The organism is Clostridium amylolyticum (assembly GCF_900142075.1).
Taxonomy (GTDB): Bacteria; Bacillota; Clostridia; order Clostridiales; family Clostridiaceae; genus Clostridium_AA; species Clostridium_AA amylolyticum.
This window is the reverse complement of the sequence record NZ_FQZO01000005.1, coordinates 288,357-346,027: the sequence shown is the minus strand read 5'-3', so window position 1 is coordinate 346,027 and position 57,671 is coordinate 288,357. Positions and strand designations below refer to the sequence as shown.

68 protein-coding genes, 1 tRNA gene and 1 other annotated feature (2 of these 70 cut by a window edge) are annotated in these 57,671 nt (G+C 34.0%); of the genes, 65 read left to right on the top strand and 4 right to left on the bottom strand.

Annotation, left to right across the window (positions count from 1 at the left end; all coding sequences use genetic code 11):
* From tmk to BUA82_RS13310, 7 genes are all read left to right on the top strand, one after another.
* Positions 1-184 carry the 3' end of a dTMP kinase gene (tmk, locus tag BUA82_RS13340; RefSeq protein ID WP_073009073.1) on the top strand. Its footprint begins 461 nt before the window's first position, so 184 of the gene's 645 nt are visible here — the last part of the coding sequence; the start codon falls outside the window, past its left edge; the stop codon is at positions 182-184.
* Positions 185-327: 143 nt separating this feature from the next.
* Positions 328-657, top strand: coding sequence for a cyclic-di-AMP receptor (locus tag BUA82_RS13335; RefSeq protein WP_073009071.1), 330 nt, complete (start codon positions 328-330; stop codon positions 655-657).
* Positions 658-688: 31 nt separating this feature from the next.
* A complete protein-coding gene (locus tag BUA82_RS13330) occupies positions 689-1,621 on the top strand; it encodes a DNA polymerase III subunit delta' (RefSeq protein WP_178140729.1) in 933 nt (310 codons plus the stop codon).
* A 1-nt stretch (position 1,622) separates the two neighbouring features.
* Positions 1,623-2,525 (top strand): PSP1 domain-containing protein, encoded by a 903-nt coding sequence (locus BUA82_RS13325; protein ID WP_073009067.1) that lies wholly within the window; start codon positions 1,623-1,625, stop codon positions 2,523-2,525.
* 16 nt (positions 2,526-2,541) lie between these two features.
* Positions 2,542-2,745 carry a heavy-metal-associated domain-containing protein gene (locus tag BUA82_RS13320; protein WP_073009065.1) on the top strand — a complete coding sequence of 68 codons (204 nt, stop codon included), beginning with the start codon at positions 2,542-2,544 and terminating at the stop codon, positions 2,743-2,745.
* 100 nt (positions 2,746-2,845) lie between these two features.
* Positions 2,846-3,016: a 4Fe-4S binding protein gene (locus BUA82_RS13315; RefSeq protein ID WP_073009062.1), complete on the top strand. Its 171-nt coding sequence runs from the start codon at positions 2,846-2,848 to the stop codon at positions 3,014-3,016.
* Between the two features lie 202 nt (positions 3,017-3,218).
* A complete protein-coding gene (locus BUA82_RS13310) occupies positions 3,219-4,904 on the top strand; it encodes a Mur ligase family protein (RefSeq protein ID WP_073009060.1) in 1,686 nt (561 codons plus the stop codon).
* A gap of 70 nt (positions 4,905-4,974) precedes the next feature.
* Here BUA82_RS13310 and BUA82_RS13305 read toward each other — a convergent pair whose 3' ends face one another.
* Positions 4,975-5,625: an MBL fold metallo-hydrolase gene (locus tag BUA82_RS13305; RefSeq protein WP_073009058.1), complete on the bottom strand. Its 651-nt coding sequence runs from the start codon at positions 5,623-5,625 to the stop codon at positions 4,975-4,977.
* Positions 5,626-5,866: 241 nt separating this feature from the next.
* On the opposite strand from BUA82_RS13305, the gene BUA82_RS13300 reads away from it, so the two are divergent.
* The 7 genes from BUA82_RS13300 to BUA82_RS13270 all read left to right on the top strand — a co-directional run bounded on the left by BUA82_RS13300 (position 5,867) and on the right by BUA82_RS13270 (position 13,281).
* Positions 5,867-6,319, top strand: a complete 453-nt coding sequence (locus BUA82_RS13300; RefSeq protein WP_073009056.1) for a CtsR family transcriptional regulator — start codon at positions 5,867-5,869, stop codon at positions 6,317-6,319.
* 16 nt (positions 6,320-6,335) lie between these two features.
* Entirely contained in the window at positions 6,336-6,848 is a 513-nt protein-coding gene (locus BUA82_RS13295) for a UvrB/UvrC motif-containing protein (RefSeq protein ID WP_073009053.1), read from the top strand.
* Between the two features lie 11 nt (positions 6,849-6,859).
* A complete protein-coding gene (locus BUA82_RS13290; RefSeq protein ID WP_073009051.1) occupies positions 6,860-7,891 on the top strand; it encodes a protein arginine kinase in 1,032 nt (343 codons plus the stop codon).
* A 22-nt stretch (positions 7,892-7,913) separates the two neighbouring features.
* The gene (locus tag BUA82_RS13285) at positions 7,914-10,355 is read left to right on the top strand and encodes an ATP-dependent Clp protease ATP-binding subunit (RefSeq protein WP_073009048.1); all 2,442 of its coding nucleotides are present in this window, start codon (positions 7,914-7,916) and stop codon (positions 10,353-10,355) included.
* A 231-nt stretch (positions 10,356-10,586) separates the two neighbouring features.
* On the top strand, positions 10,587-11,528 hold the full coding sequence (trxB, locus tag BUA82_RS13280; RefSeq protein WP_073009045.1) for a thioredoxin-disulfide reductase: 942 nt from the start codon (positions 10,587-10,589) through the stop codon (positions 11,526-11,528).
* Positions 11,525-11,752 carry a glutaredoxin domain-containing protein gene (locus BUA82_RS13275; RefSeq protein WP_073009042.1) on the top strand — a complete coding sequence of 76 codons (228 nt, stop codon included), beginning with the start codon at positions 11,525-11,527 and terminating at the stop codon, positions 11,750-11,752. The genes trxB and BUA82_RS13275 overlap by 4 nt, the downstream gene beginning before the upstream one ends.
* Before the next feature lie 65 nt (positions 11,753-11,817).
* Positions 11,818-13,281, top strand: a complete 1,464-nt coding sequence (locus tag BUA82_RS13270; RefSeq protein ID WP_073009039.1) for an NADP-dependent glyceraldehyde-3-phosphate dehydrogenase — start codon at positions 11,818-11,820, stop codon at positions 13,279-13,281.
* A gap of 376 nt (positions 13,282-13,657) precedes the next feature.
* Here BUA82_RS13270 and BUA82_RS13265 read toward each other — a convergent pair whose 3' ends face one another.
* Complete coding sequence (locus BUA82_RS13265; protein WP_073009036.1) at positions 13,658-13,885, bottom strand: glutaredoxin family protein; 228 nt, start codon at positions 13,883-13,885, stop codon at positions 13,658-13,660.
* Between the two features lie 534 nt (positions 13,886-14,419).
* Here BUA82_RS13265 and BUA82_RS13260 point away from each other — a divergent pair.
* The 3 genes from BUA82_RS13260 (at position 14,420) to BUA82_RS13250 (ending at position 16,531) form a co-directional block, all read left to right on the top strand.
* Positions 14,420-14,614, top strand: a complete 195-nt coding sequence (locus tag BUA82_RS13260) for a DUF4250 domain-containing protein (protein WP_073009163.1) — start codon at positions 14,420-14,422, stop codon at positions 14,612-14,614.
* Positions 14,615-14,698: 84 nt separating this feature from the next.
* The gene (locus BUA82_RS13255; protein ID WP_073009033.1) at positions 14,699-15,148 is read left to right on the top strand and encodes a GNAT family N-acetyltransferase; all 450 of its coding nucleotides are present in this window, start codon (positions 14,699-14,701) and stop codon (positions 15,146-15,148) included.
* Positions 15,149-15,247: 99 nt separating this feature from the next.
* Positions 15,248-16,531: an MFS transporter gene (locus BUA82_RS13250; protein ID WP_073009030.1), complete on the top strand. Its 1,284-nt coding sequence runs from the start codon at positions 15,248-15,250 to the stop codon at positions 16,529-16,531.
* A 24-nt stretch (positions 16,532-16,555) separates the two neighbouring features.
* On the opposite strand, the gene BUA82_RS13245 is transcribed toward BUA82_RS13250, so the two are convergent.
* On the bottom strand, positions 16,556-17,467 hold the full coding sequence (locus BUA82_RS13245; RefSeq protein ID WP_083599937.1) for an alpha/beta hydrolase: 912 nt from the start codon (positions 17,465-17,467) through the stop codon (positions 16,556-16,558).
* A gap of 160 nt (positions 17,468-17,627) precedes the next feature.
* Here BUA82_RS13245 and BUA82_RS13240 point away from each other — a divergent pair, with 160 nt between their 5' ends.
* From BUA82_RS13240 to disA, 4 genes are all read left to right on the top strand, one after another.
* Positions 17,628-18,350 (top strand): GntR family transcriptional regulator, encoded by a 723-nt coding sequence (locus tag BUA82_RS13240; RefSeq protein WP_073009027.1) that lies wholly within the window; start codon positions 17,628-17,630, stop codon positions 18,348-18,350.
* Positions 18,347-19,075 carry a glucosamine-6-phosphate deaminase gene (nagB, locus tag BUA82_RS13235; RefSeq protein ID WP_073009024.1) on the top strand — a complete coding sequence of 243 codons (729 nt, stop codon included), beginning with the start codon at positions 18,347-18,349 and terminating at the stop codon, positions 19,073-19,075. Before BUA82_RS13240 ends, nagB begins: the two co-directional genes overlap by 4 nt.
* Before the next feature lie 169 nt (positions 19,076-19,244).
* Entirely contained in the window at positions 19,245-20,600 is a 1,356-nt protein-coding gene (gene radA / locus BUA82_RS13230; RefSeq protein WP_073009159.1) for a DNA repair protein RadA, read from the top strand.
* 15 nt (positions 20,601-20,615) lie between these two features.
* Entirely contained in the window at positions 20,616-21,680 is a 1,065-nt protein-coding gene (gene disA, locus BUA82_RS13225) for a DNA integrity scanning diadenylate cyclase DisA (protein WP_073009157.1), read from the top strand.
* 122 nt (positions 21,681-21,802) lie between these two features.
* Here disA and BUA82_RS13220 read toward each other — a convergent pair whose 3' ends face one another.
* Positions 21,803-22,213 (bottom strand): nucleoside triphosphate pyrophosphohydrolase family protein, encoded by a 411-nt coding sequence (locus BUA82_RS13220; protein ID WP_073009020.1) that lies wholly within the window; start codon positions 22,211-22,213, stop codon positions 21,803-21,805.
* Positions 22,214-22,582: 369 nt separating this feature from the next.
* Between BUA82_RS13220 and BUA82_RS13215 the strand changes: the two genes are divergently transcribed.
* The 44 genes from BUA82_RS13215 to rpsE form a co-directional block, all read left to right on the top strand.
* A complete protein-coding gene (locus BUA82_RS13215) occupies positions 22,583-23,683 on the top strand; it encodes a PIN/TRAM domain-containing protein (protein ID WP_073009016.1) in 1,101 nt (366 codons plus the stop codon).
* A 30-nt stretch (positions 23,684-23,713) separates the two neighbouring features.
* Positions 23,714-24,397, top strand: a complete 684-nt coding sequence (gene ispD, locus BUA82_RS13210; protein WP_073009013.1) for a 2-C-methyl-D-erythritol 4-phosphate cytidylyltransferase — start codon at positions 23,714-23,716, stop codon at positions 24,395-24,397.
* Between the two features lie 371 nt (positions 24,398-24,768).
* The gene (locus tag BUA82_RS13205) at positions 24,769-26,481 is read left to right on the top strand and encodes a proline--tRNA ligase (RefSeq protein WP_073009010.1); all 1,713 of its coding nucleotides are present in this window, start codon (positions 24,769-24,771) and stop codon (positions 26,479-26,481) included.
* Positions 26,482-26,505: 24 nt separating this feature from the next.
* A complete protein-coding gene (cysS, locus tag BUA82_RS13200) occupies positions 26,506-27,903 on the top strand; it encodes a cysteine--tRNA ligase (RefSeq protein WP_073009007.1) in 1,398 nt (465 codons plus the stop codon).
* Between the two features lie 176 nt (positions 27,904-28,079).
* A complete protein-coding gene (gene rpsD / locus BUA82_RS13195; protein ID WP_073009005.1) occupies positions 28,080-28,679 on the top strand; it encodes a 30S ribosomal protein S4 in 600 nt (199 codons plus the stop codon).
* A gap of 130 nt (positions 28,680-28,809) precedes the next feature.
* Complete coding sequence (locus BUA82_RS13190) at positions 28,810-29,238, top strand: Mini-ribonuclease 3 (protein WP_073009002.1); 429 nt, start codon at positions 28,810-28,812, stop codon at positions 29,236-29,238.
* 15 nt (positions 29,239-29,253) lie between these two features.
* Entirely contained in the window at positions 29,254-30,180 is a 927-nt protein-coding gene (gene rlmB / locus BUA82_RS13185) for a 23S rRNA (guanosine(2251)-2'-O)-methyltransferase RlmB (protein ID WP_178140728.1), read from the top strand.
* Positions 30,181-30,189: 9 nt separating this feature from the next.
* Positions 30,190-30,699, top strand: coding sequence for an NYN domain-containing protein (locus BUA82_RS13180; protein WP_073009000.1), 510 nt, complete (start codon positions 30,190-30,192; stop codon positions 30,697-30,699).
* 79 nt (positions 30,700-30,778) lie between these two features.
* Positions 30,779-31,411 (top strand): RNA polymerase sporulation sigma factor SigH, encoded by a 633-nt coding sequence (gene sigH, locus BUA82_RS13175; RefSeq protein WP_073009153.1) that lies wholly within the window; start codon positions 30,779-30,781, stop codon positions 31,409-31,411.
* A gap of 120 nt (positions 31,412-31,531) precedes the next feature.
* Positions 31,532-31,607, top strand: a tRNA-Thr gene (locus BUA82_RS13170).
* A 75-nt stretch (positions 31,608-31,682) separates the two neighbouring features.
* Entirely contained in the window at positions 31,683-32,876 is a 1,194-nt protein-coding gene (gene tuf, locus BUA82_RS13165) for an elongation factor Tu (RefSeq protein ID WP_073008961.1), read from the top strand.
* A 184-nt stretch (positions 32,877-33,060) separates the two neighbouring features.
* Positions 33,061-33,210, top strand: coding sequence for a 50S ribosomal protein L33 (rpmG, locus tag BUA82_RS13160; RefSeq protein WP_073008997.1), 150 nt, complete (start codon positions 33,061-33,063; stop codon positions 33,208-33,210).
* Positions 33,211-33,267: 57 nt separating this feature from the next.
* Positions 33,268-33,498 carry a preprotein translocase subunit SecE gene (gene secE / locus BUA82_RS13155; protein ID WP_073008994.1) on the top strand — a complete coding sequence of 77 codons (231 nt, stop codon included), beginning with the start codon at positions 33,268-33,270 and terminating at the stop codon, positions 33,496-33,498.
* 39 nt (positions 33,499-33,537) lie between these two features.
* The gene (nusG, locus tag BUA82_RS13150) at positions 33,538-34,059 is read left to right on the top strand and encodes a transcription termination/antitermination protein NusG (RefSeq protein ID WP_073008991.1); all 522 of its coding nucleotides are present in this window, start codon (positions 33,538-33,540) and stop codon (positions 34,057-34,059) included.
* 79 nt (positions 34,060-34,138) lie between these two features.
* Positions 34,139-34,564, top strand: a complete 426-nt coding sequence (rplK, locus tag BUA82_RS13145) for a 50S ribosomal protein L11 (protein ID WP_073008989.1) — start codon at positions 34,139-34,141, stop codon at positions 34,562-34,564.
* A 54-nt stretch (positions 34,565-34,618) separates the two neighbouring features.
* The gene (gene rplA / locus BUA82_RS13140) at positions 34,619-35,308 is read left to right on the top strand and encodes a 50S ribosomal protein L1 (protein WP_073008986.1); all 690 of its coding nucleotides are present in this window, start codon (positions 34,619-34,621) and stop codon (positions 35,306-35,308) included.
* Between the two features lie 40 nt (positions 35,309-35,348).
* Positions 35,349-35,477 (top strand) — a sequence feature (ribosomal protein L10 leader region).
* A gap of 33 nt (positions 35,478-35,510) precedes the next feature.
* Complete coding sequence (gene rplJ, locus BUA82_RS13135) at positions 35,511-36,014, top strand: 50S ribosomal protein L10 (protein ID WP_073008983.1); 504 nt, start codon at positions 35,511-35,513, stop codon at positions 36,012-36,014.
* A gap of 58 nt (positions 36,015-36,072) precedes the next feature.
* On the top strand, positions 36,073-36,438 hold the full coding sequence (gene rplL / locus BUA82_RS13130; protein WP_073008981.1) for a 50S ribosomal protein L7/L12: 366 nt from the start codon (positions 36,073-36,075) through the stop codon (positions 36,436-36,438).
* Positions 36,439-36,708: 270 nt separating this feature from the next.
* Positions 36,709-40,413 (top strand): DNA-directed RNA polymerase subunit beta, encoded by a 3,705-nt coding sequence (rpoB, locus tag BUA82_RS13125; protein WP_073008978.1) that lies wholly within the window; start codon positions 36,709-36,711, stop codon positions 40,411-40,413.
* Between the two features lie 22 nt (positions 40,414-40,435).
* Positions 40,436-43,972, top strand: coding sequence for a DNA-directed RNA polymerase subunit beta' (rpoC, locus tag BUA82_RS13120; protein WP_073008975.1), 3,537 nt, complete (start codon positions 40,436-40,438; stop codon positions 43,970-43,972).
* Positions 43,973-44,132: 160 nt separating this feature from the next.
* Positions 44,133-44,375, top strand: coding sequence for a ribosomal L7Ae/L30e/S12e/Gadd45 family protein (locus tag BUA82_RS13115; RefSeq protein ID WP_073008972.1), 243 nt, complete (start codon positions 44,133-44,135; stop codon positions 44,373-44,375).
* Positions 44,376-44,430: 55 nt separating this feature from the next.
* Complete coding sequence (rpsL, locus tag BUA82_RS13110; protein ID WP_073008969.1) at positions 44,431-44,808, top strand: 30S ribosomal protein S12; 378 nt, start codon at positions 44,431-44,433, stop codon at positions 44,806-44,808.
* Positions 44,809-44,956: 148 nt separating this feature from the next.
* Complete coding sequence (gene rpsG / locus BUA82_RS13105; protein ID WP_073008966.1) at positions 44,957-45,427, top strand: 30S ribosomal protein S7; 471 nt, start codon at positions 44,957-44,959, stop codon at positions 45,425-45,427.
* 75 nt (positions 45,428-45,502) lie between these two features.
* Positions 45,503-47,569 (top strand): elongation factor G, encoded by a 2,067-nt coding sequence (gene fusA / locus BUA82_RS13100; protein WP_073008963.1) that lies wholly within the window; start codon positions 45,503-45,505, stop codon positions 47,567-47,569.
* Between the two features lie 47 nt (positions 47,570-47,616).
* Positions 47,617-48,810, top strand: coding sequence for an elongation factor Tu (gene tuf, locus BUA82_RS13095; protein ID WP_073008961.1), 1,194 nt, complete (start codon positions 47,617-47,619; stop codon positions 48,808-48,810).
* A 568-nt stretch (positions 48,811-49,378) separates the two neighbouring features.
* Positions 49,379-49,687, top strand: coding sequence for a 30S ribosomal protein S10 (rpsJ, locus tag BUA82_RS13090; RefSeq protein ID WP_073008958.1), 309 nt, complete (start codon positions 49,379-49,381; stop codon positions 49,685-49,687).
* Between the two features lie 85 nt (positions 49,688-49,772).
* Entirely contained in the window at positions 49,773-50,402 is a 630-nt protein-coding gene (gene rplC, locus BUA82_RS13085) for a 50S ribosomal protein L3 (RefSeq protein WP_073008954.1), read from the top strand.
* A gap of 24 nt (positions 50,403-50,426) precedes the next feature.
* Positions 50,427-51,047 carry a 50S ribosomal protein L4 gene (rplD, locus tag BUA82_RS13080; RefSeq protein ID WP_073008951.1) on the top strand — a complete coding sequence of 207 codons (621 nt, stop codon included), beginning with the start codon at positions 50,427-50,429 and terminating at the stop codon, positions 51,045-51,047.
* Positions 51,047-51,343, top strand: coding sequence for a 50S ribosomal protein L23 (gene rplW / locus BUA82_RS13075; RefSeq protein ID WP_073008948.1), 297 nt, complete (start codon positions 51,047-51,049; stop codon positions 51,341-51,343). The genes rplD and rplW overlap by 1 nt, the downstream gene beginning before the upstream one ends.
* A gap of 56 nt (positions 51,344-51,399) precedes the next feature.
* Positions 51,400-52,227, top strand: coding sequence for a 50S ribosomal protein L2 (gene rplB / locus BUA82_RS13070; RefSeq protein WP_073008945.1), 828 nt, complete (start codon positions 51,400-51,402; stop codon positions 52,225-52,227).
* 65 nt (positions 52,228-52,292) lie between these two features.
* The gene (gene rpsS / locus BUA82_RS13065) at positions 52,293-52,574 is read left to right on the top strand and encodes a 30S ribosomal protein S19 (protein ID WP_073008942.1); all 282 of its coding nucleotides are present in this window, start codon (positions 52,293-52,295) and stop codon (positions 52,572-52,574) included.
* 23 nt (positions 52,575-52,597) lie between these two features.
* Positions 52,598-52,933 (top strand): 50S ribosomal protein L22, encoded by a 336-nt coding sequence (gene rplV / locus BUA82_RS13060; RefSeq protein ID WP_073008939.1) that lies wholly within the window; start codon positions 52,598-52,600, stop codon positions 52,931-52,933.
* Between the two features lie 20 nt (positions 52,934-52,953).
* Positions 52,954-53,619, top strand: a complete 666-nt coding sequence (rpsC, locus tag BUA82_RS13055; RefSeq protein ID WP_073008936.1) for a 30S ribosomal protein S3 — start codon at positions 52,954-52,956, stop codon at positions 53,617-53,619.
* A gap of 17 nt (positions 53,620-53,636) precedes the next feature.
* On the top strand, positions 53,637-54,080 hold the full coding sequence (gene rplP / locus BUA82_RS13050; RefSeq protein WP_073008934.1) for a 50S ribosomal protein L16: 444 nt from the start codon (positions 53,637-53,639) through the stop codon (positions 54,078-54,080).
* Positions 54,070-54,285, top strand: a complete 216-nt coding sequence (gene rpmC, locus BUA82_RS13045; RefSeq protein WP_073008932.1) for a 50S ribosomal protein L29 — start codon at positions 54,070-54,072, stop codon at positions 54,283-54,285. Before rplP ends, rpmC begins: the two co-directional genes overlap by 11 nt.
* A 20-nt stretch (positions 54,286-54,305) precedes the next feature.
* Entirely contained in the window at positions 54,306-54,560 is a 255-nt protein-coding gene (rpsQ, locus tag BUA82_RS13040; RefSeq protein WP_073008930.1) for a 30S ribosomal protein S17, read from the top strand.
* A 31-nt stretch (positions 54,561-54,591) separates the two neighbouring features.
* Positions 54,592-54,960 carry a 50S ribosomal protein L14 gene (gene rplN / locus BUA82_RS13035; protein ID WP_073008928.1) on the top strand — a complete coding sequence of 123 codons (369 nt, stop codon included), beginning with the start codon at positions 54,592-54,594 and terminating at the stop codon, positions 54,958-54,960.
* Positions 54,961-54,978: 18 nt separating this feature from the next.
* Positions 54,979-55,293: a 50S ribosomal protein L24 gene (rplX, locus tag BUA82_RS13030; RefSeq protein ID WP_073008926.1), complete on the top strand. Its 315-nt coding sequence runs from the start codon at positions 54,979-54,981 to the stop codon at positions 55,291-55,293.
* 22 nt (positions 55,294-55,315) lie between these two features.
* Complete coding sequence (rplE, locus tag BUA82_RS13025) at positions 55,316-55,858, top strand: 50S ribosomal protein L5 (RefSeq protein ID WP_073008924.1); 543 nt, start codon at positions 55,316-55,318, stop codon at positions 55,856-55,858.
* A 15-nt stretch (positions 55,859-55,873) separates the two neighbouring features.
* The gene (locus BUA82_RS13020) at positions 55,874-56,059 is read left to right on the top strand and encodes a type Z 30S ribosomal protein S14 (RefSeq protein WP_073008922.1); all 186 of its coding nucleotides are present in this window, start codon (positions 55,874-55,876) and stop codon (positions 56,057-56,059) included.
* 33 nt (positions 56,060-56,092) lie between these two features.
* Positions 56,093-56,491, top strand: coding sequence for a 30S ribosomal protein S8 (gene rpsH / locus BUA82_RS13015; RefSeq protein ID WP_073008920.1), 399 nt, complete (start codon positions 56,093-56,095; stop codon positions 56,489-56,491).
* Positions 56,492-56,656: 165 nt separating this feature from the next.
* On the top strand, positions 56,657-57,199 hold the full coding sequence (gene rplF / locus BUA82_RS13010; RefSeq protein ID WP_073008918.1) for a 50S ribosomal protein L6: 543 nt from the start codon (positions 56,657-56,659) through the stop codon (positions 57,197-57,199).
* 19 nt (positions 57,200-57,218) lie between these two features.
* Entirely contained in the window at positions 57,219-57,578 is a 360-nt protein-coding gene (gene rplR / locus BUA82_RS13005) for a 50S ribosomal protein L18 (RefSeq protein WP_073008916.1), read from the top strand.
* Positions 57,579-57,597: 19 nt separating this feature from the next.
* A protein-coding gene (gene rpsE, locus BUA82_RS13000; RefSeq protein WP_073008914.1) for a 30S ribosomal protein S5 crosses the window boundary here: on the top strand, positions 57,598-57,671 show its start. It continues 424 nt past the right edge of the window; only the first 74 of its 498 coding nucleotides appear in the window; the start codon lies at positions 57,598-57,600; the stop codon falls past the right edge of the window.

Here is a 57,671-nt window from a genome sequence, read left to right as displayed (position 1 = left end):
TAATAGATTGGATCTTGAAAAATTAGAATTTCATAAAAAAGTTAGAGATGGATATAAAACACTTCAAAATAAGTATAATAAAAGAATTAAAGAAGTAGATGCCTCTAAAACTAGAGAAGAAGTTTTTCAAGATGTGCTTAAGGTATTTAAAGAAACCTTAAATGCAAAGGGAATTATTATTTAATTACATATTATTACTTTGTGTTAAATTTTAAGTAAATTAATAACTAGAATATATAAAATTATGATAAAATATAATAAACAAATGAATCTAGTTTAGGTGTATTAAAAAATTAATCTCTATTATCTTTTAGGGAGGTGTGCATTATGAAGTTAGTTATTGCCATAGTACAAGATGATGACGCAGCAGATTTACTAGATATACTAACAGAGAATGGTTTTAGAGTAACAAAACTAGCTACCACTGGTGGTTTCTTGAAATCAGGAAATACCACTTTGATGATTGGGGTAGATGAAGAAAAGATTAAAGAAGTTATGGGCTTAATCGAAGATACATGCAAGACAAGGGAACAGGTGGTTACATCTCCTTCGCCAATGGCAGGATCTACTGGAGTTTATATTCCATATCCTGTAGAAGTAGAAGTAGGAGGAGCTACTATATTTGTAGTAGATGTGGACCAGTTTGTAAGATTCTAAACTATGATTTCAAGGAATGGGAGGGAGTGCAGTGGATAATTTTATAGGTCATGACTTAGTTAGAAGCTGGGTTAAGGCTGCTGTAAAATCCGGTGCCCTTCCCCATGCCCATTTAATAACAGGGCAGGATGGAATAGGTAAAAGCTACCTTGCCAGAGAGATTGCAGCGGATATACTAGGTGTGTCCCCTGTAAAAAAATATGTAGATATAATAGAATATAGGACAGATAAAAGATCTTTTGGTGTAGATGAAGTTAGAGACATTATAGAAGAAGTTAATAAAAAACCTTTTGAAGGTAATAAAAAGGTTATTATTATATATCATGGAGAAAAATTAACGGTGCAGGCTCAAAATGCTTTTCTAAAAACTATAGAAGAGCCTCCAAAAGGAATACATATTATTATAACTACTGATAGTAGTGAACTATTATTGGACACTATAAAATCCAGATGCCAAATTCATAAGCTTTTAAGGCTTTCAAAAAAACAGATAAAAGATTTTTTACGCTTACATTATCCTGATTTGGATGAGGAGATGATTAATTTAGCTTCTGCATTTAGCGATGGTATACCAGGTAGGTCTGAAAAGTTTTTAAAGGATGAAGAGTTTAATAATATAAGAAATATTACATTGAAGATGCTTAAAGATATACTTACAAAAGATGAAACCCTTGTAATAAAGTACGAGCAAGAGCTTGCAAAATATAAAAATAAAGAAGAAGATATCTTGAATAGTTTATTATCATATATAAGAGACATAATGATATATAAGGATCTAGAGAATAGTAAAATTATAATTAATAGGGATAAACTTGAGGATGTAAAACAGCTTTCAAATATGTTTTCCTATTCTAAGCTTTATGAACTTATAGAAGTAATAAATAAATCTAGAGAGGCATTCTTCAGCAATGTCAGTGCAGCAGTGACTTATGATATAATGCTGCTTAATATGTTGGAGGTTTAATATGATAACAGTGGTTGGAGTTAGATTTAAAAAAGCAGGTAAGATATATTATTTCGCACCAGGAGATTTAAACATAGAGAAAAGCAATTACTTAATAGTAGAAACAGCTAGAGGAATAGAGTTTGGAGAATGCGTAATCGGTCCAAAGAACATTTCAGAAGAGGAAATAGTTTCACCTCTTAAAAATGTTTTGAGAGTTGCTGATTCAGAGGATATGACAAAGCACGAAGAGAATAAGAAAAAAGAAAAAGAAGCTTTAGATATATGCCTTAATAAAATTTTAGAGCATAATCTGAACATGAAGCTAATAGATGTAGAGTATACCTTTGATAACAACAAAGTTATATTTTATTTTACAGCAGAAGGAAGAGTTGATTTTAGGGAATTAGTAAAAGATTTAGCAACTATATTTAAAACAAGGATTGAGCTTAGACAAATTGGAGTTAGAGATGAAGCAAAAATGATAGGCGGTCTAGGACCTTGTGGAAGACCTCTATGTTGCTCAAGCTTTTTAGGAGATTTTGCCTCAGTTTCTATAAAGATGGCAAAGGAACAGAACTTATCTTTAAACCCTACAAAGATATCTGGTATATGTGGTAGGTTAATGTGTTGCCTTAATTATGAACAAAGTACCTATGAAGATATTAGAAGAAGGCTCCCTAAGGTAGGTTCTATAGTTGAAACTCCAGAAGGCCAAGGAGAAGTAATAGGTAATAGTACCGTTAAGGAAACTGTTAAAGTGAAGATGAAAAATTCTTTTGATGAAGAAGTAATTATATCTGTTAATATAAATGAAGTTCAATTAATAGCTGGTGGCTATGAGGACAATATTAATGATGCTGATTTAAAGGATGAAATTGATATAGTAGATAAAACAATCATTAAGGATTTACTTAAAGGTTAGCTTGGGGGAGGGAAATATGAAATCTTTATTAAAGGTCCGAAATATAAAAACTTCTGAAGATGTTGCTAAAATAAAAGGTGCTATTGCTAATCACCAAGGAGTAGTTGCCTGTGAGATTAATAAAGTAAAAGGGGAAATAAGTATAGTATATGATAACTACTTTGTAACTGAAGAAGATTTTATAAGCTCTGTAGAAGAATTAGGGTTTGCAGTGCTATAAATTTAACAATTTAAGATGTGAAATATCTTTAAAAATAATGTAAAACGTGTTAAAATGTATTTGTGTCTTGGGACATCCATATATCTAGGAGGTGTTTTGTATGTCATTCAAAATTAATGATGCTTGCATAAGCTGCGGAGCTTGCGCTCCAGAGTGCCCTGTTAACGCTATTTCTCAAGGGGATACTCAATATGAAATAGATCCAAATACTTGCATCGATTGCGGAAACTGTGCAAATGTATGTCCAGTAGGAGCTCCTGTTCAGGACTAATCGATGAAAATGACTGCCTTTAAAGGCGGTCTTTTTTTATGGTGTCAGGCACCTTGGAAAATATTAATAGGTGCAGAATACATTAATAGATGAAGAATGCATTTATAAGTGCAGAATGTATTTATAGGTGTATATTTTATAGATAAATATGGAAAGGTATATTAGGATATAAATTTCTTTTTTTACGAGAGCAGGTGATTTTATGAAGGTTAAAATCATAAGAACATTACCAGGTACTAATAACAAAGAAAGAGAAAGATTGATTTATTTATGCTTAGAACAGGGTGAGAAGCATTATGGGAGAATAATAGAAAGTTATATAAGCATTTCAAAACAAGCAGGATATGAAGAAAATATCGTAGATTTATATAATGGAGAGGGCTTATATAATATTTGGCTGACATATACCTTAGAGGAAGTTGCTATTTCTATATTACAGGATATTTGTAATGGGGTAGAAGAAGTATATATTTTGAAAAAGGCTAAAGAATTAATTACTAACTGTTGGTATAAAGATATAATAAACTGGTGTGATAGTGCTAATATTCCTTATATTAATCTGGATAATGATGAAATACAATTAGGATACGGAATTCATTCATTTAAATTAAGTCATAATGATTTTTTGCAAAGGTTTTACAGGGATATTGCTAAATTAGAAGATTACTGCAATAGTAATAATATTGGGTTAATACCCATAATATCTGTTACAGGAACTAATGGTAAAACTACTACGGTTAGGTTAATATATAACATACTTAAAGGCTTGGGTTATCATACGGGACTTTCCTCCACAGGAGGGATATACATAGGTGATAGAAAAATAAGAAATGGTGATACTACAGGTTTTTATAGTGCTAGAGAGGTTTTAAAGTCCCCGGAGGTAGAGGTAGCAGTATTAGAAACAGCTCGGGGAGGAATATTAAAGAAGGGGCTTGGATACAAGAAATCCATGGCTACTATTATTACTTCTCTTTCAGAAGATCATATAGGGATGAGTGGAATAAATGATATAAAGGATCTTGCTAGGCTAAAATTCACAGTTTGTAAAGAATTATCTAAAGATGGAAAGCTCATTATGTTAGCTTTAACTGTACTATATGATAGTGTAGATAATAAGGATAATGTTTGCTTATTTGATATTGAAAAAAACCTCCTCATGGAAAATCATATAAAGCATGGAGGAGAAGCTTACTATATTGAAAAAAATGAATTAGTACACTGTATAAATAGAGAAGTGGAAAGGCTGGGAAATATAGATAATTTACCTTTTACTCATGGGGGGATATCTAAGAGCAACATAAAGAATATTATGGCAGCCATAGCATCAGTAAGTACCATTCACAGTAATATTACAGAGATTTTTAATGTAATAAAGAATATTAACTGCGATTTATACACAAATCCAGGGAGACAAAATATAATAAGTGTGGATAATTACAAAGTGATCTTGGACTATGGACATAATAGTGAGGCTTTTCAAGAGGTTTTTTCCATAGCTGCAGCTTTAAATCCCTCTAGTATAACAGGAATAATTGCTGCTGCAGGGGATAGGAAAAATAAGTACATATCTCAGCTAGGAAGTATGGCAGCGCGCTATTGCCATAGAATATTTATTCGTGAGCAGGCAGACTTAAGAGGCAGAAAACCGGGAGAAAGCGCTAATTTGATCAAGCTAGGCATATTAGAGGAAGGCTTCAATATGGATAATGTAGAAGAAATATATAAGGAAGAAGAAGCATTATTAAAGGCTATGAAAACAGCAAAAGATGGTGAAGTGATAGTGTTATTTACACAATGCCTGGATGTTATCATTCCTGTTATCAACCAATATTTCATGAGTAAGGAACTTAATCCTGTAGCTGTAGATTTAGATTTTTCTCATTAATTACTAAAGTTTATATATAATGTTTAACATAGTAGAAGCAGAAAAAATATTTTTTCTGCTTCTTATAATTTTAAGAGAATTTAATTTCTTTAGGGGTGAGTAATATAACTTTATTTTTATAAGGTTCCTTACTCTCTATTAAAAAAGTATTTCCTTGAATTTTTTCAACATTTTTCATGTGCACAATAAATTCTTCAGGACCATCTAGGGACATAGTATTGTCTGAAGTATGATAATGCATGGGTATAACTATGCTGCTTTTAATAACACTGCATAATTTATATGCTTCATTGCCATCTAAAGTATAATGACCCCCTACAGGAATAAAAAGGATGTCAATAGCACCAAGCTTTGATACATACTCTGAGTCTAAGGCATGACCTAAGTCTCCTAGATGACATAGCCTAAAACCATCTATTTCATAAACAAAAATTATGTTGTTTCCACGCTTTGCACCTTGAAGGTTATCATGATAACTAGAAAAGCCATGTACTTTAACAAAACCTAAGTCATGGAAACCACATGTATTTATTATTATTGATTTATCAGCATAGCCTTCCGAGTTGTTATGATCAAAGTGATTATGGCTTATAGTTACGGCTTGAATGGATTCTTTATAAGGTTCATAGCCTATACTCTTGTGAAAAGGATCCGTAAGAATTCTTTTACCTAAGGAATCTTCTATTAAAAAACAAGAGTGTGCTATCCACTGGATTTTCATATTTATCAGCTCCGTTATATATTATAACCACTCTTATTATGTGTAAACTAAAATCATCCTATAAAAAGAATTATTAAGTAATAATGAGGAAATCCATGATAACCACATATAAGTTTATTTATTCAATAAAAATTCTCAATAATTTAATATTTTATTTATTGCCTGGCAACAATAAAAATATTATGATAATATTAAGGTCAAAGAAAGTCAAAGTAAGATAGATTGTGAACAGGGTGATGTAATGGCAAGATTATCAGATATTATAGAAGAATTTATTAAGAACATGATGAAGGAAAGCGAAGAAGAACTTCAAATACAGAGAAATGAATTAGCTGATTATTTTAGCTGTGCACCTTCTCAGATTAATTATGTGCTTACTACGCGTTTTACCCATGACAAAGGATATATCATTGAAAGCAGAAGAGGTGGTGGCGGGTATATAGTAATTAGAAAGATAAATTTTGAAGACTTTGAAAGCAGGGCAGAAAAAATTATTGAAAGTATTGGAGAAAGTGTTACTTATGATAATTCCCTGGCTTTACTTGAAAGCTTATTTGACTCTGATCTCATCACAGAGCGGGAGTTTGAGATCATTAAGCTCACACTAAATGATAGGACCCTTTGCAAAGTGGAGAATAAGAATAAATTAAGGGCAGACATATTAAAATCAATAATATGGGTTATTCTAAGTTAATGGGAGTGAATAGTTTATGTTGTGTGAAAAATGTCATGAAAACCAAGCAACAGTTCATATAGTAAAGATGATAAATGGTGATAAGAAAGAGTTGAATATTTGTCAAAGCTGTGCAGAGAAAAGTCAAGAGCTATCCTTTTCTTCAGATATGATTTCACCTTTTTCTTTTCAGAATATTTTAAGCGGTTTTATGGATTATATGAATAAAGAATCTGAGAATGCGGAGCGCACTGAAGTTAAGTGTCCTAAATGTGACACCAGTGCAGCAGAATTTAAAAGGCTAGGTCTTTTAGGGTGTGATCAGTGCTATAAAACCTTTAGTAGCACAGTTACCCCTATTGTAAGAAGGGTTCAAGGAAAGTTAGAACACAGAGGAAAGGTGCCAAAGAAAGCGGGCATGGAATTAGTTGAGAAAAAAAGACTTCTGAAACTTAAGGAAGAGTTGCAAAAAGCTATATTTGCTGAAGAATACGAAAAAGCTGCTCTTATAAGGGATGAAATTAAAAATCTTCAAAATAAGCAGGATTAGGAGGTGGGGATATGAAAAATTGGATGTATGATGGTGATTCAAAGGTAGAGCCATTAATCAGCAGTAGGATAAGGATAGCAAGAAATATTAAAAATATGCCTTTTCCACATAATTTAAGTGAAGAACAATGTAAAAATCTAATAGAAACTATAGAAAGAGCCTTTTATACTTCGACCCATATGAAGAATGACTTTAAAACTATCAGGTTGTGGGAAAAAGATTCTAATGAGCTAAAAAGTTATTTAGAAAAACATCTAATAAGTCCTAATTTGCTTAAAACACCAAATAAGTCAGCTTTTATTTTAAATAGAGAAGAAACCGTTAGTATGATGATAAACGAAGAAGATCACATAAGGCTTCAATGCATAAGTAGTGGATTTAATTTAAAAGAAGCCTATGAGATGGCAGATAAAATAGATAGCATGCTAGAGGAAACTTTAGATTTCGCTTTTGATGAAAACTTAGGATATTTAACAGCATGCCCTACTAACTTAGGTACTGGAGTAAGGGCTTCTGTAATGATTCATCTTCCAGCCCTTACTATGAATAAAGAAATTACACAGGTTTTAAAAGCTTTAACTCAAGTTGGTATGACCCTTAGAGGGTTATATGGTGAAGGGTCTAATGCAGATGGAAATATTTATCAAATTTCCAATCAAATAACCCTAGGCATGAGTGAAGAGGAGATAATAGCAAATTTGGAAGCTGCTGTAGGTCAGATATTAGATCAGGAAAATAGATCCAGGGAATTAATTTTATCTAAATACAAATATGAGCTGGAAGATAAAGTTTTTAGATCTTTGGCTATGCTTCAAAGTGCTAGGGTTTTAACTTCTACAGAGTGTCTTGATTTGTTATCTAATGTTAGATTAGGACTTGAAATGTCTTTGGTGGAAGGTGTAGATAAGGCTATTATAAACGGACTTTTAGTAAATACCCAGCCAGCTACCTTGCAACAAAATATTTCTAGAAGTTTAAACGAAAGAGAAAGAGATATAGAAAGAGCCAAATTTGTACGGGAAACACTAAGTAACTTAATGTAGAGATGAATGGAGGTAAAGTATTATGATGTTTGAAAGATTTACTGAAAGAGCACAAAAGGTAATAATGTTTGCTCAAGAAGAAGCACAGTATTTTAAACATGGGTATATTGGTACAGAACACATACTTTTAGGAATCCTAAGAGTAGAAGGAATAAGTAAAGAACTTTTAAATTCCATGAATGTAACCGATGATGCCGTAAGAAAATTAGTAGAAGAATATGTAGGTTTCGGAGATATAGAAATATTTAAAAATGAAATTGCTTTAACACCAAGAACTAAGAGACTTTTAGACTTAAGCCTTTTAGAAGCTAGAAATTTAGGACATAATTATATTAGCACAGAGCATATGCTTTTAGCTTTAATTAGAGAACAGGAGGGTGTTGCATACACCATACTTGTAAACCTTAATGTAAATATAGAAAATTTAAGAAATGAAATAATTAATAGTATGAGTGGACAAAATGCATCAGGAGCTTCTAGCAATACTCCTTCAGCTAAAAGAAAAGATAATAATACTCCTACTTTAAATCAGTTTGGACGGGATTTAACTGAAATGGCTAGAGAAGGCAAACTAGATCCAGTAATAGGAAGAGATGATGAAACTCAGAGGGTTTTAGAAATACTTAGTAGAAGGCTTAAAAACAATCCATGTCTTATCGGTGATCCTGGAGTAGGTAAAACAGCCATAGCAGAAGGGTTAGCTCAAAAGATAGTGGAAGGAAATATGCCTGAAATATTAAAGAACAAGAGAGTTGTAACCTTAGATATTTCTTCTATGATTGCTGGAGCAAAATATAGAGGTGAATTTGAAGAAAGATTAAAAAAGGTTATGGAAGAAATAAAACAAGCAGGTAACGTAATATTATTTATAGATGAAATTCACACTATAATCGGTGCAGGGGGAGCAGAAGGAGCAATAGATGCCTCAAATATATTAAAACCTGCTTTAGCTAGAGGTGAAATTCAATGTATAGGTGCTACTACCATAGATGAATATAGAAAGCATATAGAAAAAGATTCAGCCTTAGAAAGAAGGTTTCAGCCAGTAAATGTTGGAGAGCCTACTAAAGGAGAAGCTTTAGAAATATTAAAAGGATTAAGGGATAAATATGAAGCTCATCATAGGGTTAAAATAACAGATGAGGCTTTGGAGGCTGCGGTAAATTTATCAGATAGATATATAACAGATAGATACTTACCAGATAAAGCTATAGATTTAATTGATGAAGCAGGAGCAAAGGTAAGGATACAAAACCTTACAGCACCACCAGATCTAAAGCAAATAGAAGATGAAATTGAGAAGATTACTAAAGAAAAGGAAGATTCTATAAGTGTTCAAGACTTTGAGAAAGCAGCAGCTTTAAGGGATAAGGAAAAGGAACTAAAAGAAAAGTTAGAGGCTTTAAAGAAAAATTGGACTACACAAAATAGCTTCCAAACTCAGGTGGTAGGAGAACCTCAGATAGCTGCAGTGGTAGCTAAATGGACAAATGTACCTGTAGAAAAGCTTACAGAAAAAGAGTCTGATAGACTTTTAAAATTAGAAGAAATTCTTCATAATAGGGTAATTGGTCAAGAGGAAGCGGTTAAATCGGTATCTCAAGCGGTACGTAGAGCAAGGGTTGGTTTGAAAGATCCTAATAGGCCTATTGGTTCATTCATATTCTTAGGACCTACAGGAGTAGGTAAAACTGAATTATCTAAGTCCTTGGCTGAGGCAATGTTTGGGGATGAAAATAATATAATAAGAGTAGATATGTCAGAATATATGGAAAAGCATACCGTTTCAAGGCTTATAGGATCCCCTCCAGGGTATGTAGGTTATGATGAAGGCGGACAGCTTACAGATAAGGTGAGAACCCATCCATATTCTGTGGTACTTTTCGATGAAATTGAAAAAGCTCATCCAGATGTATTTAATGTACTTTTACAAATCCTTGAAGATGGAAGACTTACAGATGGAAAGGGAAAAACTGTAAGCTTCAAAAATACAATAATAATCATGACTTCCAATGTAGGAGCTCATACTATAAGAAAGCAGAGAACCTTGGGATTCGCTCCTGAATCAGATAATATTAACAGTGAACACGAAAAGATGAAGGAAAATGTTATGGAAGAGCTTAGAAAAACTTTTAGACCAGAGTTTTTAAATAGAATAGATGATATAATAGTATTCCATCAACTTCAAGAAAAAGATTTAGAGCAAATTGTAAAGCTAATGCTTAACTCTGTAAAAGATAGATTAAAGGAGCAAAATATATTTATATCCTTTGATGATAGTAGTGAAAAGTTACTAGCTAAACAGGGCTTTGATGTAACTTATGGAGCAAGGCCATTAAGAAGGATGATAACTAAAACTGTGGAAGATAAACTCAGTGAAGAAATGCTAAAAGGCAATATTAAACATGGTGATAAGGTTATGGTAACTGAAGAGGATGGTAAACTTAACTTTACTCATGAGTAATTTATAAAATAAAACAAAAGCTGACATTGACATCAATGTCAGCTTTTTTATATAATAAATAATAATAATTATTGTTTAGAATAAATTACTATTGATTTTATTTAAAATTTAGTATATTATAATAAATATAATACCCCCTAGGGGTAAAATATTATTTGAGATTTTAACAGAAACTATTTATAAGTTTGTAATGCTCTATAATTTAGAGTTAATAGTAAGGAGAGAGGGATAATGGAAAAGAAGATTAAAGAATTAGATCTAATGATAATAGGCGCTGGACCAGCTGGTCTTACCTCAGCTATTTATGCTGCAAGAGCAAAGCTTAATACATTGCTTTTAGAAAATGAAATAGTAGGTGGTCAAGTTAGGAGCAGTTACACCATAGAAAATTATCCTGGCTTTAAAACTGTTGAAGGTGGAGCCTTAGCAGATTTAATGCAAGAACAAGCTCAGGAACTTGGTGCTGATATCGATGAGTTTGATTTAGTGGAAAAAGTTTATTTAAGTGATGATGATAAAGAAGTTACTACTGGAAGCTATATATATAAACCTAAGGCTTTAATTATTTCTACAGGAGCAACCCCAAGAAAACTACCAATACCTAATGAAGCTAAGTTTTCTGGGAAAGGAGTTCATTATTGTGCTGTATGCGATGGCGCGGTATATGAAGATAAAGTTATCGCTGTAGTAGGGGGAGGAAATTCAGCCCTAGAAGAGGCTTTATTCCTTACTAGATTTGCATCAAAGGTTATAATGATAAGAAGGTATGATTATTTTAAAGGTGAAAAAACTACTTTAGAAGAGGTTTTAAATCATCCTAAGATTGAAGTAATGTATAATTGGGATTTAGTAGATGTTTATGGTAAAGATTTCGTTGAAAGTGCTAAAATAGCTAATACTAAAACTGGTGACACAAAGGATATAGCTTTAGACGCAGTATTTGGATATATAGGTACAGAACCTAAAACAGCACTTTTTAAAGATTATATAAATTTAACTACCCAAGGCTATATTCCTACAGATGAAAACATGCAAACAAATATTAAAGGAGTATATGCTGCAGGGGATGTAAGAGAAAAATTATACAGACAGATTACTACTGCTGTGGCAGATGGTACTATAGCTGCATTGGCTGCAGAAAAGTATATAGTGGAGAAGGGAAGAAGATTATGATAAAGGTTTATTCTACTACTTGGTGTCCATGGTGTGTTAAAGTAAAAAAATATTTAGATTCAAAAGGTGAAAATTACGAAGAAATAAATGTGGCAGATGAAAAAGAAGCCAGAGATGAAGTTTATAAGATATCAGGACAACGTTCTGTGCCTGTTACAGATATAAATGGCACTATAATAGTTGGTTTTGATAGAGAAGCCATTGATAATGCAATTAAAGGTTAAAGTTAAATAGATACAAAAATCCATACTAAAAAACACAATTAAATTCTTACTAAAGGAGGAAAAATATGTTTAATGAACTATGTTGTGAAAACAAGATATACAGAAATTTAGTGGATGGTAGATGGGTAGATAGCAAATCCAATAAGTATCTTGAAATACATTCACCTATAGATGGAACATTAGTGGGAAAAGTTCCTGCTATGAGTCAAGAAGAGGTAGACTTGGTAATAAAGAATTCAAAAGCTGCTCAAAAGGCTTGGAATGATGTTCCAGTAAATAAAAGGGCAGAGGTATTATATAGAGCCGCAGATATATTATATGAAAGAGCAGAGGAAATAGGTTCAGTTTTAGCTTTAGAAATAGCAAAAGATAAAAAAGGAGCTGTTTCTGAAGTTACAAGAACTGCAGATTATATAAGGTTTACTGCGGATGCGGCAAAGGCTATGGAAGGAGATGTTCTTCCAGGAGATAGCTTCCCAGGTTATAATCGAAGCAAACTTTCCTTTGTAAGTAGGGTTCCACTAGGTGTAGTGCTTGCCATATCACCTTTTAACTATCCCGTAAACTTATCTGCATCAAAGATAGCACCGGCAGTGGCAGCAGGAAACTCAGTAATTTTAAAACCACCTACACAAGGTAGTATTTCAGCACTTTTCCTAGCTCAAATATTTAAAGCAGCAGGATTGCCAGATGGTGTTTTAAACACTGTAACTGGTAGAGGAAGCGAAATTGGAGATTATATAGTTAAGCATCCTAATATAGATTTTATCAATTTTACTGGAAGTACTGAAGTGGGTCACCACATATCAGAAATCACTGCCATGAAACCTGTTCTTCTAGAACTAGGTGGAAAAGACGCCGCTATAGTATTAGAAGATGCAGACCTAGAAAATGCTGCAGATAATATAGTTTCTGGTGCCTTCTCTTATTCAGGACAAAGATGTACTGCTGTTAAGAGAATATTAGTAATGGATTCTGTAGCAGATAAGCTTGTAGATTTACTTAAAACAAGAATTCAAAAGCTCAAGATTGGTGACCCAAGAGAAGAAGGTACAGTGATAGTTCCCCTTATTGATAATAGAGCAGCGGATTTTGTAATGGAACTAGTAGAAGATGCTATGGAAAAAGGCGCTAAGAGGATAATGGGAGAAAAGAGAGAGGGAAATATAGTTGAGCCCATGCTATTTGACAATGTAACCTTAGACATGAGAATAGCTTGGGAGGAACCCTTTGGCCCAATACTTCCTATAATTAGAATAAAGAATATGGACGAAGCTATTGATATTGCCAATAGATCAGAATATGGACTTCAATCTTCTGTATTTACAAAAGATATAGATAAAGCCTTCTATATTGCTGACAAACTTGAGGTAGGTACCGTTCAAGTAAATAATAAGACTGAAAGAGGACCAGACCATTTCCCATTCCTAGGAGTTAAATCTTCAGGCATGGGTACTCAAGGAATTAGGTACTCCATAGAAGCAATGTCTAGACCAAAAGCAGTAGTATTAAACTTCAATAGGAAGTAGGAAAAGAGAACCTGAAAGGGTTCTCTTTTAATTTAGAATTGAGAATTTAGAATTGAGAATTAAGGAGGAAACTCACGGAGTTTCTTTGAATTTTATAGAAAATAAAAAACTCTTGGGGAGTTTTTGAAAGGGTGCTAGTCACGTAACAAGTGACAAATTTAATTTAACTTAGTTAAGAGGAAAAATATAGTGTGAAATCTTATACCTATCAATAAATCCATAGTTGCCATAACGTAATAAGAGGAAACCTCCAGGTTTCCTCTTATTACAAATAAGATGTAAGTTTTTCTAACTCTTTTCTAGAAAAACTATCCTTCATTTTAAATTCTCAATTCTAAATTCTAAATTGAAAAATCTGCTCTTCAGCAGATTTTTCCTACAGCCCTAAAGCTTTATCTATAGCTGGTTTGTCAAATCCAACTATAATGCTTCCGTTTATGTCTACTACAGGAACTCCCATTTGTTTTGATTTATCAAACATTTCTTTTCTTGCAGCAGTATCTTCTTGAACATTTAGTTCTTGAAATTCTATTCCATTACTTTTTAAATAACCTTTTACTTTTACACACCATGGACATGAATTTGTACTATATACTTTTATCATCATTAACAACTCCTTTTAGTAAATAATCATTATGAATTATCTAACTCTATTATACCTCATCGGGGTATGTTTGCAATAGTTTTTTTAAAAATTAATATTCTATCTAAAAATTATATTAATAGTGATTAGTATATTCATTATTCTAAGTTAAAATTATTAAAATTGTTTTTAATGAATTATATAGAATGCTTAATTCGATTATATATAATCATAAGTAAATCAAGAATTCTATATAATATATAGGTTTAAATGAAATTATTAGACATAATTTGATTCCTTAATACCCAAAGGGTATATACGACTTTGATGAAAAGTGGAATTTAAAAATTACCCTATCCCCTGGAGAAGTAAAAATAATAAAATGTAAATATATGTAACCACCCCAGGGGGGATCCCATATTGTGGGAGCCCCCCTGGGGTGGTTACATTAATTACCATATATTCTCTGTGTTTAATTTTATGTCGAATTTAAGTATAATGAATATAATGAGAGATTTTTTTGAAAAATATCACAATGAGAGGACGGAGATTAAAGTGGACAACGATAATTATTTAGTTATGGATCCTTATATACTTCTTAGCATTATTAACATGAAGCTTAGGGATGAGTATAGCTCCTTAGAGGTGTTATGTGAAGATAAGAATATACCTCTTTATAAGCTTGAAGAAAAGCTAGGGGAAGTAGGATATAAATATTATAGAGATATAAATCAATTTAAAGGTCAATAAATAATAAAATAAAAATTGAAATTGGAAAATAAAAATTTAAACTGAAGTAAAAAACTTAAATGGGTAGAGATGAAGAGGTTAACAATGGAAGAAATTAATATTAGAAAGGCCGACGTTAAGGATTTTAATTTTATAGCAAGTTTAAGTAAGCAGATGGGTTACGAAGTTTCTATAGAAGATGTAGTGTGCAGATATTCATATATGGTGAATAACAGTAATTCTTTACTCCTTGTGGCAGAGGAAAACCAGGAAGTAGTAGGTTGGATTCAAAGTGAAGTACATAGTAAACTAGGTAAATATAATTTTGCAATGATTTCTGGGTTAGTTGTGGACAAAAATCATAGAAACAAAGGGATAGGTACAGAACTTATATTAAACACAGAGAAGTGGTGTAATAAGAGAGGCTGTTATGGAGTGAGCCTTAGTTCAGGTAAGGAGAGAAAAGAAGCTCATAATCTTTATAAAAAGCTTGGATACATAAATAAAGAAAAATACTATTTTTTTTATAAGATATTAAATAAAGTTACAAGATAATGTGTTTTTTCTAAATTAATTACTCAATGAGAAAAGGATTTTAATTTTTTGTATAATAATTTCTAAAGATAGAAAAATATATTTTTTGGAGTGACGGTGGTGGGTTTTTTAAAAGCACAGAATATACAGAAGAATATTAAGAGAAGAATTACAAAGATAAAAAAGCAATACAATAGAAATGCTAGGCTATACCTTTTAGCTATATTATTTTTTTACATTTCATTAGGAGCATTTAGTATGCTTCAAGGGATATATCTAAAAGAGATTGGAATAAAAGAAGGATTTTTAGGGGTTATTTTAAGTTTTAAAACTGCGGCTATTGCTTTAGCCTCCATTCCTTGTTCCATGATAGCAGATAAAATAGGAAAAAAGAAAGCCATATTTTTGGCTATGTTATTTGTACCTCTTTGCACTATATTTCAAGGATTAAGTACTAAAACTTATTTATTATTAATATTAGCTATAGTCCAAGGTACAGCAAATTCTTTTATGGTAGTATGCGAAGGACCTTTTTTTATGGAAAACTCCAATGATAAAAATAGAGTTCAACTTTTTAGCTATTCCTTTGCAACCAATGTGTTCTCCACCATGATTGGATATACTGTATTTGGAGCTATATCAGAAAGTATAGTATCAAAGCTGGGTGGCATAAAAGCCTTAAGCTATAGCATGGTGGGAGCTGGAGTGCTAGGATTAATGGCTTGTGTGGTAGTATGTTTTATAAAAGAAAATCCTAATTTTAAAAGTGTTAGTCATAGTAATTATTTTTCTAATGCAAAAGATTTAATTAAAAATAGATATGCTTCCAGGTTCTTAATATATAATGCTTTAATTGGTTTTGGTGCAGGGCTGGTGGTTCCTTATTTTAATGTTTATTTAAAGTATAAAGTAAATGCGGGAACAGATACCATTGGAGTTATAATGTCATTGGCTCAAGCAGCTATGGGGATGGGAGGACTTATAACCCCATTTATGGCTAAAAGGTTAGGGCGGATAAAGACCATTAACACATGTCAAATATTATCCATACCCTTCCTACTTTTAATAGCATTACCCCCTAATATTTATATTGTAGCAGCAGCTATGTTCATGAGAAATGGTTTAATGAATATGGCAGGGCCTGTAACTGGTACACTTACCATGGAACTTATTAATTCCACTCAAAGATCCACCTTTGCAAGTATAAATAATATAGCAAATAACCTAAGTAGAGCTATAAGTACCATGGTAGGAGGGCTTATTATGGCTCATGTCCCTTATGGATATGAAGTGCCTTATTTTTTAACAGCATTGCTTTATTTAGCAGCTACTATATTATTTCATAATACCTTTGCAGGTTATGATTTTAAAGTTAATAAAGGTGGTGCAGCAAAAAGCGTTTAAACGCTTTTTACTGCACCACCTTTATTAAATAATATTAATATCCTTTAAAAATTTATTTACTTTTTCCTCATATTCGACTTTATTATTCACGTAAGATTGAGCATGTCCAGAGTTAGGAGCTATATATTTATATTTTACACCTTTTTTAGCATTGTACATATCTAAACACATATGAGTAGGTACATAATCGTCCTTATCCCCATGGATAAAAAGTATGGGAAGCTCTAAAGAAGAAAGGTCTTTAATGGGAGATACTTCTTGAAACTTCCATCCAAAACGAATTTTTGTCATAATGCTTGCTAGTTTCACTATAGGAAACCATTTTATTTTATATTCTCTAAGAAGTCTGTGTTTAAATAGTTGTACAGCATCAGAGTAGCCGCAATCTTCTATGCAAAATTTTATTCTAGAATCTATGGCAGCATATTGAAGCACCGTTGCCGCTCCCATAGATTCTCCATGCACACCTATCAAGGCGTTTTTCCCTATCTTATTAAAAAGCCAATCAGCACAAGCTTTTAAATCATATTTTTCATAAAAACCAAAAGAAGTATCACTTCCACCACTTTTTCCATGATTTCTATGATCGTATATAAATACAGAAAATCCTCGTTTTAAGAACATGTCCATGTATTTTACTGAGCCAAAGAGTGACCAAGTAATGCCATGAGAAAATATTATTGCCTTATTAGAATTACTTTGTGGAAAATATAAACCATGAATATCATAGCCATAAGGTGATTTGATACTTATTTCTTCTTTATAAAGCTTTTCCCATTTACCTATTTGTATATTATTGTTTTCTAATTCTCTTTTATAGGTTTCCTCAGAAGTCATAGTAATAGGCTTAGTAACCACATTGGAAAAATGATAGCTAGTATAGGTAATAATACTTATAATCAATATAAAAATTACACATATAATAATTGTTTCCATTGCTTTTCCTCCTGAAATTAGCATTAGTGTGATAATTATATTATACAGTAATTTCAATCCACATAGCCTGAAAAATTTGTATATGTTAATAATTATATTTCTATAGTGGTCTAGACATCTATAATATTTTATTTTATAATTGTGCTGAGGAGTGTTAATTATGATAGATAAAAGCAGTCCAATTCCTGTATATTACCAATTAAAACAGAATTTTATGAAAAATATAAAAGAAGGAGTATGGCATTCTGGTCAATGCATTGAAAGTGAAAGAGAACTTTCAGAATTTTACGGTGTAAGCAGAATGACCATAAGGCAAGCTTTAGGGGAACTGGTTCAAGAAGGTTTTCTTATAAGAGAAAAAGGAAGAGGAACCTTTGTCTGTGAACCTAAAGTAAAGCAAAAAGATATGATGAGCTTTTCTGAAATAGTAAGTAGGGCAGAAATGAAGCTGGTTACTAAGATGTTAGAGTTTGAAAAGATACAAACTCCTGAAGAGCTTCTAGACATTTTTAGTTTTGAGCATTTATATAAGATAAATAGGATTAGAATAGTGGATGGTGAGCCTGTAGCCAATGAACTAGTTTATATTCCTTGTGATTATTGTGGATATATGGATAAGGAGATGTTAGAAGGTTCTTTATTCAAAATACTAGAAACTTTCGGGCATAAAATAGCCTATTCTGAATCATCCATACAAGCAATATTGATGGATGACTTTTATAAAGAAATATTTAGGGTTGATACTCAGGTGCCTCTAATAAAGAGCATTAATAAAACTATAACTGAAGATGAAAAGGTACTGTTTTTGGAGGAAGCTGTTTACAGATCAGATAAATATGTTCTTCAAGTTAATATATTAAGAAGAGAGGGAAAAATTAAATGAAAATAATAATAGTTAAAGATTATGATGAAATGAGTAAAGTAGGAGCGGACTTAATAGCAGAGGTAATAAATAAAAAACCTGAAGCAATATTAGGACTAGCCACAGGAAGTTCACCAGAAGGCTTATACAGCGAACTTATTAAAAAGAATAAGAATAATGAAATAGATTTTTCTAACATTACTACAGTGAATTTAGATGAGTATGTAGGCTTAAGTGGAGAACATCCTCAAAGCTACAGATGCTTCATGAATGATAAGCTATTTAATCACATTAACATAGATAAAGAAAGAACCTTTGTGCCAAACGGACTAGCAAAGGATATTGAAGAAGAGTGCAATAATTATGATAAAAAGATTGAAGAACTTGGCGGAATAGATATACAGCTATTAGGAATAGGAAATAATGGACATATCGCTTTTAACGAACCAGCAAAAGAGTTAAGCTATGGAACACATTTAACTGGTCTTACAGAAAGTACTATAAAGGCAAACTCAAGATTTTTTGCTTCTATGGACGAAGTTCCAAAAACTGCATTAACTATGGGGATAGGATCAATAATGAGAGCAAAGAAGATAGTTCTTATTGCCAGCGGAGAATCTAAAGGGGAAGCTATTGCTCAGCTTGTTAGCGGTAAAATCACCACTGAAGTACCTGCTACTATGCTTCAAGTTCATCCAGATGTTACATTAGTTGTGGATGAAGCAGCTGCAAAACTAATCAAATAAATAGTAGATTAAAACTGCCGTGAATTATGGCAGTTTTTTAATTATTTGGCAATAATAAAGATAACATTAAATGTACAAGAGATATTTTACACATCGTTTTTTTATATTGTATAATTAGTAATCAGTTTATATAATTAATAATTAGTGTGAATTATGGAGTTGATATGTGGTGGCTAAGGTTAAAAATGTTTATGTTTGTCAGCAATGTGGATATGAATCTCTAAAGTGGCTTGGCAGGTGCCCTAGTTGTAGTGCCTGGAATAGTATGATAGAGGAACAGAGAAATTCAAAGCCGGAAAGAGAAGCTGTAGTCTCTAGTTCTTCCAGCCCTAAGAGTATAGTAAATATTATTTCCGGGGAAAAGGAAAGATACGACACCTCTATAGAAGAGCTTAACAGGGTGTTAGGAGGAGGTTTAGTTAAAGGTTCCTTAACTCTTATTTCAGGAGATCCTGGCATAGGAAAATCTACTCTTTTACTTCAAACAGCCAATAATATTGCTACAAAATATGGTAAAGTTCTTTATGCTTCAGGAGAAGAATCAGAAGAGCAGATAAAAATACGAGGAGATAGGTTAGGAGTAAAAACTGATAATCTCTATATAGTATCTGAAACCAATATGGATATTATAGCAAGATATGTGGAAGATATGCAGCCGGTATTTGTTATAATTGACTCTATTCAAACTATGTATAAAGACACGGTATCTTCAGCGCCAGGCAGTGTTTCCCAAGTGAGAGAATGTTCTAATGAACTTATGAGGATAGGTAAAAATAGTGGAATACCTCTATTTATAGTAGCCCATGTAACAAAGCAAGGAGAGCTGGCAGGACCTAGAGTGCTAGAGCATATGGTAGATACGGTACTTACCTTTGAAGGAGAGAGAACAGAGAATTTCAGAATACTTAGAACCGTTAAAAATCGTTTTGGTACTACCAGTGAAATAGGGGTATTTGAAATGAGTCAAAAGGGATTAATACAAGTATATGACCCTTCAGGATTGTTTTTACAGGATACAAGTTATAATCAAGAAGGTTCTACAATTATAGGTATTATGGAAGGTACTAGGCCTCTTCTGGTAGAGGTTCAGTCTTTGGTAAGTGAAACTAAGATACCTGTACCAAGAAGAACTGCAGTGGGTATTGAAAATTCTAGATTAAGTCTTATCCTTGCGGTTCTAGAAAAAAAGCTTAGAATATATTTTTATAATTCAGATGTTTATGTTAATGTAGTTGGTGGGCTGACCTTAGAAGGTACCACTGCAGATTTAGGCATTGCTTTGTCTTTAGTTTCTAGCATTAAAGGTAATATAAGTAAATTAGAAAAGTTAGTAGCCATTGGAGAGATAGGTCTTACAGGTGAAATTAGACCTGTGGCAAATTGTGATAGAATCGTTAATGAAGCAAAAAAGTTGGGCTTCAAAAATATTATAGTTCCATATAGAAATATAGATAGAATAGTGGCTAAAGATATAAATATTATAGGAGTAAGCACTTTAAAAGAAGCAATAAATAAGGTATTTTAGATGGCAGGTGATGACGTGAGGACAGAAAGCGATAAAGAACTAAAAAATATTTTGAAAATATTAGGACCTGGTACTCCACTAAGAGAAGGGGTAGAAAATATACTTAGGGCAAAAACTGGCGGACTTATAGTGGTAGGGGACAGCGAAGAGGTAATGAATCTAGTAGACGGAGGGTTTAATATTAATTCTGATTACTCTCCCTCTTATATATATGAACTGGCAAAGATGGATGGAGCCATAGTTATTAGTAGTGATATGAAAAAAATTATCTATGCTAATACTCAACTTGTACCTGATTCTCGCATACCTACCTTTGAAACTGGAACTAGGCACAGAACCGCCCAAAGAGTGGCAAGACAGACAGAGAATATGGTAATAGCAATATCTCAAAGAAGAAATATAATAACTGTTTATAAAGGGGAATTGAAGTATGTCCTTAGGGAAAGTAGTAACATATTAGCTAAAGCCAATCAAGCTATTCAAACCCTTGAAAAATATGTTTCGGTATTAGATAGAGCTATAAGCAACTTAAATTTATTAGAGTTTCAAGATTTAACCACCTTATTTGAAGTGGTAACTGCCATTCAAAGAACAGAAATGGTAATGAGGATAGTTAGTGAAATAGAAAGGTACATAGTGGAGCTTGGAAACGAAGGAAGACTTATTTCCATGCAATTAAATGAACTTATTAAGTATATTGAACAGGATGGACTACTTTTAATTAGGGATTACTGTAAGAAAAATTTTGATTATAATAGCATATATAAAGATATTCAGAGGCTGTCTTCAGAGGAACTTTTAGATTTAGAAGCTATTGCAAAACTTTTAGGGTATACAGGAGTGCCGCTAATAGATACATTAATATCTCCAAGAGGATACAGGATAATAAGTAAAGTACCTAGAATACCTTCTAATGTTATTGAAAATCTTATAAAACATTTTAAAGAGTTAGAAGGTATAATGGAAGCGAGTACAGAGGAATTAGATCAGGTAGAAGGTATTGGAGAGGCTAGGGCAAAGGCCATAAAAAATGGACTTAGAAGAATCAAGGAACAGGTTCTCATAAACAAGCAATTTTAACATATAAAGAAATGTAAGGCATCTCCAAAAAAGTAACTTCAGTCTACTCATCTATTTTGCATCTTTGACTAGCTATTTTTTTACTATGCCTAATAAAAAAGATTAGCTCATGGCTAATCTTTTTACCTTAAATTGAATTTTCCCAAGGTATTAATCTTATCATATTCTTTTATAAGAATATCATAAAGATTTAAGTCTAAAACATTACACAGTGAAGTTAAATAAAATAGGTTATTTCCTAGTTCATTTTCTATTACTTCCCGGCAACCTTCACAAAGTGTTCCATCTAGATGAGTTTTAAGACATTGACTAAGCTTTTCTATGGAAGCATCTTCAGAATCGCAATCCTCAGGTAAAGGCTGCTTTTCTGCGGAAAGCTTAACGCATCCGCAACTAGTAACTGCCTTTGCCACAGCTCTATTGACCTTCGCTTGAGACTCCTGGTATTTTGTTAGTATATCTAATATGCTTCTATGTCTTAATAGGCACTCGTCTACTGCGTTTTGAAAATCATCAAAAATTACATCTTTCATCAGTCTCACTCCTTTAATTAGTTTCAATAGAATGACTGTAATTTAATTATAGTTTTTTTTTGACAATTTTGTCAACAAAGCTACTAAAGATTATGATTATATATTAAATCACTTTTTTCATTTTTCATAGGGGGAAAATAAACTTTTAAAATTATTAATAAAATTACTTATTAACAACATAATTTATTATGCTATAATATCAATATATTTCATTGAAGTATTAAAAAATATGTACCTTTTGAACAAAGTGTTAAACAAGATGGAATTTATTGAAAAATACATATGTATATTCTATATTCAAGTTATAATAAGATTATAGAGATTTAAAAATCATTGTTTGGTTTATAATGAAATTAGGAGGTGATTTATTTGTTCAAGAAGATTTTAAGAGTATTACTAACTGTTATTGGTTTAACAGCAGGATTCTTTTCTGGTCTTGCCCTTACAAAAATAGAGTTTATTAAAAATTTAGGGTATCTTAACAATACTTTATATTTTGTATTATTTCTTATTTTTACTACCATACTTTTAGGACTTATATTTTTCTTAGTTTCTCCATGGATTAATAAAGCAATAATAAGACTTATGGAACAAATTGAAAAGTACACTCAGAAGTTAACAGCTACTGAAGTGGTATTTGGAGCTATAGGAGCTATACTTGCACTTATTATTTCGTATTTTGTATTTTCTCCTCTAAACAGAATACCGGCGGTTGGACCATATTTATTTGTATTAGTAAATATAACAGCTGGATTTATTGGAGCAGATATAGCAGTTAAAAAAAGAGACGACGTAATGGGATTACTAGGAGGACTTAAAAAACCAAGTTCTTCAAAGGAGAAAAAAGGTAAGGGAAATAAAGGTGACGTGAAGGTTTTAGATACTTCTGTTATCATAGATGGTAGGATATTTGATATTTGTCAAACTGGCTTTGTAGAAGGAGTGCTTATCATCCCAAACTTTGTGCTAGACGAATTGAGACATATTTCTGATTCTTCAGATGCATTAAAACGAAATAGAGGCAGAAGAGGGTTGGATATATTAAATAAAATCCAAAAAGAGCTAAGCATCGAAGTGAAGATTTGGGAAGGGGATTTCCCGGAAATTGCAGAAGTAGACAGCAAACTTTTAAAGCTTGCTCAAACCATTGGTGGTAAAGTGGTTACCAATGATTATAATTTAAACAAAGTAGCAGAATTCCAAGGGGTCCCAGTACTAAATATCAATGAGCTGGCCAATGCAATTAAACCAGTGGTATTACCTGGAGAAGAAATGACTATTCAGATTATAAAAGATGGTAAAGAATCCAATCAAGGAATAGGATACTTAGATGATGGAACTATGATAGTAGTAGAAGGTGGAAGAAAATTCATAGGAGAAATTATTGATGTGGTGGTAACATCAGTACTTCAAACCGCTGCAGGAAGAATGATATTTGCAAAACAAAAAGATGCTTTCCAAAGGAGTTAGTTTAATTTAGTGACCAGAGGATGATGAGTTTTGGATAGAAATTGTGCTGTGATAGTTGCAGGTGGCAAGGGGACTAGGATGAACACTGAAAAGAGTAAGCAGTTCATAGAAATAGAGGGAAAACCTTTGATATATTATACTATCAAGGCCTTTGATAACAACCCTGCTATCCATGAGATAATATTGGTACTTCCAGAAAATGAAATGGAAAAGTTTAAAGAAGAAGTAATAAAAAAATATGCACTTAAAAAATCACCTGTGATTGTAGCTGGAGGAAAAGAAAGACAAGATTCAGTTTATAATGGCTTAAAGGCTATTAGGGATTGTGAAATTGTGCTTATTCATGATGGAGCAAGGCCTTTTGTAACAGATGATATAATCAATGAAGGAATAAAGTATGCAAAGCTTTATGGGGCTAGTGCCTGCGGGGTTATTCCTAAGGATACCATAAAAGTAAAAGATGAAAATGGTTTTTCTAGCTTAACACCTAATAGAAATACACTTTTTTCAGTGCAGACCCCGCAATGCTTTAAATATGATGTAATAATGAAAAGTCATGAGCACATAATAAAGAACAATTTAAAGGTTACAGATGATACAATGGCGGTAGAAGCTTTAGGGGGTAAGGTTTACCTTTATGAAGGTGATTATAAAAACATAAAAATTACCACTCCGGAGGATTTAATCCTAGCAGAAAAGCTAATTTATAAATAAACTGTTGACAGTAATTTTAGTAAAATATATAATAGTTAAAAATAAATTTAAAAGCGTAGATGAAGAATAGTATAGACCTAACTACAGAGAGAAGATCTCAAGCTGAAAGATTTTCACAGGTTTAGAACCCGCTTCTGAGCTTTAGATAGGTGCCAGGCACGTGACAAGTGACAAATTAAAGTTTCATTTGCAGCATATGATTAAAGGCACATATCTACCGGTTTAATACCGTTATTATTACTAGAGTATAAATTTAGGTGGTACCGCGACTTTAAAGTTCGCCCTAATACAGGGGGGACTTTTTTTATTTTTAATAATTTTAAAATAAAATAATCATAATGATAATAAAACAATTTAGGAGGAGTAATACTATGAGAATGTCAAACATGCTTAATTTAACCATGAGAGAGGTTCCAGCAGAAGCAGAAATAGCTAGTCATCAGTTAATGTTAAGGGCTGGACTTATGAGAAAGATGGCATCAGGAGTTTATAACTATATGCCTCTTGGTTTAAAAGTATTAAAAAATATAGAAGATATAGTTAGAGAAGAAATGAATAAAACTGGAGCTCAAGAGTTTTTAGCTTCTGCACTATTACCAGCAGAACTATGGCAGGAGTCAGGAAGATGGTATGCTTATGGCCCAGAGATGTTTAGATTAAAAGATAGAAATAACAGAGATTTTTGTTTAGGACCAACTCATGAAGAGGTATTTACTGATATTGCAAGACAAGAGATAAAATCTTATAGGCAGTTGCCATTAAACCTATATCAAATCCAAACAAAATATAGGGATGAAAGAAGACCTAGATTTGGAGTTATGAGATCTAGGGAATTTATCATGAAGGATGCATATTCCTTTGATAAAGATGTAGCAGGACTTGATGTATCATATAATAAGATGCATGATGCTTATGTTAGCATATTTAATAGATGCGGTCTGGATGTAAAATGCGTAGAGGCAGATTCAGGAGCTATTGGAGGATCTAATTCAGCTGAATTTATGGTTAAATCTGAAGTGGGAGAAGATGATGTGGTTTTTTGTACTTCCTGTGACTACGCAGCTAATATTGAAAAAGCTGTTACCACTGCTGAAAAGGCAGAAAGGGAAGAGCTCCTTGAAACTCTAAAAGTTGAAACTCCAGATGTGAAGACCATAGATGACTTAGTAGCATTTTTCCATACCAATGCAAAGAAATTTGCAAAAACATTAATATATAATGCTGATGGAAAAATTGTAGCAGTTATGGTTAGAGGAGACAGAGGAGTTAATGAAACAAAAGTATCCAATGCTTTAGGTGGAGTTGTGGAATTACAAATGGCTTCAGTAGAGCAGGTGGAAGCCGCTACTTCTGCTCAAGTTGGATTTGCAGGTCCTATAGGATTAAAAGTAGAGGAATTACTTGTGGATAATGAAGTAGCCAACATGTATAATTTTATAGTAGGAGCAAATAAAACAGGATATCATATTATAAATGTAAATTATAAGAGAGATTTTGAAGGAACAGTGGGGGACTTTAGAAATATTGAAGAGGGAGAAAAATGCCCTCATTGTGGGGAAAGTATAACTATTTCTAGGGGAACCGAAGTAGGGCATATATTTAAACTGGGAACTAAATATTCAGCTCCTATGGGAGCTAACTTTATTGATGAAAACGGAGAACCAAAAGCTCTTGAAATGGGATGTTATGGTATAGGTATCAATAGAACCATGGCTTCAATTATAGAACAGCACCATGATGAAAATGGTATAGTATGGCCATTATCTGTAGCACCATATCATGTTTCCATAGTAGTAGCAGTGGTTAAGAATGATGAGCAGATGAAGGTAGCAGAAGATATTTATAATAAGCTTAGAGCTATGAACATTGAAGTTTTACTTGATGATAGAGATGAAAGAGCAGGAGTTAAATTTAAAGATGCTGATTTAATAGGAGCTCCAATGAGAATAACTGTAGGTAAGAAAATTTCTGAAGGAAAAGTAGAATTTAAATTAAGAAATAGTTCAGAAGTTGAAGTTATTGGTTTAGATGAAGTGTATAATAAAATAAGTGAAGAATTTAAAAGTAATAATATAAAATTATAATTAAGTTAAAAAGGAGGAAGGCGCATGAAGGTTTTCAATACACTTACAAGACAGAAGGAAGAATTTATATCACTTGTACCAGGAGAGGTAAAGATGTATGTTTGCGGACCTACGGTATATAACCTCTTCCATATTGGAAATGCACGAACCTTCATCGTATTTGATACCATAAGAAGGTATTTAGAATATAGAGGGTACAAAGTAAAATTTGTTCAAAACTTTACTGATATAGATGATAAGATGATTAAAAAAGCTAATGACGAAGACACCACAGTAAAGGAGCTAGGGGATAGATATATAGATGAGTACTATAAGGATGCAGATGGATTGAAAATTAAAAGAGCTAGCATAAACCCTAGAGCCACAGAATATATAAATGAAATTATAGATTTTGTTCAAGGACTTATAGAAAAGGGATATGCTTATGAAATAAATGGAGATGTTTATTTTAGCACTAAAAAGTTTTCAGGCTATGGAAAGCTTTCAGGACAAAATCTTGACGATTTACAAGCAGGTGCAAGAATAAATGTGGATGAAAGAAAAAGTGACCCTATGGATTTTGCTGTGTGGAAAGCCCAAAAGCCCGGTGAACCTGCATGGGAAAGCCCTTGGGGCATGGGAAGACCAGGATGGCATATTGAGTGCTCTTGCATGGCTAAAAATCTCCTTGGAGAAACTATTGATATTCATGCAGGAGGTTCAGACCTAGTATTTCCACACCATGAAAATGAAATAGCCCAAAGTGAATCTTTAACGGATAAAACCTTTGCTAATTACTGGATTCATTGTGCTTTTTTAAATGTTAACAACCAAAAGATGTCAAAATCCCTTAATAACTTCTTTACTGTAAGAGAGGTTTTAGAGGAATATGATGCTGATGTAGTAAGATTCTTAATGCTTTCAGGACATTATAGGGTACAGTTAAACTTTAGTCACGATCTTCTAGATTCAGCCAAGGCTTCAGTGGAAAGACTTTATAACTCCATAACAAATCTTCAACATTTATACGGAAATGTTTCTCGTGATAATATCAATGAAGAGGAAACTAAGTATTTACAAGGTCTTAATGCTTACAGAGAAAGATATATTGAAAAAATGGATGACGATTTTAACACAGCAGATGCTATCTCTGTACTCTTTGATTTAGCAAAGGATATAAATACTAATATAGATGCAAACTCCTCTAAAGAATTGATTCAAGGAGCCATAGATCTTATGAGAGAGCTTGGCTCACCTCTTGGGATACTTCAGCACTCTAAAAAAGTAAGCCTAGAAGAAGAGGTAGAAAAGCTAATTGAAGAAAGACAAAAAGCAAGAAAAGAAAAGAATTGGGCTCTTTCTGATAAAATAAGAGACGACCTAAAAGCAAGAGGAATTGTGTTAGAAGATACTCCACAGGGAGTTAGGTGGAAACAAATTTAAAATTGTAAATTCTCAATTTAAAGAGCTTCTTAAAGCTATAGTGATTTAATCAATATAAACAAACTATTTTGACGAAGAAGGGTAATTGATAATTATTTTCAATAGTGATATTTTGTGATAGTATTAAAAAAGGCATAATAATACCGCGGCAAATTCATTTAACATGGAGGTTTATTATGGCAAAGATTATGGGACCGAGGTTTAAGGCTTGCAGAAGGCTAGGCTTAAATGTATATGGTCATCCAAAAGCGATGAAAAGAGCATCAAAGGGAATGGCAAGAAATGATAAGAAGCTTTCTGATTATGGAACACAGCTTCTTGAAAAACAGAGATTAAGAACCTATTATGGAGTTCTAGAGAAGCAATTTAAATCTTATGTAAAAAAAGCTATTAAAAACAAAGATATTACTGGCGATGTGCTTCTTAACACTTTAGAATCAAGGTTAGATAACTTGGTTTATAGAATGGGTGTTGCATCTTCCATAAGACAAGCAAGACAGATGGTAAGTCATGGACACATACTGGTAAATGGACAAAAGGTTGACATACCTTCTTTTCAAGTTAATGTGGGAGATAAAATTGAACTTAAGGAAAGTTCAAGAAAAAATCCTGTTTTCCAAGATAATTACTTAAATAGAGCAGCCTTTTCAGTTCCTTATATAGAAATGGATGAAGAAAATTTTAGTGCTGTATATAGTAGATTACCTAAAAGAGATGAAATACCTATTGAGATTAATGAACAATTAGTAGTTGAATTTTACTCTAAAGTTGTATAATATTAAAGCCTTGCATTATGCGAGGCTTTTTTAAATTTAATGCTTTATAATATAAAAGGTAATGGTTTATAATATAAAACAAAAGAATTTATAAAGAGTAATAAATATTTAACTTTACAAGGAGTACTTTATGTTAGATAATTTAATGACAAAAAAATTTTTAGTGGAAGAAGCTAAAAGGCTACATCCGCTGCAGCTTGCACTCATAGGCGATGCGGTTTTTGAACTTTTTATAAGAAACTACATATTATGCATAAACACTGAGCTTAATGCACATAAAATACATGTAGAGGCTATTAATTATGTAAAAGCCCATGGTCAGAGTGAAATAATAAAAAGTATAGAAGATGAGCTTACAGAAGATGAAATTTATATTTTTAAGAGAGGAAGAAATGCTAAGTCACCAACGGTACCCAAGAATGCTGATGTAACTGAATATAGATATGCAACGGGATTCGAAGCTTTAGTGGGCTATCTTTATTTAACAGATAATCAAGAAAGGCTCAAATACATACTTGAAAAATCAATAGAGAACTTTAAAAAAAATAGAAGAGCATAAAATGGAGGAAACAATATGAAAAATAGTTATAAAGATAATAATTTTGGTAGAAGTAAATTTTCATCAAAGAAAAACGATGATAAGAATATGAATAAAAGAGGAAGAAGCTTCGAAACTTCTGTAAAGGGTAATATGAAAAGAAATACAGAAGAAAAGAGAGCTTATGTTAAAGATGAAGCCGTTGCACCTATTGAAAATAAAACTATTTCAAGAGAAGACATAGTAGAGGGAAGAAATGCGGTTATTGAGGCTTTAAGATCAGATAGAACCATTGAACAAATATTGATTTCAAAGGGTGACAAGGAAGGTTCCATAAACGTAGTTAGAGGACTGGCAAAAGAAAAGGGTATAGTAGTAAAAGAAGTGGATAGAAAAAAATTGGATTTAATGAGCGAAACAGGAGTGCACCAAGGGGTAATAGCCAAAGTTACGCCATACAAATATTTCACATTGGAAGATATGCTTAATAAGGCAGAAAAAGCTGGAGAAAAGCCATTTATAGTTATACTTGATGAAATAGAAGATCCACATAACTTAGGATCCATTGTAAGGACGGCTGAACTTTGCGGAGTTCATGGAATAATAATACCTAAGAGAAGAAATGTGGGGATAACACCTACTGTATATAAATCTTCTGCAGGTGCCATAGAGCATATGATGGTAGCTAAAGTAACTAATATAAATGCTACTATAGATGAACTTAAAGAAAAAAATATTTGGATTTATGGTGCGGACATGGAAGGGGAAGACTATAGTTATAAGGCAAATTTAGATGGAGCTATAGCTTTAGTGATAGGTAGCGAAGGAAAAGGTATATCTAAACTTACTAAAGAAAAATGCGATAAATTAATTAAGATCCCTATGGTTGGAAAAATAAACTCTCTTAATGCATCTGTTGCTGCTGGCATATTGATGTATGAAGTGTTGAAAACTAGGCTATAAGAGGATAAATTGCGAGTTATCTTTGTTGATGGTTATAACGTTATTAATAGTTGGCCAGAACTTAAGAAAATAAAAGAATACAGTTACGAAGCAGCTAGAATAAGTCTGATAGATTCTCTCCAAAATTATTCTAGCTACAAAGACTGTAAAATTTTTATTGTTTTTGATGCTCATAAAGTTCCAGGTGCTTTAGAAAAGAAAGATAGAGTAGGGAATCTTATTATTGTGTTTACCAAAGATGGAGAGACGGCAGACAGCTTTATAGAAAGAAATGTAAATGATATTGGAAGGAAAACGGAGGTGTTTGTGGTTACCTCTGATTCTTTGGAGCAGCAAACCGTATTTCAAAGAGGCGCAGTGAGAATGTCTTCCATAGAGTTTTACCGTGAAATAGAAAATATAGAAAATAACATAAGAAAAAAATCTGAAAAGTTAAAAGAAAAACAAAGAAATTCATTGGAAGATAATATTGAAAAAGATGTTAGGGATAAACTTGAAAGAATACGCAGAAGCCATTGATTCAGCTTGACTTCAAAGAAAGCACTAGTCTATAATTAATTAGTAAGAGAGAATATGAGGGGGAGAGACTTTGAAGAACATGGACAATACTGTTCAAGGCTTTATCGATTTTAAGGACAAGCTTGATGAAGAAATAGTACATGAAGCTAAGAACGGTAGTGTTAGGGCTCAGGAATACTTAATTAACAAGTATGAAGGCTTTGTAAAATCTAAGGCTAGGTCTTACTTCTTAATAGGTGCAGATAAAGAAGATATATATCAAGAAGGGATGATAGGACTTTATAAGGCTATAAGAGATTTTAAACCTGACAAACTAACCTCCTTCAAAGCATTTGCAGAGTTATGTGTAACTAGGCAAATTATAACGGCCATAAAAACGGCTACTAGACAGAAACATATACCTTTAAATACATATATATCCTTAAATAAACCCATTTATGAAGAGGATTCTGACCGAACACTTTTGGATGTACTTACCAGCATTAAGATATCAGATCCTGAAGAACTATTGATAAGTAAAGAAGAAATGGGTTATATAGAAAAAGAAATATCTAGACTTCTTTCAGACTTAGAGATGGAGGTTTTAATGTCTTATCTTGACGGAAAGTCTTACCAGGAGATAGCTTGTGACCTTGATAGACAAGCAAAATCCATTGATAATGCTCTTCAAAGGGTTAAAAGAAAACTAGAAAAATCTTTAAATAACAGATAAAAGTATTAAAATTTTATTGACAAAAAAAACAATACGTAGTAAACTTTAAAAGTGATTGAAGTATACATGAGGTAAGCTTTGTACATACTAAATTAGTAAACTATAAGCTCCTCTTAAATTGCTCACGTAGCTCAGTCGGTAGAGCGTCGCCTTGGTAAGGCGGAGGTAGTCGGTTCAATCCCGATCGTGAGCTCCAAATTTTTGGAAAATGAAACACACTAGGCAAAGTTTATTATTAATTTACACTTATAAGTAAGGAGGATTAAGCACTATGTCAAAGGCTAAATTCGAAAGAAGTAAACCACACGTAAATATTGGTACAATAGGTCACGTTGACCACGGTAAGACAACATTAACAGCAGCTATTACAACAGTATTAGCAAGCAAAGGATTTGCGGAAGCATTCAAGTATGATGATATTGACAAGGCTCCAGAAGAAAAAGAAAGAGGAATCACAATCAATACATCCCACGTTGAATACCAAACAGAAAACAGACACTATGCACACGTTGACTGTCCTGGACACGCTGACTATGTAAAGAACATGATTACAGGAGCAGCACAAATGGATGGAGCAATCCTAGTTGTATCAGCAGCAGATGGTCCAATGCCACAAACAAGAGAACATATACTTCTAGCATCCAGAGTTGGAGTTGACTATATAGTAGTATTCTTAAACAAAGCTGATATGGTAGACGATCCAGAATTATTAGAATTAGTTGAAATGGAAGTAAGAGAGCTATTAAGCGAGTACAACTTCCCAGGAGATGATATTCCAGTAATAACAGGATCAGCATTAAAAGCATTAGAAAACCCAACAGATGATGCAGCAACACAATGCATCATGGACTTAATGGCAGCAGTAGACAGCTACATCCCAACTCCAGAAAGAGCAACAGATAAGCCATTCTTAATGCCAGTAGAAGACGTATTTACAATCACTGGTAGAGGAACAGTTGCAACAGGAAGAGTTGAAAGAGGAGTTCTTCACGTAGGAGAAGAAGTAGAAGTAGTTGGATTAAGCGAAGAGAAGAGAAAGACAGTATGTACAGGAATAGAAATGTTCAGAAAACTTCTTGATGAAGCTCAAGCAGGAGACAACATTGGAGCACTTTTAAGAGGAATCCAAAGAGCAGATATCGAAAGAGGTCAAGTACTTGCAAAACCAGGAACAGTAAAACCTCATAAGAAATTTGTAGGTCAAGTATACGTACTTAAAAAAGAAGAAGGTGGAAGACATACACCATTCTTTGATGGATACAGACCACAATTCTATTTCAGAACAACAGACGTTACTGGATCAATCAAATTACCAGAGGGAATGGAAATGGTAATGCCAGGAGACCATATCGACATGAACGTTGAGTTGATTACTCAAATCGCTATGGACGAAGGATTAAGATTCGCTATCAGAGAAGGCGGAAGAACAGTTGGTTCAGGAGTTGTTACTTCAATAGTTGAATAATTAAATAACTGAAAGTTGGTTTCAATAAGGACTGGGTTATTAAACCTAGTCCTTTAAATAGTGATATATTATTGACATGATATTTTAATTATGATAATTTATTATGGTAGCACGCAACTAAACAAGTTTACAGCAAGCCTACGCTGAATGTTAAAAGATTTTATATAAACTGGAGGTGCGGAACGTGAGAGTAAAAGTTACAATAGCTTGCACAGAATGCAAACAGAGAAATTATAACTCAATGAAGAACAAGAAGAATGACCCAGACAGACTTGAAATGAAAAAGTACTGTAAATTCTGCCAAAAACATACACTTCATAGAGAAACTAAATAGTTTCCTATATTAAGTTGCCTTATGCGCTTAGTAAATATTTAAGGATGTGAATTACACATGGCTGTAAATAGAAATGTGAAACAAGAATCCAAAGACAAAAATTCAGGAATTATACAGTTCTTTAGAGAGGTTAAGGCAGAAGTTAAAAGAATAACTTGGCCATCTAAAAACGAAATTAAGAAAGCCTCGACTGCAGTAGTTGCATTCTGTTTATTCTATTTAGTAGTAGTAGGTGGAATGGACTATATATTTAAAAACCTCTTTGCTACGATGTTTAAAATTAAATAAAAAAAAGGAGGTTGGGATAACTAGGTTATCCCAGGAAATATGAGTGAAAAGGCTAGATGGTATGTAGTGCATACATATTCGGGATACGAAAATAAGGTTAAAGCTAACCTTGAAAAGACCATAGAAAATAGAAATCTAGAAACCCTTATCTTAGACGTACAAGTTCCTATGGAAGAAGTGGTTGAAGAAAAGGATGGAAAGACTAAGGTTGTATTAAAGAAAAAGTTCCCAGGGTATGTATTAGTAAAAATGTTAATGACAGATGAATCTTGGTACGTTGTTAGAAATACAAGAGGCGTAACAGGATTTGTAGGACCGGGATCAAAGCCGGTACCTCTTACCGATGAAGAAGTAGATTCCATGGGAATAGCAGAAGTTCTCCAAGAAATTGATTTAGAGGTAGGAGAAAGCGTTAGAATAGTTTCTGGACCAATTAAAGACTTTGCAGCTGTGGTTCAAGAAATTAATTCGGAAAAACGTAAGATAAAAGTTCTGGTAAACATGTTTGGAAGAGACACATTAGCTGAACTTGATTATAACCAGATAGAAAAACTAGATTAGAATTAATAAAGACTAAGGTCTTAATTAAGTGGGAGGGTTAAAACACCCGCCAAATACCACAGTATAGGAGGAATAACTCATGGCTAAGAAAGTAACAGGAATGATTAAACTTCAACTTCCTGCAGGTAAGGCGACTCCAGCACCACCAGTTGGTCCAGCTTTAGGTCAACATGGTGTAAATATAATGGGGTTCTGTAAGGAATTTAATGCTAAAACTGCAAATCAAGCAGGACTAATAATACCCGTTGTTATAACAGTTTATCAAGATAGAAGCTTCAGCTTCATACTTAAAACTCCACCAGCAGCTGTTCTTATAAAGAAAGAGCTAGGAATTGAAAGCGGTTCAGGAGTACCAAACAGAACAAAAGTGGGTAAACTAACTAAAGAGCAAGTTAAGAAAATTGCTGAAACTAAAATGCCAGACTTAAATGCAGCTTCATTAGAAACTGCAATGAGCATGGTTAAAGGAACTGCCAGAAGTATGGGAGTACAAGTTGAAGAATAATTCACGATTTTAGTGGGAGGTCCAAACCGATAATACCACAAAGGAGGCTTAATAATGGGAAAGAATTATATTGAAAGTGCAAAATTAATAGACAAAAATGCATTATATACACCTGAAGAAGCTCTAGAGTTGTCAGTAAAAACAGCTAAGGCAAAGTTTGATGAAACTATTGAATTACATGTTAGACTTGGTGTTGACCCAAGACATGCTGATCAACAAGTTAGAGGAGCAGTTGTTCTTCCTCACGGAACAGGTAAAACCGTTAAGGTTTTAGTATTTGCTAAGGGCGATAAGGAAAAAGAAGCACAAGCTGCAGGAGCAGATTATGTTGGCGCAGAAGACATGATAGAAAAAATCCAGAAAGAAAACTGGTTTGATTTCGATGTAGTTGTTGCTACACCGGACATGATGGGTCTAGTAGGTAGACTAGGTAGAGTTCTTGGACCAAAAGGTTTAATGCCAAATCCAAAGTCAGGAACAGTTACCTTTGATGTTGCAAGAGCTATTGCTGAAATAAAAGCAGGTAAAGTTGAGTATAGAGTTGACAAAACTGCAATCATTCACGTTCCAATCGGAAAGAAATCTTTTGGAGCTGAAAAGCTAGTTACTAACTTCCGTTCATTAATGGAAGCAGTTATAAAAGCTAAGCCAGCAGCTGCAAAAGGTCAATACGTTAAATCCGTATCAGTATCAAGCACAATGGGACCTGGAGTTAAAGTTAATCCAACAAAAGTTTTAGAATAGTATTGACTTAAACTCATATATTTGATAAAATAATTTTTGTTGAAATTGAATAAAATTTCCGTAGACAGTAGGTGCTGTAGCGTAACGTAAATCAACCTACCGAGGTTCCAATACATTAGCTTGTAATGGGTCTTCCTGTGTCTGCGGGAAGACCTTTCTTAATATAATAAGCAGTTCATAACTGTGAGGAGGTGGACACACAGTGGCAAACAAAAATAGACTTTTAAAAGAAGCTAAAGTAGCTGAAATAAAAGAAAAATTAGAAAAAGCTCAAAGCGTTATACTTACTCAATATCAAGGACTAACAGTAGAAGAGGACACTGAGTTAAGAAAAGCTCTTAGAGAAGCTGGTGTTGAATACAAAGTATATAAAAATAAACTTGTTACATTAGCAGCTAAAGAATTAGGCTATGATGGAATAGTTGAATATCTAGAAGGACCTGTATCCGTATCTTTTGGATATGAAGATCCAACTGCTCCAGCAAGAATAGTTAATGATTTTGCAAAAACTCACAAGAAATTTGAGCTTAAAGCTGGTATAGTTCAAGGAGAAATCTTTGACGGTGAAAAAGTTAAACAACTTGCTTCAATACCACCAAAAGAAGTTCTTATTGCAAAACTTCTTGGAAGCTTCAAAGCTCCACTATCAAACCTTGTTTACTTATTAAATGCGGTTAAAGAAAAACAAGAACAATCTGCTGAATAATTAGATTCACAGAGAAAAAACTATTAAATTTTGAAAGAATATTTGGAGGTGCTTTTAAATGACAAGAGAAGATATTATTCAAGCTATAAAAGAAATGTCCGTTTTAGAATTAAATGAATTAGTTAAAGCTTGCGAAGAGGAGTTTGGTGTAAGTGCAGCTGCTCCAGTAGCAGTAGCAGGTGCAGCAGCAGCAGGCCCAGCAGCTGAAGAAAAGACTGAATTCGATGTTGTATTAGCAAGTGCTGGTGGAGAAAAGATCAAAGTTATAAAGGCTGTTAGAGAAATAACTGGTCTTGGATTAAAAGAAGCTAAAGAATTAGTTGATGGAGCTCCTAAGACATTAAAAGAAGGCGTTTCTAAAGACGAAGCTGAAGCTATGAAAGCTAAGCTTTCCGAAGTAGGAGCAACTGTTGAAGTAAAGTAATTTAAATAAATAGAAAGAGGTGCTTATAAAGTACCTCTTTTTTTGCCTTGAATATTGGCAATTAACATTGACAATTAAAAAAGATTGTGATACTATCATTTAATGTACTGTTCAATATGGAGTAGTATAGAATTTATTCAATAAATTACAAAATTTTGAATAACTATTAAAATAATGGTTATATTATCAAGATGATGTTATATGCAATCTAATAGCCGCCTAAAAAATGCGGCTTTTGGTTATTTAAGTATATGCAAGGGGTGAAAGCTGATGGTACATCCTGTCCAGGTTGGAAAACGAACAAGAATGAGCTTTGGTAAGGTTAAAGATGTTACTGATATGCCAAATCTTATTGAGGTGCAATTAGATTCCTATGAATGGTTTCTAAAAGAAGGACTTCAAGAAGTATTTGATGATATCAATCCTATCACTAACTTTACAGGTAATCTTGTACTAGAATTTGTCGGCTATAAGCTTGATATGGATAATATCAAGTATTCGGTTGAAGAGTGTAAAGAACGAGATGCAACTTATGCAGCACCGCTTAAGGTTGCTGTAAGGCTACAAAACAAAGAAACAGGAGAAATAAAAGAACAAGAAGTCTTCATGGGGGATTTCCCGCTTATGACTGAGCAGGGAACATTCATAATTAATGGAGCAGAGAGAGTTATAGTAAGCCAATTAGTAAGATCACCAGGGGTTTACTACAATTCCGCTTTAGATAAAAGCGGTAAAAAACTATTTTCTTCTACTGTAATACCAAACCGAGGAGCTTGGCTTGAGTATGAAACAGACTCCAATGACATTATTTACGTAAGAATTGATAAAACTAGAAAGCTACCTATTACAATTCTTGCTAGAGCTATGGGTTATGGTGGTGACCAAGAACTTATAGAATTTTTTGGAGAAGAAGAAAGGCTAAAAGCTAGTATTGAAAAAGACAATACTAAGACAAAAGAAGAAGCTCTTCTGGAAATATATAAAAGATTAAGACCAGGAGAACCTCCTACTGTGGATAGCGCAGTTTCATTAATTGACTCATTATTCTTTGACGCTAAGAGATACGATTTGTCAAGAGTGGGAAGATACAAGTTTAATAAAAAGTTAGCCTTAGCCCTTAGAATTGCAAATCAAATAGCTGCTAAGGATATCGTACATCCTGAAACTGGAGAAATACTAGTTGCTAAGGGTGAAAAAATATCTAGAGAAGCTTCTGTAGACATTCAAGATGCAGGTATAAACTTAGTTGATATATTAATTGATGACAAAGTAATTAGAGTTATAGGTAATCATTTTGTTAATATTAATAAGCAAGTATCCTTTAATGTTGATGATTTAAACATAAGAGAGTATGTTCATTATCCTACACTAAAAGAAATATTGGATAATTACTCTGATGAAAGTGCCATTAAAGAAGAAATTAAGAAAAACATAAATAGATTGATTCCTAAGCATATAGTAAGAGATGATATCTATGCTTCTATTAGTTATGAGTTAGGTTTGGCATATGGAATAGGTTATGTGGATGATATTGACCACTTAGGAAATAGAAGATTAAGATCCGTGGGAGAGCTTCTTCAAAACCAATTCAGAATTGGACTTTCTAGAATGGAAAGAGTAGTTAAAGAAAGAATGACTATTCAAGACCAAGAAGGAATTACACCTCAGGCTCTTATTAATATAAGACCAGTGGCTGCAGCTATAAAAGAGTTCTTTGGAAGCTCACAGTTATCTCAGTTCATGGATCAAACTAATCCATTATCTGAATTAACTCATAAAAGAAGATTATCAGCTCTTGGTCCTGGTGGACTTTCAAGAGAAAGAGCTGGGTTTGAAGTTAGAGACGTTCACCACTCACACTATGGTAGAATGTGTCCTATTGAGACTCCAGAAGGTCCTAACATAGGACTTATAAACTCTTTAGCAACCTATGCTAGAGTGAATGAATATGGCTTTATAGAAACACCTTATAGATTAATAGATAAGAAAACAGGAACAGTTACGAATGAGATAAGATATTACACTGCAGACGAGGAAGATCAATACCTAATAGCGCAGTCAAATGAACCTATAGATGAAGACGGTAAGTTTATTGATCAAAGAGTTACAGTTAGATACCTAGAAGATGTTTTAGTGGTTCCAAGAGAAGATGTTGATATGCTGGATGTATCTCCAAGACAGATAGTTTCTGTTGCTACAGCTATGATACCTTTCCTTGAGAATGACGACGCTTCCCGTGCTTTAATGGGATCTAACATGCAACGTCAAGCAGTTCCTCTTTTAAGGCCACAAACTCCAATAGTTGGAACAGGTATAGAGTATAAAGCAGCAGTAGACTCAGGAGTATTACCAAAGGCAAAGAATTCAGGTGTGGTTTCTTATGTAGCTGCAAATGAAGTTAGGGTTAAAAGAGACTCTGATGGCGGTACTGATATATATAGATTGTTAAAGTTTAAAAGATCTAACCAAGGTACTTGTATTAATCAAAGACCTATAGTTTCAAAAGGAGAACGTGTAGAAAAAGGCACAGTATTATCTGATGGACCTTCTACAGATCTTGGAGAAATAGCATTAGGTAAGAATATAAGAATCGGATTTATAACTTGGGAAGGTTATAATTACGAGGATGCTATGCTTATCTCAGAAGAACTAGTTAGGGATGATGTTTTTACTTCTATACATATTGAAGAATATGAATGTGAAGCTAGAGACACAAAATTAGGACCAGAAGAGATAACAAGAGATATTCCTAATGTTGGTGAAGATGCATTAAAAGATATTGACGAAAGAGGTATAATTAGAATAGGAGCTGAAGTAAGATCTGGAGATATTCTTGTAGGGAAGGTTACCCCTAAAGGAGAAACAGAACTTACTGCTGAAGAAAGGCTTTTAAGAGCAATATTTGGCGAAAAAGCTAGAGAAGTTAGAGATACTTCCTTAAGAGTTCCTCATGGTGAAGCAGGCATAATAGTTGATGTTAAGGTGTTTACAAGAGAAAATGGAGACGAATTGCCTCCAGGAGTTAACGAGCTTGTAAGATGTTATATAGCACAGAAAAGAAAGATATCTGTGGGAGATAAAATGGCAGGACGTCATGGTAACAAAGGGGTTATATCTAGAGTATTACCAGAAGAAGATATGCCATTCCTTCCTGACGGAAGACCGCTTCAATTATGCTTGAATCCACTAGGGGTACCATCACGTATGAATATCGGTCAGGTACTGGAAGTTCATCTTGGCTGGGCTTCTCAAAAATTAGGATGGCATATTGCTACACCAGTTTTTGATGGCGCTAATGAGAAGGATATAGAACAATGCTTAATGGATGCAGGATATAATGCTGATGGAAAAACCATGCTTTATGATGGTAGAACAGGGGAACCTTTCGATAATAGAGTTACTGTAGGTATAATGTATATCCTTAAACTTGCTCACCTTGTAGATGACAAGATACATGCTAGATCTACAGGCCCATATTCATTGGTTACTCAACAACCTTTGGGTGGTAAAGCACAGTTTGGTGGACAGAGATTTGGTGAGATGGAAGTTTGGGCACTAGAAGCATATGGTGCTGCACATACACTACAAGAAATTCTTACAGTTAAATCTGATGATGTAGTGGGAAGAGTTAAGACTTATGAGGCAATAGTTAAAGGTGAGAATATTCCTGAGCCAGGAGTTCCAGAATCCTTTAAAGTTCTTATTAAAGAACTTCAAGCTTTATGCCTAGATGTTAAAGTTCTTAATGATGACAATGAAGAAATTAAGCTTAAAGAATCAGTAGAAGATGATGCTGAAGACTTAGAAGTAAACATTGAAGGGACAGAGGAGTTGCCAGCTTCTGCTCCATCAGATGATTATGTTGAAAATGAAGAGGAAGCTGAAGAGGAATTAGATGTAAATTTTGATGACCTTCCTTTAGATGACTTCCAAAGCGAAGATTTAGAAATTGATGATTTTAATGATGAGAACTAATCTATGAAGGGAGGATATACCCTTGTTTGAATTAAATAATTTTGATGCCATACAGATTGGGTTAGCATCTCCAGAGCAAATTAGAGAATGGTCTAGAGGTGAAGTTAAAAAACCTGAAACAATTAACTACAGAACATTAAAACCTGAAAAGGATGGTTTGTTCTGTGAAAGAATATTTGGACCAATTAAAGACTGGGAATGTCACTGCGGTAAATACAAAAGAGTAAGATATAAAGGTATTGTCTGCGATAGATGTGGAGTTGAGGTAACTAAGGCAAAGGTTAGAAGAGAAAGAATGGGGCACATTGAACTTGCTGCCCCAGTATCTCATATTTGGTATTTCAAAGGAATACCATCAAGAATGGGGTTAATACTTGATATGTCCCCAAGAGCCTTAGAAAAGATACTTTATTTTGCTTCTTATGTGGTTATTGATCCTAAAGAAACGTCTTTACTTAAAAAGCAGCTTTTAAATGAAAAAGAATATAGAGAAGCTGTAGATAAGTTTGGTGAAGAAAGCTTCTCTGCTGGAATGGGAGCAGAAGCTATCAAATTACTTCTCCAAGAAATAGACCTTGATAGGACTTCTCAAGAGCTTAAAGAAGAGCTTAAAACAAGCACAGGACAAAAGAAGGTAAGAATAATTAGAAGATTAGAGGTTGTTGAATCCTTTAGAAAATCTGGGAATAAGCCTGAGTGGATTATTGTAGATGTAATACCAGTTATACCACCAGATTTAAGACCTATGGTTCAGCTAGATGGAGGAAGATTTGCTACTTCTGACCTTAATGACCTTTACAGAAGGGTTATTAACAGAAATAACAGACTTAAAAAACTTCTTGATCTTGGAGCACCAGACATTATAGTTAGAAATGAAAAAAGAATGCTTCAAGAAGCAGTGGATGCTCTTATAGATAACGGCAGAAGGGGAAGACCGGTAACAGGACCAGGGAATAGACCTCTAAAATCTCTTTCTGACATGCTAAAAGGTAAGCAAGGAAGATTTAGACAAAACCTTCTTGGTAAGAGAGTTGACTACTCCGGTAGATCAGTTATCGTTGTTGGACCTGAACTTAAGATGTATCAATGTGGACTTCCAAAGGAAATGGCATTAGAGCTTTTCAAACCTTTTGTTATGAAAAAACTTGTGGAAGATGGAGTTGCACATAATATTAAGAGCGCTAAGAGAATGGTTGAAAGAGTTATGCCTCAAGTATGGGATGTACTTGAAGAAGTTATTGAAGACCATCCAGTACTGTTAAACCGTGCCCCCACACTGCATAGATTAGGTATTCAAGCTTTCCAACCAGTATTGGTGGAAGGAAGAGCTATTAAGCTTCATCCATTGGTATGTACAGCTTATAATGCTGACTTTGATGGGGACCAAATGGCTGTGCACGTACCTCTTTCCGTAGAGGCACAAGCAGAAGCAAGATTCTTAATGCTGGCAGCTGGAAATATCTTAAAACCTTCTGATGGTAAGCCTGTAAGCGTACCTACTCAGGATATGGTATTGGGGTCATATTATCTAACCATGGATAGGGATGATGCTAAAGGTGAAGGAAAAGTCTTTGCCAGCGTCGAAGAAGCTTTAATGGCATATCAAGTAAAAGAAATTGATATCCATGCTAAAATAAAAATAAGGATCTCTAAGGTGATAGATGGAGTTGAGAAGTTAGGTATCATAGACACTACCATAGGTAAGGTTATATTCAACGAATCAATTCCTCAGGACTTAGGATTTGTAGATAGAACTAAAGAAGAAGATATATTTAATCTAGAAGTAGACTTCCTTATTACTAAGAAAACATTAGGAAAGATAATTGATAAGTGCTATATAAAGCATGGCCCAATAGCTACTTCAGTAATGCTGGATAAGATAAAACAAAAGGGATATCATTACTCAAGTATTGGAGCTATAACTGTAGCTGTTTCCGATATGGTTGTACCAGAAGATAAGAAGAGACTTCTTTCAGAAGCGGATGCTACAGTGGATAAGATTGAAAAAATGTATAAAAGAGGATTCATATCAGAAGAAGAAAGATATGAACGTGTAATTGATAAATGGACCAAGACTACAGAAGAAGTTGCTGATGCCTTGTATGCTAGTATGGATAAGTTTAATCCTATATTTATGATGGCGGACTCCGGTGCCAGAGGATCTAAGTCACAGATCAAACAGTTAGCTGGTATGAGAGGACTTATGGCAAATCCTTCAGGTAAGATACTAGAACTTCCTATCAGAGCATCCTTTAGAGAAGGTCTTGACGTTCTAGAGTACTTTATTTCTACGCATGGTGCTAGAAAAGGTAACGCTGATACAGCCCTTAAAACAGCAGACTCTGGTTACTTAACAAGAAGACTTGTGGATGTTAGCCAAGATGTTATTGTTAGACAAGAAGATTGCGGTACTGAAGAAGGCATAATAGTAAGCGAGATAAAAGAAGGTACTGACGTAATTGAACCTCTAAGCGAAAGACTTCAAGGAAGATATTCTGCAGAAGATATAATCCACCCAGAAACTGGAGAAGTAGTTGTGAAAAGAGATACTTATATGGATCATGCCACTGCAGAAAAAGTTGAAAAGCTAGGGATTAAGAAAGTAAAGATCAGATCTGTGTTTACTTGTAAAGCAAAGGTTGGTGTTTGCTGTAAATGCTATGGTATGAACATGGCCACAGCTCAAAAGATCAATATTGGAGAGGCAGTAGGTATTATAGCTGCACAATCCATAGGAGAACCTGGTACACAGCTTACTATGAGAACCTTCCATACCGGCGGTGTTGCTGGATCCGATATAACTCAAGGTCTTCCAAGAGTAGAGGAACTTTTTGAAGCAAGAAAGCCAAAAGGTTTAGCTATCGTTAGTGAAGTAGCAGGTACCGTTAGAATTGAAGACACTAAGAAGAAGAGAACTGTATTTGTAACCACAGAAGAAGGGGAAGAATTCAGCTATGATATACCTTTCGGATCAAGATTGAAAGTTATAGATGGAGACACTATAGAAGCTGGAGATGAAATCACAGAAGGATCTGTAAATCCACATGATATTATGAGGATTAAAGGTGTTAAAGGAGTAAGAAATTATCTTCTTTCTGAGGTACAGAAAGTTTATAGACTACAAGGTGTTGATATCAATGATAAGCATCTTGAGGTTGTAGTTAGACAGATGACAAGAAAGATAAGAATCTTAGAATCTGGAGACACAGAATTACTTCCAGGCACTATGATAGATATGTTTGACTTCTATGAAGAAAATGAAAGGGTTACATTGCTAGGAGAAGAGCCAGCCAAAGGAGAACAAGTTCTTTTAGGTATTACAAAAGCAGCTCTTGCTACGGATTCATTCCTTTCAGCAGCATCCTTCCAGGAAACTACAAGAGTTTTAACAGATGCAGCTATTAAAGGAAAAGTTGATCCACTTCTTGGATTGAAAGAGAATGTTATTATAGGTAAGTTGATTCCAGCAGGTACTGGTATGATAAGGTATCGTTCCGTAAGATTAAATACTGAAAGAGAGCAAACCATAACAGAATTTGCTACAACTTATGAAGAATAAAAATATATTTTATTGACAGTGAAAAACTAAAATGATAAAATACAGTTTGTGTGATTTTATCATCGCAGTAATTCTGATAGTTAGATCATTGTCTACATGACATAATGTGAGGCAAAGTAAAACTTTGCCTCAATATTACTGTTAATGAGGAGGTTATCTCATGGTAGACAGATTACAAGGTAATAAAGTAGTAGGGATAAAACAAACTACTAAAGCTATAAAGAATGGAAAAGGCGACGTTTTATATGTGGCTAAGGATGCTGATGACAAAGTTATCAATCCATTAATAGAGCTTGCTAATAATAATATGGTTAATATAGTATTTATAGAAACCATGAGCCAATTAGGTAAGCTTTCGGGCATTGATGTAGGAACAGCTGCTACATTAATTCTCAAGGAATAAATTTGCTATTATCTTATTTTAGATTATAGATATAAAAAATGCAGGAGGTGAAACCATGCCAACTATTAACCAATTAGTTAGAAAAGGCAGAAAAACTGTTGAGTACAAATCAGACTCACCAGCACTTAAGGAATGCCCTCAAAAAAGAGGTGTATGTACAGTAGTTAAAACTACTACTCCTAAGAAGCCTAACTCAGCTTTAAGAAAAATTGCAAGAGTTAGACTTACTAACGGATTTGAAGTTACTGCTTACATTCCAGGTGTTGGCCACAACTTACAAGAGCATAGTGTTGTTCTTATAAAGGGTGGTAGAGTAAAAGACCTTCCTGGTGTTAGATATCACATAGTAAGAGGAGCTTTAGACTCTGCTGGTGTAGCTAACAGAATGCAGGGAAGATCAAAATATGGTGCTAAAAGGCCAAAGAAAAAATAATTAAGTTTAAAAGTTGAAATGGTGCTATGTCTTCAGCATTTACATAGATTGAAATAGATATTTGCGGGAGCCAAAGCATCTTGCGGTGATTTATTAATCTCGCCGAGTACCGATGAACTTAAATTTAAATGTTAAGGAGGGAAGAAAGATGCCTAGAAAAGGTCATATTGCTAAAAGAGATGTTTTACCAGATCCAGTTTATAATAGCAAGGTTGTAACTAAGCTTATAAACAACATAATGGAAGATGGTAAAAAAGGAGTAGCTCAAAATGTTTGCTACGAAGCTTTTGAAATAATAAACCAAAAAACTGGCAAAGATGCGCTAGAAGTTTTCGAATCTGCCATGAACAACATAATGCCTTTACTTGAGGTTAAATCAAGAAGAATTGGTGGTGCTAACTACCAAGTTCCAATCGAGGTTAGACCAGAAAGAAGACAGACATTAGGAATAAGATGGCTATTAATTGCTGCTAGAAAAAGAGGAGAGAAGTACATGAGAGAAAGACTTGCTTATGAACTAATCGATGCTTCCAATAACACTGGAGCAGCTGTTAAAAAGAGAGAAGACGTGCATAAGATGGCAGAAGCTAACAAGGCTTTCGCACACTACAGGTATTAATTTAAAAACTGTTTTGGCAGAAATGTCGAAACAGTTTTGTCAAATTTTAAACATAAGCTGAGAGGAGGAAAAAAAGTGGCAAGAGAGTTTCCTTTAGAGAAATATCGTAATATAGGAATAATGGCTCATATAGATGCTGGTAAAACTACAACTACTGAGCGTATATTATTCTACACAGGAAAAACTCACAAAATTGGTGAGACTCACGAAGGTCAAGCAACAATGGACTGGATGGTGCAAGAGCAGGAAAGAGGTATAACAATTACTTCAGCTGCAACTACTTGTCAATGGAAGGATCATGTAATAAACATTATAGATACACCAGGACACGTAGACTTTACAGTGGAGGTTGAAAGATCTCTAAGAGTTCTTGATGGAGCAGTAACTGTTCTTGATGCAAAAAGTGGAGTTGAACCACAAACTGAAACCGTATGGAGACAGGCCGATAAATATGGCGTTCCAAGAATGGTTTACGTAAATAAGATGGATGCAACAGGCGCTGACTTTTTCAATTGTGTTAACACAATAAGAGATAGATTAAAAGCAAATGCAGTTCCAATACAAATTCCAATAGGTCAAGAAAGCGACTTCCTTGGAATGATTGACTTAGTTAGAATGGTAGCAATAGTTCACAAAGATGACCTTGGAAAAGAAATGGTTGAAGGTGAAATACCAGCAGAACTAAAAGATAAAGCAGATGAATATAGAAATATTCTTATTGAAGCTGTAGCAGAAGCAGATGAAGAATTAACTATGAAATATCTTGAAGGTGAAGAATTAACTGAAGAAGAAATTCACATGGGTATCAGAAAAGCTACATTAGCTAATGAAATGGTTCCGGTAATATGTGGTTCTTCATATAAAAATAAAGGTGTTCAGGAAATGATAGATGCAGTTGTTGCATACATGCCATCACCTTTAGATATACCTCCTGTTCAAGGTATGGATCCTGAAACTTCTGAGCCTATGGAAAGAACAGCAGATGATGAAACTCCAATGGCTGCATTGGCATTTAAAATAGCTACTGATCCTTTTATAGGTAAGTTAGCATTTACAAGAGTATACTCAGGAATCATGCAAAGTGGTTCTTATGTATTAAACTCTACAAAAGGTAAAAAAGAAAGAATAGGTAGACTTGTTAGAATGCATGCTAATCATAGACAGGAAGTTGACGAACTTCGTACTGGAGATTTAGGTGCAGTAGTTGGACTTAAAAATACAACTACAGGTGATACCTTATGTGCTGAGAGCAATCCTATAGTACTTGAAAGCATGGAATTCCCAGAACCAGTTATAAATGTAGCTATTGAGCCTAAAACTAAAGCTGGTCAAGAAAAGATGGGTATAGCCCTTGCAAAGCTTGCTGAAGAAGATCCAACTTTCAAGACTTGGACTAACCAAGAAACAGGTCAAACTATAATAGCTGGTATGGGAGAACTTCACTTAGAAATTATAGTTGACAGACTTACAAGAGAGTTTAAGGTTGAGTGTAACGTTGGTGCACCTCAAGTTGCTTATAAAGAAACTGTAAGAAAACCTGTTAGAGCTGAAGGTAAGTTTGTAAGACAATCTGGTGGACGTGGACAATACGGACACTGTTGGATAGAAATGTCCCCTCACGAAGGTGAATACCAGTTTGAAAATGGCATAGTAGGTGGAGTTATTCCAAGAGAATACATACCTGCTATAGACAATGGTATAAGAGAAGCTTCTGATAGCGGAGTTGTTGGTGGATATCCAGTTATCAACTTTAAGGTAAAAGTTGTAGATGGTTCTTACCATGATGTTGACTCCTCAGAAATGGCATTTAAGATTGCTGGTTCTATGGCATTTAAAAATGCTATGGCAAAAGCAGACCCAGTATTACTTGAGCCTATGATGAAGGTTGAAGTAACTGTTCCTGAAGAATACATGGGTGATGTAATGGGAGACATCAATTCAAGAAGAGGTAGAATAGAAGGAATGACTCCAAGAAATGGAGTTCAAGTAATCAAATCTATGGTTCCTCTTTCTGAAATGTTTGGATATGCAACTACATTGAGATCAAGAACTCAAGGTAGAGGGGTATATTCCATGGAATTTGATCATTACGAAGATGTTCCAAAGAGTATTCAAGAACAAATAGTAGGAAAGAAAGCTTAATAGAGAGCTTCACTAAAATAAGTTTTAACCTATAAGGAGGATTAAAAATGTCAAAGGCTAAATTCGAAAGAAGTAAACCACACGTAAATATTGGTACAATAGGTCACGTTGACCACGGTAAGACAACATTAACAGCAGCTATTACAACAGTATTAGCAAGCAAAGGATTTGCGGAAGCATTCAAGTATGATGATATTGACAAGGCTCCAGAAGAAAAAGAAAGAGGAATCACAATCAATACATCCCACGTTGAATACCAAACAGAAAACAGACACTATGCACACGTTGACTGTCCTGGACACGCTGACTATGTAAAGAACATGATTACAGGAGCAGCACAAATGGATGGAGCAATCCTAGTTGTATCAGCAGCAGATGGTCCAATGCCACAAACAAGAGAACATATACTTCTAGCATCCAGAGTTGGAGTTGACTATATAGTAGTATTCTTAAACAAAGCTGATATGGTAGACGATCCAGAATTATTAGAATTAGTTGAAATGGAAGTAAGAGAGCTATTAAGCGAGTACAACTTCCCAGGAGATGATATTCCAGTAATAACAGGATCAGCATTAAAAGCATTAGAAAACCCAACAGATGATGCAGCAACACAATGCATCATGGACTTAATGGCAGCAGTAGACAGCTACATCCCAACTCCAGAAAGAGCAACAGATAAGCCATTCTTAATGCCAGTAGAAGACGTATTTACAATCACTGGTAGAGGAACAGTTGCAACAGGAAGAGTTGAAAGAGGAGTTCTTCACGTAGGAGAAGAAGTAGAAGTAGTTGGATTAAGCGAAGAGAAGAGAAAGACAGTATGTACAGGAATAGAAATGTTCAGAAAACTTCTTGATGAAGCTCAAGCAGGAGACAACATTGGAGCACTTTTAAGAGGAATCCAAAGAGCAGATATCGAAAGAGGTCAAGTACTTGCAAAACCAGGAACAGTAAAACCTCATAAGAAATTTGTAGGTCAAGTATACGTACTTAAAAAAGAAGAAGGTGGAAGACATACACCATTCTTTGATGGATACAGACCACAATTCTATTTCAGAACAACAGACGTTACTGGATCAATCAAATTACCAGAGGGAATGGAAATGGTAATGCCAGGAGACCATATCGACATGAACGTTGAGTTGATTACTCAAATCGCTATGGACGAAGGATTAAGATTCGCTATCAGAGAAGGCGGAAGAACAGTTGGTTCAGGAGTTGTTACTTCAATAGTTGAATAATTTATAATTTGATTATCAATAGTCAATGTTCAATTAAAAATATTATTGATTAAAGTTATTTTTCAATGCGCAGTGAAATTAACCCTAGTGAATAATTAGAGATAATTGGCTAAAGATAATTTATGATGAATGGATAAGTAAACACTATCAAATTTTATTTATATAATTTTTGATAGTGTTTTTTTCTAAATTAGCTAGGGAAAATATAATTATAAAACTTTTTCTTGAAATTTTAACCTATTAATTATATAATGTTTCAGGGCTTCTATAATTAGATAACAGCTATATTATAACAGTAAATTCACTATGGAAAAAAATAAAAAACTATTGTAATAGATAATATTTTATTGTATAATATAGAAGTTGTTAAGCAAACAGCGATGATTCAAGAGGTTGCCGGACTTCCGGGTAATTCTTGATGAGTATGTCTGGATCTATGAATCCGACGACGGGTTGGCTGTGCTCCCAGAGGTATTACCTACAAGAATGTGATACACCTGGCACGGTTTACAGTACATCCGCTGTTGTGCGTTAGAAGTAAAGCGTACATGAAAAGGAGGGAAACCAAATGTCAAAACAAAAAATTAGAATAAGATTAAAGGCTTTTGATCATTCAATACTTGATCAATCTGCTGAAAAGATTGTTGAAACTGCAAAGTCCACTGGTGCAAAGGTTACTGGTCCAGTTCCACTACCAACAGATAAAGAGATTATCACAGTTCTTAGAGCAGTTCACAAGTACAAAGATTCTAGAGAGCAGTTCGAAATTAGAACTCATAAGAGATTGATTGACATCGTTAATCCATCACCTAAAACAGTTGATGCGTTAATGAGACTGGATTTACCAGCTGGTGTTGACATCGAAATAAAACTATAGAACGTACATAGTACGGATACAAATACAAGTTTGAACTATTATGACTGCTAAGCAGTCCGCTAATCAGTTTAGGAGGTGTAACTACATGAAAAAAGCAATTATAGGTAAAAAAGTTGGAATGACTCAAATTTTTGATGAAAAAGGTAAGGTTGTTCCTGTAACAGTAGTAGAGGCAGGTCCATGTGTTGTCCTACAAAAGAAAACTGTTGAAAATGACGGTTACGCAGCAATACAGGTTGCTTATGGTGAAGTTAAGGAAAGATTGGTTAACAAACCAATGAAAGGTCATTTTCAAAAGGCAGGAGTTTCTTTAAAGAAACATATAAAAGAATTCAGATTAGAAGATATCAGTTCTTATGAAGTGGGTAACGAAATAAAAGCTGACATATTCCAAGCTGGAGATAAAGTTGATGTATCAGGAATTTCCAAAGGTAAGGGGTTCCAAGGTACTATAAAGAGATGGAATGGTCACAGAGGACCTATGACTCACGGATCTAAATTCCACAGAGCAGTAGGTTCCATGGGAGGATCTTCTGATCCAGCAAGAACATTCAAAAACAAGAAAATGCCTGGACATATGGGTCATGTAAATACTACAGTAATCAACTTAGAAGTTGTTAAGGTAATGGCTGAAAAGAACTTAATCCTTATAAAAGGTGGAGTTCCAGGACCAAACAAAAACATCGTAGTAATTAGAAACAGCGTTAAGGCTTAATACTAGTAGAAAGGAGGATGCAGAATGCCTACAGTAGGAGTATTTAATAAAGAAGGACAAAAAGTTGGAGATATCCAATTAGCAGAAGCAGTATTTGGCGTAGAAGTTAATGAAAATGCTATGCACCAAGTAGTATTAGCACTACTTGCTAATAAAAGACAAGGAACACAATCTGCTAAAACTAGAGCAGAAGTTTCAGGTGGTGGAATAAAGCCATGGAGACAAAAAGGTACTGGTAGAGCTAGACAGGGTTCTATAAGAGCACCACAATGGATACATGGTGGAATAGTATTTGCACCTAAGCCAAGAGATTATAGAGTGTCTATTCCAAAGAGCATGAAGAAAGTTGCCATGAAGTCTGCTTTAACTAGCAAAGTTCAAGACAACGAAATGATAGTTCTTGAAGCGCTAGAAATGGAAGCTCCAAAGACTAAAGAAATGGTTAAAATGTTAAATGCATTTGAAGCAAAGAAAACTTTAATAGTTACAGCAGAATCCAATGAGGCTGTTTATAAATCAGCTAGAAACATAGAAGGAGTTGCAGTTTTACCTGTTAACAACATCAATGTTTATGATTTATTAAAGTTTGAAAAAGTTATAATAACTAAGGATGCTGTATCTAAGATTGAGGAGGTGTACGCATAATGAATTTAACAAGCCATGATATAATTAGAAAGCCAGTTATAACTGAAAAGAGTATGGCAGTTATGGCAGATAAGAAATACACCTTTATCGTTCACGTATCAGCTAACAAATCTCAAATAAAGAGAGCTGTTGAAGAAGTATTTGGTGTTAAGGTTCAAGATGTTAAGACAATCAGAACTTTAGGAAAAACTAAAAGAGTTGGCGTACATGTTGGAAAGAGAGCAGATCAAAAGAAAGCTATCGTTACACTAACAGCAGATAGTAAGACTATAGAATTCTTTGAAGGAATGCAATAATAAAGTAAGCATTTATAGGCGAGTAGCCTGAAAAGCTAAACAAGGAGGGAATTAATATGGCAGTTAAGAAGTTTAGACCTACCACTCCGTCTAGAAGAGAAATGACAATGCCTACTTTCGAAGAGATAACTACAGATCAACCAGAAAAGTCTCTTCTAGTAGCATTAAATAGAAAAGGCGGTAGAAACGTTCAAGGTAAGATAACTGTTAGACACCATGGCGGTGGAGCAAAACAAAAATATAGAATAATAGACTTTAAGAGAAATAAAGATGGAATACCTGCAAAGGTTGCTACCATTGAATATGATCCAAATAGATCAGCATATATTTCACTTGTAGTTTATGCAGATGGTGAAAAGAGATATATAATAGCTCCAGTTGGATTAAAAGTTGGAGATGTTGTTGTATCAGGACCAGAATCTGATATTAAACCAGGTAACACTCTTCCATTAAAGAACATACCTGTTGGTACATTTGTTCATAATGTAGAGCTTCAAGCAGGAAAAGGAGCTCAGATGGTTAGAGCTGCTGGTTCTTCAGCACAGCTTATGGCTAAAGAAGGAAACTATGCTACTTTAAGATTACCAAGTGGTGAAGTAAGATACGTTAGAGTTGAATGCAGAGCTACTATAGGAACAGTTTCTAACTTAACTCATGAAATTGTTAATATAGGTAAAGCAGGAAGAAAAAGACACATGGGCTGGAGACCTACAGTAAGAGGTTCCGTAATGAACCCAGTAGATCACCCACATGGTGGTGGAGAAGGTAAAACTCCAGTTGGTAGACCAGGTCCACTTACTCCTTGGGGTAAACCAGCACTTGGATACAAGACAAGAAAGACAAAGAAATATTCCGATAGAATGATAATTAAGAAGAGAAAGTAGTAAGAGGAGAACGAATTCTCTTCTTACTGAATTCTTAAACAAGTTCACGAAGGGAGGCAAATCCATTGAGTAGATCAATCAAAAAAGGACCTTTTGCACATGAAGGACTTTTAAAGAAAATAGAAGAAATGAATAAAGTTAACGAAAAAAAGGTTGTTAAGACCTGGTCAAGAAGCTCAACTATATTTCCACAAATGATTGGACACACAATTGCTGTGCATGATGGAAGAAAGCATGTACCTGTGTACATATCTGAAGATATGGTTGGACACAAGCTTGGAGAGTTCGCTTTAACAAGGACTTACAGAGGACACGTAAATAACGAAAAAACTTCCAAAAGAAAATAGAGCCTGGAAAGGAGGAAACATAAATGGAAGCTAGAGCTATAGCTAAGTATGTAAGAATGTCTCCAATGAAAGTTGGGGTAGTTCTAGACCTTATAAGAGGTAAGAGTGTTAATGAGGCTATTGCCATTTTAGAATATACTCCAAAGGATGCAGCTGTTGTTATCAATAAAGTGTTAAAATCAGCTGTAGCAAATGCAGAGAATAATCTGAATTTAGATAGAGCAAGATTATATGTTGCTGAAACTCATGTTGGTCAAGGTCCTATACTAAAGAGATTTAGACCACATGCTCAAGGTAGAGCATTCAGTATTCATAAGAAAACTAGCCACGTTACAGTAATTGTAAAGGAAAGAGCTTAAAAAGAAGGAGGGAAACAAGAGTGGGACAAAAAGTACATCCTCACGGATTAAGAGTTGGTGTAATTAAGGATTGGAATGCAAAATGGTTCGCTGATAAGAGAACTTTTGCTGATAACTTAGTTGAAGACCAAAAAATAAGAGATTTTGTGAAAAAACAACTTTTTAACTCTGGAATTTCTAAAATAGAAATTGAAAGAGCAGCAAAAAGAGTTAAATTGAATATATATACTGCTAAACCTGGTGTTGTAATAGGCAAAGGTGGATCAGGAATTGAAAACCTAAAGAAGAGTTTAAACGAAGTTGTTGGACTAAATAATGTTTTAATAAATATTGTTGAAGTAAAAAGTACTGAAACAGATGCTCAATTAATGGCTGAAAATGTAGCTGCTCAACTTGAAAAGAGAATATCTTTTAGAAGAGCAATGAAACAGACTATTCAAAGAGCAATGAGAGCAGGAGCTAAGGGTGTTAAAACATCATGCTCAGGAAGACTTGGCGGCGCTGAAATAGCAAGAACAGAACATTACCATGAAGGAACTATTCCACTACAAACATTAAGAGCTGATATAGACTATGGTTTTGCAGAAGCAAACACAACTTATGGAAAAATCGGTGTTAAGGTTTGGGTTTATAAAGGAGAAGTCCTTCCAGTTAAAAAAGCTGTTAAAGAAGAAGCTAACGCATAAGAAAGGAGGAATTCAGCATGTTAATGCCTAAAAGAGTTAAACATCGTAAAGTGCAAAAAGGCAGAATGAGAGGAAAAGCAACTAGAGGAAACTTTATTGCATATGGAGATTACGCAATACAAGCTACTGAGTGCGGTTGGATTACAAGCAACCAAATCGAAGCAGCCAGAATTGCAATTAATAGATATGTTAAAAGAGGAGGAAAACTCTGGATAAAAATTTTCCCAGATAAGCCAATAACAGAAAAACCTGCTGAAACACGTATGGGTTCCGGTAAAGGTTCACCAGAGTACTGGGTAGCAGTAATAAAACCAGGCAGAGTTTTATTTGAATTATCAGGAGTTAACGAAGAAACTGCAAGAGAAGCAATGAGACTTGCTCAACATAAACTACCTGTTAAAACTAAATTTGTTACAAGAAAAGATTTTGAGGAAATGGGTGGTGAAAGTAATGAAGGCTAGAGAGTTAAGAGAACTGAGAAGCAATGATTCTCAAGATTTAAAAGTTAAGCTTAACGATCTTAAGACTGAGCTATTCAACTTGAGATTCCAGCTAGCTACAGGCCAACTAGAAAATCCTATGAGAATAAGAGAAGTTAAAAAATCTATCGCCCAAATTAAGACAATAATAAGAGAAGATGAGATCAGAAGGGCATTTGAACAGTAATCTGAAAGGAGGTTCGCCCCATGGAAAGAGCATATAGAAAAACAAGAATCGGAAGAGTTGTTTCTGATAAAATGGATAAGACAATTGTAGTAGCAGTTGAAACTAAAGTTAGACATCCACTTTACGGAAAAACAGTTAACAGGACTACTAAATTCAAAGCTCATGATGAAAATAATGAAGCAAATTTAAATGATAGAGTATTAATTATGGAAACTAGACCAATATCCAAAGATAAGAGATGGAGAATGGTTGAAATAATTGAGAGAGCGAAATAGTAGGTTCTAGTACTGAAAGGAGGTTAATTTCATGATACAGCAACAAACACTATTAAATGTTGCAGATAACTCAGGTGCAAAAGAGATTATGTGCATAAGAGTATTAGGTGGTTCCAAAAGAAAGTATGGAAACATTGGAGATATAATCGTTGCTAGCGTTAAAAGTGCAACACCAGGCGGAGTTGTTAAAAAAGGTGATGTTATTAAAGCCGTTATAGTTAGATCCGTTAAAGGAATGAGAAGAGCAGACGGTTCATACATCAGATTTGATGAAAACGCAGCTGTTATTATAAAAGATGATAAAAATCCAAGAGGAACACGTATTTTCGGACCAGTTGCTAGGGAGCTTAGAGATAAGGAATTTACTAAGATATTATCTTTAGCACCTGAAGTTCTATAAGATTAGGAGGTGGCTAAGGTGAAAATACACGTTAAAAAGAATGACACAGTAATGGTTATTTCAGGTAAAGACAAAGGTAAAACTGGTGAAGTTTTAGCTGTTATGCCTAAGAATGGAAAAGTCCTTGTACAAGGAGTTAATATAGTAAGTAAGCATGAAAAGCCAAGCAAGAGCAATATGCAAGGTGGAATTGTTAAGGTTGAAGCACCTATATTTAGCTCTAAGGTTATGCTATACTGCAAAAAATGTAAAAATGTAACTAGAATCGCAAACAAAATATTAGAAGACGGCACAAAAGTAAGAGTATGTAAGAAGTGCGGAGAAACATTCTAGTCTTTGAAAGGAGGTACACTAAATGATTCCAAGACTTCAGGAGAAGTATGAAAAAGAAATAGTTCCAGCTTTAATGGAAAAGTTCGGTTATAAAAATATAATGCAAGTACCAAAACTTGAAAAAGTTATTATAAACATGGGAATTGGTGAAGCTAAGGAGAATTCAAAAATACTTGAATCAGCACTAGCAGATCTACAGATAATAGCTGGTCAAAAGCCAATTATCACTAGAGCTAAAAAATCAGTTGCTAACTTTAAGATAAGAGAAAACATGCCAATAGGTTGCAAGGTTACTTTAAGAAAGAACCAAATGTATGAGTTTGCTGATAAGCTAATGTCAATAGCTCTTCCAAGAGTTAGAGACTTCAGAGGAGTTTCAGCTAAAGCATTTGATGGTAGAGGTAACTATGCACTAGGAATTAAAGAACAATTAATATTCCCAGAAATTGAGTACGATAAAGTAGACAAAGTAAGAGGAATGGATATTGTGTTTGTAACTACTGCAAAGACAGACGAGGAAGCAAGAGAGTTATTAAGATTTCTTGGTATGCCATTTGCTCAATAATAAGGAGGGGAAAACGTGGCACGTAAGGCTTTAATTGAAAAGTGGAACAAAGAACCTAAATATAAAACAAGAGCTTACACAAGATGCAGATTATGTGGAAGACCACATGCTGTATTAAGTAAATATGGTATCTGCAGAATTTGCTTTAGAGAACTTGCTTATAAAGGTGAAATTCCAGGCTGCAAGAAAGCAAGCTGGTAATTATCATAGTGTAATGAAAGGAGGCATATATACATGGTTATGACAGATCCTATCGCAGATTTGCTAACTCGTATTAGAAACGCAAATGCTGTGAAACATGAAATAGTAGAAATTCCTTCATCTAATGTTAAGAAGGCAATGGTTAATATATTACTTGAAGAAGGATATATAAAAGGAATAGAAGAATATACTGACGGTGTAGTTCCAATGCTTAGAATAGCATTAAAATACGGCGGAAATAAAGATAGAGTTATCACTGGATTAAGAAGAATATCTAAACCAGGTTTAAGAGTTTACTGCAAGAAAGATGAGATTCCAAAGGTTCTTAATGGATTAGGAATAGCTGTTATCTCAACTTCCCAAGGTATAGTTACAGATAGAGTAGCTAGAAATCTAGGTCTTGGTGGAGAAGTTCTTTGCTACGTTTGGTAATTATAAGTAGTTAAGAATTCTACGGATGAACATAGGCAATAGTTATTAGTTGCTATTATTATTGAGTACAATCTTAAGTAATGAATTTATCATTACATTTAATATGAATAAATATATGTAACAATGAATTGTTACAAGCACAACAGAAATACAGGAGGTGCGATTATGTCAAGAGTTGGTAGATTACCAATAGCTATACCAGCTGGCGTAACTGTAGATGTAACACCAGATAACGTTGTTACAGTTAAAGGACCAAAAGGTCAGCTAGTTAAAGCTATGCACAAGGATATTAATATTGCTATTGAAGATAATGCTATAGTTGTAACAAGACCAAGTGATGTAAAAGAGCACAGAGCTTTACATGGCTTAACAAGAGCATTAGTTAATAATATGGTAGTTGGAGTAACCGAAGGATACCAAAAGACATTAGAGCTTATTGGTGTTGGTTACAGAGCTCAACTTCAAGGTAAAAAGCTAGTTATGAACTTAGGCTTCTCACATCCAGTGGAAGTAGAAGCTCCAGAAGGAATCACATTTGAAATACTTGCAGCAAACAAACTTGCTGTAAAAGGTATTGATAAAGAGTTGGTTGGAGACATAGCTGCTGATATTAGAAGTTGGAGAGTACCAGAGCCTTATAAGGGTAAGGGTATAAAGTATGATAACGAAGTTATCAGACGTAAGGAAGGTAAAACTGGTAAGAAGTAATAGGAAAGGAGTGAACTAAATGTTCAAGAAGGAAGCTAGACAAGGACAAAGAGAGAGACGTCATCTAAGAGTTCGTAAAAAAGTTTCTGGTACTACAGAAAGACCAAGACTTTCAGTATACAGAAGCGAAAAGAACATTTATGCTCAAATCATTGATGATGTTAAAGGTGTTACTTTAGTTTCAGCATCAAGCTTAGATAAAGATTTTGAAGGCTTAGGAAGCAACAAAGAAGCTGCTAAAAAAGTTGGAGAACTTATCGCTAAAAAAGCATTAGATAAAGGCATTAATAATGTTATATTCGATAGAGGTGGCTTCATTTATCACGGAAGAGTTAAAGAACTTGCAGAAGGTGCGAGAGAAGCTGGACTACAATTTTAATAAAGAAGGAGGGAAATAAATGAGAATCGATCCTAGCACACTTAACCTTAAAGAAAAAGTTGTGTTTATTAATAGAGTTACTAAGGTTGTTAA

Bases quoted from the DNA above. Each gene is read 5' to 3' on its own strand.
- BUA82_RS13335 (WP_073009071.1), top strand. From the start codon at position 328: ATGAAGTTAGTTATTGCCATAGTACAAGATGATGACGCAGCAGATTTA.
- BUA82_RS13325 (WP_073009067.1), top strand. From the start codon at position 1,623: ATGATAACAGTGGTTGGAGTTAGATTTAAAAAAGCAGGTAAGATATAT.
- BUA82_RS13320 (WP_073009065.1), top strand. From the start codon at position 2,542: ATGAAATCTTTATTAAAGGTCCGAAATATAAAAACTTCTGAAGATGTT.
- BUA82_RS13315 (WP_073009062.1), top strand. From the start codon at position 2,846: ATGTCATTCAAAATTAATGATGCTTGCATAAGCTGCGGAGCTTGCGCT.
- BUA82_RS13310 (WP_073009060.1), top strand. From the start codon at position 3,219: ATGAAGGTTAAAATCATAAGAACATTACCAGGTACTAATAACAAAGAA.
- BUA82_RS13305 (WP_073009058.1), bottom strand. From the start codon at position 5,625: ATGAAAATCCAGTGGATAGCACACTCTTGTTTTTTAATAGAAGATTCC.
- BUA82_RS13300 (WP_073009056.1), top strand. From the start codon at position 5,867: ATGGCAAGATTATCAGATATTATAGAAGAATTTATTAAGAACATGATG.
- BUA82_RS13295 (WP_073009053.1), top strand. From the start codon at position 6,336: ATGTTGTGTGAAAAATGTCATGAAAACCAAGCAACAGTTCATATAGTA.
- BUA82_RS13290 (WP_073009051.1), top strand. From the start codon at position 6,860: ATGAAAAATTGGATGTATGATGGTGATTCAAAGGTAGAGCCATTAATC.
- BUA82_RS13285 (WP_073009048.1), top strand. From the start codon at position 7,914: ATGATGTTTGAAAGATTTACTGAAAGAGCACAAAAGGTAATAATGTTT.
- trxB (WP_073009045.1), top strand. From the start codon at position 10,587: ATGGAAAAGAAGATTAAAGAATTAGATCTAATGATAATAGGCGCTGGA.
- BUA82_RS13275 (WP_073009042.1), top strand. From the start codon at position 11,525: ATGATAAAGGTTTATTCTACTACTTGGTGTCCATGGTGTGTTAAAGTA.
- BUA82_RS13270 (WP_073009039.1), top strand. From the start codon at position 11,818: ATGTTTAATGAACTATGTTGTGAAAACAAGATATACAGAAATTTAGTG.
- BUA82_RS13265 (WP_073009036.1), bottom strand. From the start codon at position 13,885: ATGATAAAAGTATATAGTACAAATTCATGTCCATGGTGTGTAAAAGTA.
- BUA82_RS13255 (WP_073009033.1), top strand. From the start codon at position 14,699: ATGGAAGAAATTAATATTAGAAAGGCCGACGTTAAGGATTTTAATTTT.
- BUA82_RS13245 (WP_083599937.1), bottom strand. From the start codon at position 17,467: ATGGAAACAATTATTATATGTGTAATTTTTATATTGATTATAAGTATT.
- BUA82_RS13240 (WP_073009027.1), top strand. From the start codon at position 17,628: ATGATAGATAAAAGCAGTCCAATTCCTGTATATTACCAATTAAAACAG.
- nagB (WP_073009024.1), top strand. From the start codon at position 18,347: ATGAAAATAATAATAGTTAAAGATTATGATGAAATGAGTAAAGTAGGA.
- BUA82_RS13220 (WP_073009020.1), bottom strand. From the start codon at position 22,213: ATGAAAGATGTAATTTTTGATGATTTTCAAAACGCAGTAGACGAGTGC.
- BUA82_RS13205 (WP_073009010.1), top strand. From the start codon at position 24,769: ATGAGAATGTCAAACATGCTTAATTTAACCATGAGAGAGGTTCCAGCA.
- cysS (WP_073009007.1), top strand. From the start codon at position 26,506: ATGAAGGTTTTCAATACACTTACAAGACAGAAGGAAGAATTTATATCA.
- rpsD (WP_073009005.1), top strand. From the start codon at position 28,080: ATGGCAAAGATTATGGGACCGAGGTTTAAGGCTTGCAGAAGGCTAGGC.
- BUA82_RS13190 (WP_073009002.1), top strand. From the start codon at position 28,810: ATGTTAGATAATTTAATGACAAAAAAATTTTTAGTGGAAGAAGCTAAA.
- rlmB (WP_178140728.1), top strand. From the start codon at position 29,254: ATGAAAAATAGTTATAAAGATAATAATTTTGGTAGAAGTAAATTTTCA.
- sigH (WP_073009153.1), top strand. From the start codon at position 30,779: ATGGACAATACTGTTCAAGGCTTTATCGATTTTAAGGACAAGCTTGAT.
- tuf (WP_073008961.1), top strand. From the start codon at position 31,683: ATGTCAAAGGCTAAATTCGAAAGAAGTAAACCACACGTAAATATTGGT.
- secE (WP_073008994.1), top strand. From the start codon at position 33,268: ATGGCTGTAAATAGAAATGTGAAACAAGAATCCAAAGACAAAAATTCA.
- nusG (WP_073008991.1), top strand. From the start codon at position 33,538: ATGAGTGAAAAGGCTAGATGGTATGTAGTGCATACATATTCGGGATAC.
- rplK (WP_073008989.1), top strand. From the start codon at position 34,139: ATGGCTAAGAAAGTAACAGGAATGATTAAACTTCAACTTCCTGCAGGT.
- rplA (WP_073008986.1), top strand. From the start codon at position 34,619: ATGGGAAAGAATTATATTGAAAGTGCAAAATTAATAGACAAAAATGCA.
- rplL (WP_073008981.1), top strand. From the start codon at position 36,073: ATGACAAGAGAAGATATTATTCAAGCTATAAAAGAAATGTCCGTTTTA.
- rpoB (WP_073008978.1), top strand. From the start codon at position 36,709: ATGGTACATCCTGTCCAGGTTGGAAAACGAACAAGAATGAGCTTTGGT.
- BUA82_RS13115 (WP_073008972.1), top strand. From the start codon at position 44,133: ATGGTAGACAGATTACAAGGTAATAAAGTAGTAGGGATAAAACAAACT.
- rpsL (WP_073008969.1), top strand. From the start codon at position 44,431: ATGCCAACTATTAACCAATTAGTTAGAAAAGGCAGAAAAACTGTTGAG.
- rpsG (WP_073008966.1), top strand. From the start codon at position 44,957: ATGCCTAGAAAAGGTCATATTGCTAAAAGAGATGTTTTACCAGATCCA.
- tuf (WP_073008961.1), top strand. From the start codon at position 47,617: ATGTCAAAGGCTAAATTCGAAAGAAGTAAACCACACGTAAATATTGGT.
- rpsJ (WP_073008958.1), top strand. From the start codon at position 49,379: ATGTCAAAACAAAAAATTAGAATAAGATTAAAGGCTTTTGATCATTCA.
- rplC (WP_073008954.1), top strand. From the start codon at position 49,773: ATGAAAAAAGCAATTATAGGTAAAAAAGTTGGAATGACTCAAATTTTT.
- rplD (WP_073008951.1), top strand. From the start codon at position 50,427: ATGCCTACAGTAGGAGTATTTAATAAAGAAGGACAAAAAGTTGGAGAT.
- rplW (WP_073008948.1), top strand. From the start codon at position 51,047: ATGAATTTAACAAGCCATGATATAATTAGAAAGCCAGTTATAACTGAA.
- rplB (WP_073008945.1), top strand. From the start codon at position 51,400: ATGGCAGTTAAGAAGTTTAGACCTACCACTCCGTCTAGAAGAGAAATG.
- rplV (WP_073008939.1), top strand. From the start codon at position 52,598: ATGGAAGCTAGAGCTATAGCTAAGTATGTAAGAATGTCTCCAATGAAA.
- rplP (WP_073008934.1), top strand. From the start codon at position 53,637: ATGTTAATGCCTAAAAGAGTTAAACATCGTAAAGTGCAAAAAGGCAGA.
- rpmC (WP_073008932.1), top strand. From the start codon at position 54,070: ATGAAGGCTAGAGAGTTAAGAGAACTGAGAAGCAATGATTCTCAAGAT.
- rpsQ (WP_073008930.1), top strand. From the start codon at position 54,306: ATGGAAAGAGCATATAGAAAAACAAGAATCGGAAGAGTTGTTTCTGAT.
- rplN (WP_073008928.1), top strand. From the start codon at position 54,592: ATGATACAGCAACAAACACTATTAAATGTTGCAGATAACTCAGGTGCA.
- rplE (WP_073008924.1), top strand. From the start codon at position 55,316: ATGATTCCAAGACTTCAGGAGAAGTATGAAAAAGAAATAGTTCCAGCT.
- rpsH (WP_073008920.1), top strand. From the start codon at position 56,093: ATGGTTATGACAGATCCTATCGCAGATTTGCTAACTCGTATTAGAAAC.
- rplF (WP_073008918.1), top strand. From the start codon at position 56,657: ATGTCAAGAGTTGGTAGATTACCAATAGCTATACCAGCTGGCGTAACT.
- rplR (WP_073008916.1), top strand. From the start codon at position 57,219: ATGTTCAAGAAGGAAGCTAGACAAGGACAAAGAGAGAGACGTCATCTA.